This is a genomic window from Alteromonas sp. K632G, from assembly GCF_017653625.1.
Classification (GTDB): Bacteria; Pseudomonadota; Gammaproteobacteria; order Enterobacterales; family Alteromonadaceae; genus Alteromonas; species Alteromonas naphthalenivorans.
Map to the genome: position 1 here is coordinate 173014 of NZ_JAGGDM010000007.1, position 56957 is coordinate 229970.

General features: G+C 41.7%; 58 protein-coding genes (1 of these 58 running past the window's edge). 26 read left to right on the forward strand and 32 right to left on the reverse strand.

Annotated features, from left to right (window positions below):
* Positions 1–15 carry the 3' portion of a heavy metal sensor histidine kinase gene (locus J5X92_RS09030; RefSeq protein WP_208805513.1) on the forward strand. The gene continues 1386 nt to the left of window position 1, outside the view, so 15 of the gene's 1401 nt are visible here — the last part of the coding sequence; the start codon falls outside the window, past its left edge; its stop codon occupies positions 13–15.
* A gap of 152 nt (positions 16–167) precedes the next feature.
* Here the strand turns inward: J5X92_RS09030 and J5X92_RS09035 are convergent, their stop codons facing one another.
* From J5X92_RS09035 to J5X92_RS09115, 17 genes are all read right to left on the reverse strand, one after another.
* A complete protein-coding gene (locus J5X92_RS09035; RefSeq protein ID WP_208805514.1) occupies positions 168–575 on the reverse strand; it encodes a hypothetical protein in 408 nt (135 codons plus the stop codon).
* A 65-nt stretch (positions 576–640) separates the two neighbouring features.
* On the reverse strand, positions 641–3850 hold the full coding sequence (locus J5X92_RS09040) for a CusA/CzcA family heavy metal efflux RND transporter (RefSeq protein ID WP_208805515.1): 3210 nt from the start codon (positions 3848–3850) through the stop codon (positions 641–643).
* Positions 3851–3865: 15 nt separating this feature from the next.
* The gene (locus J5X92_RS09045) at positions 3866–5173 is read right to left on the reverse strand and encodes an efflux RND transporter periplasmic adaptor subunit (RefSeq protein WP_126873340.1); all 1308 of its coding nucleotides are present in this window, start codon (positions 5171–5173) and stop codon (positions 3866–3868) included.
* 13 nt (positions 5174–5186) lie between these two features.
* Entirely contained in the window at positions 5187–6533 is a 1347-nt protein-coding gene (locus tag J5X92_RS09050; protein ID WP_208805516.1) for a TolC family protein, read from the reverse strand.
* Between the two features lie 68 nt (positions 6534–6601).
* A complete protein-coding gene (locus J5X92_RS09055; protein WP_208805518.1) occupies positions 6602–6979 on the reverse strand; it encodes a hypothetical protein in 378 nt (125 codons plus the stop codon).
* A 13-nt stretch (positions 6980–6992) separates the two neighbouring features.
* Positions 6993–7904, reverse strand: coding sequence for a cation diffusion facilitator family transporter (locus J5X92_RS09060; protein WP_208805520.1), 912 nt, complete (start codon positions 7902–7904; stop codon positions 6993–6995).
* Between the two features lie 111 nt (positions 7905–8015).
* Positions 8016–8249, reverse strand: coding sequence for a DUF2892 domain-containing protein (locus J5X92_RS09065; RefSeq protein ID WP_208805522.1), 234 nt, complete (start codon positions 8247–8249; stop codon positions 8016–8018).
* A gap of 9 nt (positions 8250–8258) precedes the next feature.
* Complete coding sequence (locus tag J5X92_RS09070) at positions 8259–9656, reverse strand: sulfur transferase domain-containing protein (RefSeq protein WP_208805524.1); 1398 nt, start codon at positions 9654–9656, stop codon at positions 8259–8261.
* 9 nt (positions 9657–9665) lie between these two features.
* The gene (locus J5X92_RS09075; protein ID WP_208805526.1) at positions 9666–10427 is read right to left on the reverse strand and encodes a sulfite exporter TauE/SafE family protein; all 762 of its coding nucleotides are present in this window, start codon (positions 10425–10427) and stop codon (positions 9666–9668) included.
* Between the two features lie 2 nt (positions 10428–10429).
* On the reverse strand, positions 10430–11302 hold the full coding sequence (locus J5X92_RS09080) for an MBL fold metallo-hydrolase (protein ID WP_208805528.1): 873 nt from the start codon (positions 11300–11302) through the stop codon (positions 10430–10432).
* Positions 11303–11364: 62 nt separating this feature from the next.
* On the reverse strand, positions 11365–11706 hold the full coding sequence (locus J5X92_RS09085) for an SHOCT domain-containing protein (protein WP_208805530.1): 342 nt from the start codon (positions 11704–11706) through the stop codon (positions 11365–11367).
* 80 nt (positions 11707–11786) lie between these two features.
* Positions 11787–12098 (reverse strand): metalloregulator ArsR/SmtB family transcription factor, encoded by a 312-nt coding sequence (locus J5X92_RS09090; protein ID WP_208805532.1) that lies wholly within the window; start codon positions 12096–12098, stop codon positions 11787–11789.
* Between the two features lie 120 nt (positions 12099–12218).
* Positions 12219–15338 carry a CusA/CzcA family heavy metal efflux RND transporter gene (locus J5X92_RS09095; RefSeq protein WP_208805534.1) on the reverse strand — a complete coding sequence of 1040 codons (3120 nt, stop codon included), beginning with the start codon at positions 15336–15338 and terminating at the stop codon, positions 12219–12221.
* Between the two features lie 60 nt (positions 15339–15398).
* A complete protein-coding gene (locus tag J5X92_RS09100; RefSeq protein ID WP_208805536.1) occupies positions 15399–16334 on the reverse strand; it encodes an efflux RND transporter periplasmic adaptor subunit in 936 nt (311 codons plus the stop codon).
* Positions 16334–17668, reverse strand: coding sequence for a TolC family protein (locus J5X92_RS09105; RefSeq protein ID WP_208805537.1), 1335 nt, complete (start codon positions 17666–17668; stop codon positions 16334–16336). The genes J5X92_RS09100 and J5X92_RS09105 overlap by 1 nt, the downstream gene beginning before the upstream one ends.
* Positions 17669–17737: 69 nt before the next feature.
* A complete protein-coding gene (locus J5X92_RS09110; protein ID WP_208805539.1) occupies positions 17738–18130 on the reverse strand; it encodes a hypothetical protein in 393 nt (130 codons plus the stop codon).
* Positions 18123–18734, reverse strand: a complete 612-nt coding sequence (locus J5X92_RS09115) for a cation transporter (RefSeq protein WP_208805541.1) — start codon at positions 18732–18734, stop codon at positions 18123–18125. Before J5X92_RS09115 ends, J5X92_RS09110 begins: the two co-directional genes overlap by 8 nt.
* Positions 18735–18814: 80 nt before the next feature.
* Between J5X92_RS09115 and J5X92_RS09120 the strand changes: the two genes are divergently transcribed.
* From J5X92_RS09120 to J5X92_RS09140, 4 genes are all read left to right on the forward strand, one after another.
* Positions 18815–19204 (forward strand): Cd(II)/Pb(II)-responsive transcriptional regulator, encoded by a 390-nt coding sequence (locus J5X92_RS09120; protein WP_208805543.1) that lies wholly within the window; start codon positions 18815–18817, stop codon positions 19202–19204.
* Between the two features lie 416 nt (positions 19205–19620).
* The gene (locus J5X92_RS09125; RefSeq protein ID WP_208805545.1) at positions 19621–20001 is read left to right on the forward strand and encodes a hypothetical protein; all 381 of its coding nucleotides are present in this window, start codon (positions 19621–19623) and stop codon (positions 19999–20001) included.
* Positions 20002–20251: 250 nt separating this feature from the next.
* Complete coding sequence (locus tag J5X92_RS09135) at positions 20252–21103, forward strand: sterol desaturase family protein (RefSeq protein WP_208805549.1); 852 nt, start codon at positions 20252–20254, stop codon at positions 21101–21103.
* Between the two features lie 24 nt (positions 21104–21127).
* A complete protein-coding gene (locus tag J5X92_RS09140; RefSeq protein WP_280115967.1) occupies positions 21128–22015 on the forward strand; it encodes a heavy metal sensor histidine kinase in 888 nt (295 codons plus the stop codon).
* A 116-nt stretch (positions 22016–22131) separates the two neighbouring features.
* Here J5X92_RS09140 and J5X92_RS09145 read toward each other — a convergent pair whose 3' ends face one another.
* Complete coding sequence (locus tag J5X92_RS09145; protein WP_208805551.1) at positions 22132–22968, reverse strand: SprT-like domain-containing protein; 837 nt, start codon at positions 22966–22968, stop codon at positions 22132–22134.
* Between the two features lie 25 nt (positions 22969–22993).
* Here J5X92_RS09145 and J5X92_RS09150 point away from each other — a divergent pair, with 25 nt between their 5' ends.
* The gene (locus tag J5X92_RS09150) at positions 22994–26200 is read left to right on the forward strand and encodes a Tn3 family transposase (RefSeq protein WP_208805553.1); all 3207 of its coding nucleotides are present in this window, start codon (positions 22994–22996) and stop codon (positions 26198–26200) included.
* 170 nt (positions 26201–26370) lie between these two features.
* Here the strand turns inward: J5X92_RS09150 and cysB are convergent, their stop codons facing one another.
* The gene (gene cysB / locus J5X92_RS09155; RefSeq protein WP_013784052.1) at positions 26371–27345 is read right to left on the reverse strand and encodes an HTH-type transcriptional regulator CysB; all 975 of its coding nucleotides are present in this window, start codon (positions 27343–27345) and stop codon (positions 26371–26373) included.
* A gap of 245 nt (positions 27346–27590) precedes the next feature.
* Here cysB and J5X92_RS09160 point away from each other — a divergent pair, with 245 nt between their 5' ends.
* Together J5X92_RS09160 and J5X92_RS09165 are read left to right on the forward strand one after the other, a co-directional pair.
* Positions 27591–28292 (forward strand): HAMP domain-containing sensor histidine kinase, encoded by a 702-nt coding sequence (locus tag J5X92_RS09160; protein ID WP_208805555.1) that lies wholly within the window; start codon positions 27591–27593, stop codon positions 28290–28292.
* 72 nt (positions 28293–28364) lie between these two features.
* Complete coding sequence (locus J5X92_RS09165; RefSeq protein WP_208805556.1) at positions 28365–29120, forward strand: hypothetical protein; 756 nt, start codon at positions 28365–28367, stop codon at positions 29118–29120.
* A gap of 27 nt (positions 29121–29147) precedes the next feature.
* Here the strand turns inward: J5X92_RS09165 and J5X92_RS09170 are convergent, their stop codons facing one another.
* A complete protein-coding gene (locus J5X92_RS09170; protein ID WP_013784049.1) occupies positions 29148–30035 on the reverse strand; it encodes a LysR family transcriptional regulator in 888 nt (295 codons plus the stop codon).
* 218 nt (positions 30036–30253) lie between these two features.
* On the opposite strand from J5X92_RS09170, the gene J5X92_RS09175 reads away from it, so the two are divergent.
* The 12 genes from J5X92_RS09175 to J5X92_RS09230 all read left to right on the forward strand — a co-directional run bounded on the left by J5X92_RS09175 (position 30254) and on the right by J5X92_RS09230 (position 39283).
* Positions 30254–30985 (forward strand): CoA transferase subunit A, encoded by a 732-nt coding sequence (locus J5X92_RS09175; protein WP_126872286.1) that lies wholly within the window; start codon positions 30254–30256, stop codon positions 30983–30985.
* Positions 30985–31641, forward strand: coding sequence for a CoA transferase subunit B (locus J5X92_RS09180; RefSeq protein ID WP_126872287.1), 657 nt, complete (start codon positions 30985–30987; stop codon positions 31639–31641). The genes J5X92_RS09175 and J5X92_RS09180 overlap by 1 nt, the downstream gene beginning before the upstream one ends.
* A 92-nt stretch (positions 31642–31733) precedes the next feature.
* Positions 31734–33134, forward strand: coding sequence for a DEAD/DEAH box helicase (locus J5X92_RS09185; protein ID WP_126872288.1), 1401 nt, complete (start codon positions 31734–31736; stop codon positions 33132–33134).
* Positions 33135–33567: 433 nt separating this feature from the next.
* The gene (locus tag J5X92_RS09190) at positions 33568–33813 is read left to right on the forward strand and encodes a hypothetical protein (protein WP_185864150.1); all 246 of its coding nucleotides are present in this window, start codon (positions 33568–33570) and stop codon (positions 33811–33813) included.
* A gap of 1113 nt (positions 33814–34926) precedes the next feature.
* Complete coding sequence (locus J5X92_RS09195) at positions 34927–35280, forward strand: hypothetical protein (RefSeq protein WP_208805557.1); 354 nt, start codon at positions 34927–34929, stop codon at positions 35278–35280.
* Between the two features lie 157 nt (positions 35281–35437).
* Complete coding sequence (locus J5X92_RS09200) at positions 35438–36382, forward strand: acyl-CoA thioester hydrolase/BAAT C-terminal domain-containing protein (RefSeq protein WP_208805558.1); 945 nt, start codon at positions 35438–35440, stop codon at positions 36380–36382.
* An 84-nt stretch (positions 36383–36466) separates the two neighbouring features.
* Positions 36467–36886 carry a hypothetical protein gene (locus tag J5X92_RS09205; protein ID WP_126872292.1) on the forward strand — a complete coding sequence of 140 codons (420 nt, stop codon included), beginning with the start codon at positions 36467–36469 and terminating at the stop codon, positions 36884–36886.
* Between the two features lie 86 nt (positions 36887–36972).
* Complete coding sequence (locus J5X92_RS09210; RefSeq protein ID WP_129738506.1) at positions 36973–37353, forward strand: VOC family protein; 381 nt, start codon at positions 36973–36975, stop codon at positions 37351–37353.
* 96 nt (positions 37354–37449) lie between these two features.
* Entirely contained in the window at positions 37450–37776 is a 327-nt protein-coding gene (locus J5X92_RS09215; RefSeq protein ID WP_129738508.1) for an antibiotic biosynthesis monooxygenase, read from the forward strand.
* 87 nt (positions 37777–37863) lie between these two features.
* On the forward strand, positions 37864–38379 hold the full coding sequence (locus J5X92_RS09220; RefSeq protein ID WP_126872295.1) for a hypothetical protein: 516 nt from the start codon (positions 37864–37866) through the stop codon (positions 38377–38379).
* Between the two features lie 148 nt (positions 38380–38527).
* Positions 38528–38866 (forward strand): hypothetical protein, encoded by a 339-nt coding sequence (locus J5X92_RS09225; protein WP_208805559.1) that lies wholly within the window; start codon positions 38528–38530, stop codon positions 38864–38866.
* Between the two features lie 60 nt (positions 38867–38926).
* Positions 38927–39283 carry a hypothetical protein gene (locus tag J5X92_RS09230; RefSeq protein ID WP_208805560.1) on the forward strand — a complete coding sequence of 119 codons (357 nt, stop codon included), beginning with the start codon at positions 38927–38929 and terminating at the stop codon, positions 39281–39283.
* A gap of 183 nt (positions 39284–39466) precedes the next feature.
* Here J5X92_RS09230 and rluF read toward each other — a convergent pair whose 3' ends face one another.
* The 4 genes from rluF to J5X92_RS09250 all read right to left on the reverse strand — a co-directional run bounded on the left by rluF (position 39467) and on the right by J5X92_RS09250 (position 42213).
* Positions 39467–40207 carry a 23S rRNA pseudouridine(2604) synthase RluF gene (gene rluF / locus J5X92_RS09235; RefSeq protein ID WP_126872298.1) on the reverse strand — a complete coding sequence of 247 codons (741 nt, stop codon included), beginning with the start codon at positions 40205–40207 and terminating at the stop codon, positions 39467–39469.
* 133 nt (positions 40208–40340) lie between these two features.
* Positions 40341–40583 (reverse strand): EF-hand domain-containing protein, encoded by a 243-nt coding sequence (locus J5X92_RS09240; protein WP_013784036.1) that lies wholly within the window; start codon positions 40581–40583, stop codon positions 40341–40343.
* Positions 40584–40645: 62 nt separating this feature from the next.
* A complete protein-coding gene (locus tag J5X92_RS09245; protein WP_208805561.1) occupies positions 40646–41641 on the reverse strand; it encodes a rhodanese-related sulfurtransferase in 996 nt (331 codons plus the stop codon).
* Between the two features lie 86 nt (positions 41642–41727).
* The gene (locus J5X92_RS09250; RefSeq protein WP_208805562.1) at positions 41728–42213 is read right to left on the reverse strand and encodes a VC2046/SO_2500 family protein; all 486 of its coding nucleotides are present in this window, start codon (positions 42211–42213) and stop codon (positions 41728–41730) included.
* Between the two features lie 192 nt (positions 42214–42405).
* Between J5X92_RS09250 and J5X92_RS09255 the strand changes: the two genes are divergently transcribed.
* The 3 genes from J5X92_RS09255 (at position 42406) to J5X92_RS09265 (ending at position 45568) form a co-directional block, all read left to right on the forward strand.
* The gene (locus J5X92_RS09255) at positions 42406–44049 is read left to right on the forward strand and encodes a tetratricopeptide repeat-containing response regulator (protein ID WP_208805563.1); all 1644 of its coding nucleotides are present in this window, start codon (positions 42406–42408) and stop codon (positions 44047–44049) included.
* A complete protein-coding gene (locus J5X92_RS09260; RefSeq protein ID WP_208805564.1) occupies positions 44049–44378 on the forward strand; it encodes a hypothetical protein in 330 nt (109 codons plus the stop codon). Before J5X92_RS09255 ends, J5X92_RS09260 begins: the two co-directional genes overlap by 1 nt.
* A gap of 194 nt (positions 44379–44572) precedes the next feature.
* Positions 44573–45568 (forward strand): ATP-dependent 6-phosphofructokinase, encoded by a 996-nt coding sequence (locus J5X92_RS09265; RefSeq protein WP_208805565.1) that lies wholly within the window; start codon positions 44573–44575, stop codon positions 45566–45568.
* A 182-nt stretch (positions 45569–45750) separates the two neighbouring features.
* Here J5X92_RS09265 and J5X92_RS09270 read toward each other — a convergent pair whose 3' ends face one another.
* From J5X92_RS09270 to J5X92_RS09285, 4 genes are all read right to left on the reverse strand, one after another.
* Positions 45751–46578, reverse strand: a complete 828-nt coding sequence (locus J5X92_RS09270; protein ID WP_013784030.1) for a LytTR family DNA-binding domain-containing protein — start codon at positions 46576–46578, stop codon at positions 45751–45753.
* On the reverse strand, positions 46575–47654 hold the full coding sequence (locus J5X92_RS09275; protein WP_126872381.1) for a histidine kinase: 1080 nt from the start codon (positions 47652–47654) through the stop codon (positions 46575–46577). Before J5X92_RS09275 ends, J5X92_RS09270 begins: the two co-directional genes overlap by 4 nt.
* A gap of 119 nt (positions 47655–47773) precedes the next feature.
* Entirely contained in the window at positions 47774–48235 is a 462-nt protein-coding gene (locus tag J5X92_RS09280) for an Mpo1-like protein (protein WP_208805566.1), read from the reverse strand.
* A gap of 57 nt (positions 48236–48292) precedes the next feature.
* A complete protein-coding gene (locus tag J5X92_RS09285) occupies positions 48293–49057 on the reverse strand; it encodes a PilZ domain-containing protein (protein ID WP_244360504.1) in 765 nt (254 codons plus the stop codon).
* A gap of 49 nt (positions 49058–49106) precedes the next feature.
* On the opposite strand from J5X92_RS09285, the gene J5X92_RS09290 reads away from it, so the two are divergent.
* Positions 49107–50891 carry a PDZ domain-containing protein gene (locus J5X92_RS09290; protein ID WP_208805567.1) on the forward strand — a complete coding sequence of 595 codons (1785 nt, stop codon included), beginning with the start codon at positions 49107–49109 and terminating at the stop codon, positions 50889–50891.
* A 173-nt stretch (positions 50892–51064) separates the two neighbouring features.
* Here the strand turns inward: J5X92_RS09290 and J5X92_RS09295 are convergent, their stop codons facing one another.
* The 3 genes from J5X92_RS09295 to yejK all read right to left on the reverse strand — a co-directional run bounded on the left by J5X92_RS09295 (position 51065) and on the right by yejK (position 54089).
* Complete coding sequence (locus J5X92_RS09295; protein ID WP_208805568.1) at positions 51065–51961, reverse strand: M23 family metallopeptidase; 897 nt, start codon at positions 51959–51961, stop codon at positions 51065–51067.
* Positions 51962–52083: 122 nt separating this feature from the next.
* Positions 52084–52959 carry a 6-carboxytetrahydropterin synthase gene (locus J5X92_RS09300; protein ID WP_013784023.1) on the reverse strand — a complete coding sequence of 292 codons (876 nt, stop codon included), beginning with the start codon at positions 52957–52959 and terminating at the stop codon, positions 52084–52086.
* Positions 52960–53024: 65 nt separating this feature from the next.
* Entirely contained in the window at positions 53025–54089 is a 1065-nt protein-coding gene (gene yejK, locus J5X92_RS09305; protein ID WP_208805569.1) for a nucleoid-associated protein YejK, read from the reverse strand.
* A gap of 159 nt (positions 54090–54248) precedes the next feature.
* On the opposite strand from yejK, the gene J5X92_RS09310 reads away from it, so the two are divergent.
* A complete protein-coding gene (locus tag J5X92_RS09310; protein ID WP_013784021.1) occupies positions 54249–54464 on the forward strand; it encodes a DUF1414 domain-containing protein in 216 nt (71 codons plus the stop codon).
* 12 nt (positions 54465–54476) lie between these two features.
* The gene (locus J5X92_RS09315) at positions 54477–55994 is read left to right on the forward strand and encodes a DUF3413 domain-containing protein (protein WP_013784020.1); all 1518 of its coding nucleotides are present in this window, start codon (positions 54477–54479) and stop codon (positions 55992–55994) included.
* A 282-nt stretch (positions 55995–56276) separates the two neighbouring features.
* On the opposite strand, the gene J5X92_RS09320 is transcribed toward J5X92_RS09315, so the two are convergent.
* Positions 56277–56957 (reverse strand): Tn3 family transposase (locus J5X92_RS09320; RefSeq protein WP_208805570.1); only part of this gene is annotated, 681 nt, incomplete at its 5' end.

Sequence of the window (56957 nt, forward strand, 5' to 3'; positions counted from 1 at the left end):
AAATTATTTAACTAGATGTGGATGACGAGGAAAAGATTCGAATATCCGGTTCTCATTATTATATTCATCTGATTACTTCATCAGCCGTTCCTATCATTCAGGTCTATCGATTGTTTGATATTTTTGAATAAAAAGTCATTTAGAAATTTTTAACCATTTAAATTAAACTATTCCATCAAACCTGATACTGCAATTAGTTCAGCAGTGACAAAGGCATCTTTGGGAATAAAATCAAACTCAGAATAAAAGAATGCTCGTCCAAATCTGTTCCGAGACCAACGGCTTGTACCCATAAACTTTCTGTACCTCACTTGCTTAGTTTCAACTATCGTTCCTTCTACAGAAGTGATGCTGATTAAGACATACCCTTCAGGTAGTCCAAATGAACTGTAAGAACTCAACATGCCTTGCACGGACCAGCTTTCTCCTTTTGGATAAACCGAAACTGAGGAAAGTCTCCACTTTTGATTCTTTTGTTGTACGATTTCTGTTTTAAATGAGCTACACGATATCGTCATGAGCGAGACAAATATGAGAAACACGATTTTCAGATAACAAATAAAAAATTTATTCATGTCTATCCTCATTTGAATGAATGTCAGCCTGCTGATGCACATCGCACGCAGCAGGCCAACTGAGGTCAAGATGACACTCTTGCCATATCTTTTAACTTCCCTTTTGAAAACCAGGCAAAAAGCACAGGCAGTACAAAGAGCGTCAAAAATGTCGCGGTTACTAAGCCGCCTACAATAACACTTGCTAACGGTTTTTGGATTTCAGCACCCACGCCGTTAGACATTAACATTGGAATTAGCCCTAGCGCAGATGTAATCGCCGTCATCAACACTGGCCGAAGTCTTGATGTAGCACCATCGAATACAGCGTCAGATACTGATAATCCGTCTGCAATGCGCTGATTGATGCTTTCTACCATCACCACCCCATTTAGGACCGCCACTCCAAATAAGGTAATAAAACCTACGGAGCTCGGTACAGAAAGATATTGCCCTGATAACCAAAGTGAAAATACTCCGCCTATCACAGCTAGAGGCACATTCACGAGGATCAGCATTGCCTGACCAAACGAAGCAAAAGCAAAGTACAGTAGTAATGCAATTAAGCCCAACGAAAGCGGCACAACTAGTGATAATCGTTTCTGCGCCCGTTGTTGATTCTCAAATTGCCCGCCAATATCCACTGAATAGCCAGTAGGCAGTGCTAGCTGCTCATCAATAGATTGACGAATATCTGCCACCACGCTACCCATGTCTCGACCTTGAACATTTGCCTGGATAACAACTCGCCTCTGTACGTCATCACGTCTGACTTGCGGTGGACCAGAAGCAATCGTCACTTCTGCAACATCTCCTAAACGAACCCATGCACCTGACGGAGTTTGTAAGCGCAAGTCGGCTATCGTTTGACTGTTATTTCGAAATTGTTCAGCAAGCCTGACATAAATATCATAGCGCTCATTACCATTGATGATTTGGCCAGCGCTGGCTCCACCTAAACCTTCGCTTACGAGCTCCATTACATCACCCACGGCCAACCCATAGCGCGACAGAGCGCGGCGATTCGGTGTCACAATCAGTTGAGATTCACCGGCAATTTGCTCCATAGCAACATCTCTTGCACCTTCAACTTCTTTTACTAAAGCTTCAATGGCTTGGCCTTTTTCAGCCAAGATGTCAAGATCAGGTCCAAATAATTTAATGGCAAGTTGAGCTCTTACACCCGATAACAACTCGTCCACTCTTGTCGCGATAGGTTGAGAAAAATTGAAGAGCAAACCCGGATGTTGCTCCATTTTTTCTTCCATTAACGCTTGCAGTTCATAGCGGTTACTTGCACTTGTCCATTCAGGCACTGGCTTTAACCCGATATAAATTTCGATATTGTTTACAGGCTCAGGATCGCCTCCTATTTCGGCGCGACCGATACGCGACAATGTATAGGTGACTTCTGGAAACCCCATTAATATATTCTCAAGCTTAGGGGAGACCTCTAGGGCAGTATCTAAACTAGATGAAGGCGCTAAAGTAACACGCAAGTTAATGGTGCCCTCTTCCAGTTCTGGTACAAACTCTGTGCCAAGCCGAGGAAGCACTACACCAGCAGCGACTACCATAATTGCAGCAATTCCAATCACTACTTTTTTATGCAAAATTGCCCACGATAGCCCTTTGCGATACCCCGCGTCTAAAGGTTTCAACACAACGCTTTCTCGTGGTTTCACGCCTTTTTTAAATAGATACGTCGCCAATGCCGGTACAATAATCAGTGCAACTAATACCGCCGAAAGCATGGCCAACATAATACTAATAGCCATTGGTTGAAATAATTTTGCTTCAACGCCTTCAAAGCTAAACAAAGGCATGAATACCACAAGGATTATGGCTGTTGCGAAGAAGATAGGCCGGGCTACCTCCTTGCCCGCTTCTTGTAATCGCAAAGCGATACCGTGCGTATCATGGGACGAGTCTAATGGATCATCATCTTCAACATGTTCACCCAATTGTCTCTTGTGATCATGCTCAGCATCAGTGTGAGTCAAGTGTTTAAACATGTTTTCAACCATTACCACTGAGCCATCTACTAGCATGCCGATTGCCACTGCAATGCCCCCAAGCGACATAAGGTTGGCAGAAAGTCCAAACCACGACATGACCATTAAGGCAATACCAATAGAAATAGGGATCGAAATCAGGACTAAAAACGTGGCTCGTAGATTCATCAAAAATAAAGCTAGAATAACAATAATAAATACGAACGCTAACATTAGCGCATTTACAACCGTATCCACGGCTTGAGTAATTAAGTCAGCTTGATCGTAGAATACTTCAAAACTCACGCCATCAGGCAATGCTTGGTTAATTCGCTGAATACGAGCATTGACGCCATCAATTGTGGCTTTCGTGTTAGCTCCCATGCGCTTAAGTACAATGCCTGAGACGACTTCACCTAAGTTTTGAATGTTACCGTCGGCGTCTTTTCTGGTCATGGTGGCAGCACCCTGACGAATTTCGCTACCTAACTCAACGTTCGCCACATCGGATACAGTAATCGTTGTTCCGTCTACGGTTTTTAAAGGTACCTGACGTAATTGCTCTAACCCTTCCTCGCCATGATCTAACCAGCCAGTGCCTCTTATCACAAGTTGCTCCTGCCCTCGGTTCATATACCACCCCCCCACATTGGTATTATTCCGCTCAAGTGCTTCCATCACTATATCTTGAGTCAAGCCATATCCAAGTAATTGAGATGGATTGAGGTTAACTTGGTATTGGCGTACTTCCCCACCAAAAGAGAGCACATCCGTTACGCCATCGGCAGGAAGCAGCAGCAATTTCACCACCCAATCATTTAAACTACGCAACGCCATAGCGTCTAGGCCTGAATCGGGCTCAGCCAACAATAGATACTGATACACTTGCCCCAATCCTGATGTGTTGGGTCCCATTTCTGGCGTACCGACGCCCTCGGGAATTAACTCTTTAGCCGCTTGCAGACGCTCGAATACCAATTGACGTGCAAAATAGATATCTGTGTCCTCGCTAAACACAACGGTCACACCTGAAAGACCTGTTTTGGAAATAGAGCGCACTTCCATCACATCCGGTAAGGCATACATCACCGCTTCTATTGGATAAGTAATTAACTGCTCTACTTCTTCGGCAGCTAACCCCGGTGCTTCTGTATTGACAGATACTTGCACGTTGGTGACATCTGGAAATGCATCCAAATTCAGTTTTGGAATAACAAAAACCGCGCTGACTATTAACGTTGTCAGAGCAATCACCACTAACAAACGATTAGTAACAGCCCAATCAATTAATTTATTAAACATAAAGACTCCTCCTAATTAGTGGTTGTGTGGGTCAAAACCGCCTTTAGCGATTTGTGAAGCGACAAAAAAAGCACCTTCGCTTACTACGCGAGAACCCGGCTCTACACCGGTTATTTCCCGCAAGCCACCAAGCGCTCTTCCAAGTTCAACTTCGACGGGTAAAAACTCGCCGGGATGATCTTCTACAAATACCATCCAGTCTCCATCGGGCCCTCGCATTAGCGCACTTTCTGAAACAGCCATTACCGGCATTTTTGTCAGAAAACGGAAATACACCTCGGCAAATTGACCAGGATGCAAACGATGTTCAGGGTTGCTCACTAATAGCCGAACCGTTCTCGTTCGAGTAATTGGGTCAATGGTATGTGCCTCTTGTGTAACCGTTGCATCAACTGTGAAGTCTCCCACTTTGATTTGTGCCGGAGAACCTGCACCTAACCGCAGGTTAATATTCGATGGTAGATGCGCTTCTACCCAAAGTTCACTTTCATCTGCCAACGAGATCAACGGCTCTCCCGCATCAATACGCTGACCTTGTTCAAACGAGTCACTGAGTACCGCGCCATCAATTTCAGCACGTAAGCTATATTCTCCTAATGCTATTGATTGCTGTGAGGTGAGCGTTTTCAAATCTGCATCGGATAAACCATATGAGATTAATACTGCACTAGCCGCTTCAAAATTAGCTTTTGCATCAATGTAGCGCTGCTCTCCAACAGTTTTTCGACCAAGTCCTTTTACTCTTTCCCATTCTGGATATGTTGTTCGGTAATTGGCTTGTGCTTGCGCAACGGTTTCGCTAAAAAGCGTGACAAGCACTTGGCCTTTATTTACCCTGTCTCCCAATGCCACATGACGACGCGTGACAACGGATGCCACTCTGGGTGATACTCTATAGCTGCTATAGCCGTTTGAAAATATTTCACCCGGTGCATACAAAGTATAATTGACAATTTTGGGGCTTAGTGTGCTTACTTTAATGTTGGCTAATGCCATTTGATTGGAGTCTAACGATGCAGAAGCAGTTTCATCATGCTCTTCATCATCTTTATCCTCGTTTTCACCTTTATCATGAGCATGTTCGCTTTCGTGATCATCATGTTCATCGGCACCCTCGCCTCCATGCTCATCAAGCTTTTGACCATCTTGTAGTTCATGTTCTTCATGACCATCATCAGTATGTTCGTCATGTTTATCTTTTATGCTTTTATCGATGCTTGTTACCGTTTCATTGTGAGCATGCTGTTGATCAGACTTTTGTGCGAAACTTGGTGCAGCGCCGACAAATGTGGCGATGAAAACTGCTAATACTGTTTTATTCATTTTGTTAATCCTGTTACTCAATTGAGAAATCGTGTTGAACTGGGGGCAAGTCGATAAGACGACCTGATTGCAGCATGAGATTTTTTAATGCTATGCGCGTTTGCTTTTCGAGCTCTATGCCAGACAGTAAACTTTCTGCGCGTTGATTCAGTGCAATAAGGTAGTTAGTCGTTGATAAATCGCCACTGCGCCACTGCTTCTCTAACAAATCACCACTACTCTCGATGCGACCCTTTACCAATGATTGCCATTGCGTAAACTGTAGGTTGTAGCTTTGCCACGCGCCAAACGCTCCTTTTAAATCGAAACGAAGTTTCCGATACTGCGCTCTAAAACGTGCTTCAGTTTCTAACGCCATGCGTTCTGCGGCGCGAGTTTCTGCACTGTAATCGTTGCGAATGTTTAACGGTATGGAAAAGGTCAGCCCAACGGTGTTTTCTCGCGCTTCCTGCCCTGCATTAATACCAAAAGTAGGATTTGCTTTTGCACTACGTCTAGTGACTTCTGCTTCTTCTTTTTGCGTGAGCCATTGCGCATAAGCGCTTGCTACTTTTGGGTGTTTTAGTAATTCTTCATCAGACGGATATGTAGCATTAGAAGGCCAAAAGTCGTCGGGTATAATCCCTCGCTCTGGCTCCCAATCAGGAAGTAACTCCCGCACCATTGCTTCGGCCATTTGAAGTTGAGCCTCTGCTCCCGCCACTTGAGCAAATTGTTTCGATAACGACAAAAAGGTAAGCTCTGCATCGATACTCCCTAGATCACCAGCCGCTTGACGTATTTCGACCAATTCAAGTAACGAATTAAGTTGCTGTTGTTGTGATTTTGCAATTACAGCGGCACTTCTTGCTGCACGCCAATTGATTAATGCGCCAATAGCATCGGCTGATTTGTTTAAAACGACTTCTTGGTATTGAGCTTGTGCAGCAGTGCGCATAAAACCCGCTTTTTGTCGCCTTGCGCCTTGCCTGTCCCAAAGGTCGATTGTCTGTTCAATACCCACGCTGTAGTCATTGTTATCGCCATTACGCGTATAATCAGTTGACAATTCAGGGTTATAAAGGGCTCGTTCAGAAGCTTCAGCAAGCGCACCTGTGCTTAACAATTGTTCTTTGGCCGCGACAATATCGGGATGTTTGTTTATCTGTGAAGAGAACCAACTTTCCCAGTTTTGATTTTGCGCATGAGCAAAAATCGGCACAAACAATAAGCAAGTGCACAGCAGTTTGGTGCCATTAAATGTAAGTAAGCTAAGCCGTCTCAATGATGTGGCTTTTGTTGTTCGAATACGCTTAAAAGGCGCAGATAGTAGTGGCGACCTGACATGCAGGTCACGCCCAATAACATGAGTGAAATTCATAATAATCCTAAAATTAAATATTAACGGACATCGCGTTTAAGGTTATCGCGACGAGCTTTAAAGAGAATTTAGGATTTTTGCTTAGGTGGGCGAAGTAGGCGGTTGATAGGTGCGTCTATAAGAGCATCTAGATAGTTAAAATTGTGGTTGGACACCACGTCATGGTGTTTACTGATACTGTCATGACCGACCCACTGAACATGTGTACCATGGCAATGACCACAGTGATGGCAGTCGGCTGGATTATGCTGCCCCTTTACTTGGTCGGTACTTACATCTTGCGTACTCGTTGATGACAAACTCTTATCATGCTCAGCATGATTGTGTTCATGTTGCAAATGTTGAGTGTCTATTGCATGAAAATCCAACGAATTAGCAACAGCATAAAACGACTGAAATAAAATCAGCATGATCATGATGTAACTTGTTCGTTTAAATATCTCCATCCTTAATAGTTTATCAATTATTAATCGTTTCGTCACGACATTGTTCATCCGCAAACTCAAACTCGACGGTTGTATGCTCAAAATCATATTTTTTAAGTGAGTGCTGTACGTTATCTTTGAGGTCTTGGATATGTTCTAAGGACACTTCTCCATTTAACACTAGGTGCACAGTCATCACATTGCGCTCGCCATCAAGTGACCAAATATGAAAATGATGTAAGTCGCTGACATGTTTATTGCTTAACAATTCATCCCTAATGTCTTCAAGTTGCTCTTTATCGGGTGTGGCTTGCAAAAACAGCATTAAAGTTTGTTTTAAATTCCGGATCACGTTGAAAAGAATGAATAATGTAAAGCCTATAGACAAAATAGGATCCAATATCGCCCAAGGCTTAAACATTAATACGATCGATACAATAAACACGGCCACCCAACCTAGGACATCTTCGAGCAGGTGCCAATTCAGCACACGCTCGTTAAGTGAATTCCCCTCACTGAGCTTATAAGCTGCAAAACCATTTACCGCCATGCCAAAGATGGACAAAAGCAGCATGCCTTCGACTTGTGGCATAACAGGATCAGCCAATCGAGGAATGGCTTCAAATAGAATCCAAATGGAACCAACAGTCAGCACAACACCGTTGATTAACGCGCCCAATAATGAAAATCGCTTATAGCCGTAGGAAAATGTGCGATTGGCATCTTTATCACTGAGCTTGTTCAAGCCCCATGAAGTGCCAATAGACAGACTATCTCCTAGATCATGTACCGCATCCGCCATGATAGCGGTGCTGTTGGTTAACCAGCCACCGATAAATTCAATAATGGTGAACACCACATTTAAGAAAAATGCCCAACCAATGCGCTTTGAAGCATCGCTAGAACGTCCTCGTGAATGGCTGTAGCTATGATCGTGACTGTGCATGTTTGATTTCCAATGATGGATTTAGCTTATTATGTTTGTATGATTTCACTTAGCAAATACAATCCAATGCTTTATCTTTTCTTCGCTCTACTGAATAGTGCCTTTTTTGCATTACTCTCGATGTGTAGATACAGCTTCAAGCACAATCTCCCTTTCACTTTTAAAACCGAATAATTTCTTGAGTACAATGGTTGCTGGACAAAAGCCTGTAAAGCTTTGCTGAAATAAATTTGCGCCGACAAAAACGGTGAACCATACAAAATATGGGTGTACCCAAATAGTAAGAATAACAGACAACAAAACCATAAAACCTGCAAATGCAGTGAGTGCTCTCTCTGAAGACATGACAACTCCTTAATAAAAATACCGAAAACGAACAAACAAATTTGAGGCATCCTCGAACTGTCCCCAAAAAGTAAAAGGTTGTTTACCATAAAAGATGTTTAAACCACCTGATAATCGCCATAAATCAACAGGGCTATATTCTGCACTAACTTTTAAATAACCATCTTGATCAGTGGTTGAATAAAAGTTAAAGGCATTTAATACCAATGCTTGCTGCATACCTTTATAACGCAATCTTTGCGTAAACCATACTCGATGTTGTTTAGGCTCAAATTTAGGCGTCAGTGAATTTTGAATCAACGCTTGATGATCGAGGATGCTTTCGGTGTGTAGTTGGAGGCTTCCTTCGAGGTTTCCAACAATTTCCTGCTCATATCCGAGTAACCATCGAGCTTGCCCATTAGGTACTAATGGCTTATCGCCATTTTCATCATCTACTGAATCGTAATAAGCAAACTCCGCATTAAATATACCATTTCCCAACGTAGTGCGAAAGCTTGCTCCGTAGACGTTCAATGATGAAAATGTAGGTCCATAGTCTTGTGTAATACTATTGGGGCTTTTATGAAATCCACTGTAAAAATACCCCGCGTATTCTGATTTGCCTACCGATTTATATAGCCTCAACGCATACTCAGGCGATTGGGGTCTCAAGGGAGGAGTGACATCAAAACCTAATGCTACCTGAGAGGCTGCAGTGGGGAGAAAAAATGAAAAATAGTCGCCATTGATGTATACGTCAGGTTCAAATTCAGGTGTCAAAACTACATCTAGATTAAACACATCAAAATACGCCGATACCTTTGCAGACAATGATGGAGACTTTAAATATTCAACCTCTCGTCCCGCAAAAAATGATTGAAAGTCTTTGGGAAAAAGATCGTTTAAAAAAACATTATCTCCAGTTCCCCACGTCAAAACTTGTTGACCAACCTTCGCATCAAATCTGTTTCCCCATGCACCCAAAAAACCAAGGCGAGCCTGCCATGTAGCTTCTCTGATGTTTATTCTTGTCTGTTCCAAGACACCATCAAAATATGCGTCTGATACAAAAGAAAACTGCGAGGCCTGAAGGTCATAATCAAACTGCACTTGTAGACGTAAATCACTGAGGGTTTTGTCTGTTCCAATAATAGGATCATTCGACAAGCGGACGCCTGAAGCCATTTCTAGAAATCCGCTCAGCTGATAAATGTCTTCACCGCTCTTCACTGGGATATGAATGTAGGTCAGTCCGAAATCTTGACATATAGCGGCGTACTCTCGACTTGACATTTGGCCTTGCGCTTCACCATCAGGGCGCACATTTATTAAGCTTACAACGCCTAAATTCGCCAATTTTTCGATAGTATTTCTATTCAATTCACCCGATACGGAATAGTTATCAGTAATCGAAATAATCTCCATAACAATTCCTTAAATATTGTTGAACAGCACAAAACCAGATAGTGGCAGCAGCAGTAAACCAAACAACCTTTTTAAATGATGTTGTGACATCCGCTCACTTACTTTAAAGCCGACTAAAGTGCCAAAAATTGAAAAGACAGTGATTAACATGATAAGCATCCAATCTAATTGCTCTGCATGTTGTTTGAGTAAAAATGCGTGTTTAGCAAAGCCAGAAAAACTTTGCATGGCGATGATTAATAAACTCGTACCGATTGCCTGTTTCATTGTTAACTTTGAGAAGACCAACAAGGCTGGAATGATAAGAAACCCACCACCAATGCCCACAAAACCCGTTACCAATCCTATTAAAAGGCCTGCAATAGACATTTTGGCGTTAGCGTAATTTGTGATATCTGACGAAGCCCTGTTCAGATTAACTGGGAAAAGAATCACTAAGCTGGCCAAGAGCATTATTAGAGAAAGTGTGATCATCTGCACTTCCCCTTCTACGAACTGAGAGAGATAGGCCCCACCGGATGCAGATATCATACTTGGAATACCAACAAACAGCGCAGATTGTATGTGCAGATGGTTTTTACGACTGTGGGCTATGCATGCGACTAATGCAGTCATGCCGACGATGAATAATGCCCCAGCGATTGCTAGCTTTTCGGGTTGATCAGCAAGATACACTAGTATTGGAACCGTGAGAATACTGCCCCCCGCTCCCAATAGTCCGAGCAACACACCCATGAGTGATGCCGCCAGCCAAACACTTAAATTCAGCATGATTAGTCTTTATCCATGCTTAACGGTACCTTCAAATAAGCGATACCGTTATCTTCAGCGATGGGGAGTGTTCCAGCACGAATGTTTAATTGAATAGATGGGAGCAACAATTTAGGTACATCTAACTTGGCATCTCTATCAGAGCGCATTTGAACGAACTCACGTTCAGACTTTCCGTCTCTAACATGAACGTTACAACGTTTTTGTTCTGCTACCGTGGATTCCCATGCATATTTTTCTCGATTTGGTGTTTTATAGTCATGGCCGACGTAAATTTTAGTACCATCAGGTAACGATAGTATTCGCTGTATTGAGCGGTACAGCGTTTTCGCGTCACCACCAGGGAAGTCTGCTCTTGCGGTCCCAAAGTCCGGCATAAATAGCGTATCCCCAACAAAAACATTATCTTCTATCTTGTAGCTAACGCAGGCAGGTGTATGGCCAGGCGTATGGATCACGGCTATATTGAATTGCCCCAGTTCAATAACATCGCCATCTTTGAAAAGACAATCAAACAGCTCAATGTTGCAGGTGAGCTGTTCTTTACAGTTGAACGTTTCTCCAAACGCTTGGTGTACATCCTTGATATGCTCACCAATCCCTATTTTCCCACCGCACTTTTGTTGCAAATAGGTTGCTGATGTAATGTGGTCTGCATGCGCATGAGTCTCTAAAATCCAATTTAATTTAAGTTTATTTTCGTTAATAAACTGGATCAGAGTATCTGCACTGTCCGTGCTCAATTCACCTGATGCTATGTTAAAATCAAAAACAGGATCGATAATGGCTGCATCCTTAGTTAATCGGTCGAAAACCACATAGGTCACGGTTTTAGTTTCGTGTTCAAAGAATGCATTTATACGTAAGTTACTCATATCATTACACCGTTGTTAAAATTGCACATGCGGTGTAAGCTCAACTTATAGCTCATCACAGTTTATTGCTCCAACAATTTCTTGGTCCGCTCAAACTCTTCTTTGTCAATTTCACCCATAGCGAACCGTTTCTTTAAAATACTTATCGAATTGGTGTTTCCATCATATTCTGTTGGCACGGATTGTTTTGTTTGACCTCCAAACGCTTTCACAACGAGCATCACTACAGCGGTAGCCAAAGCAATAAATAAAAGCATCATCAAGCCGCCAAAAAGCCAGCCAAAAACGCCACCACCCCACATCATATTATGGTCATAATAACGACCAGTTTGCTGAGCCCATGCCATACCACTGATGCTCATAGGAATGATCAATATGCCGCTCTTCATTATTAATTTTTTCATATAGCCTCTCTAAAACTTGGTTTAAATAGTTTTCCTTCACCCTAAATGTCGTGGAATATCGCATTGCTTAGTCCAATAATTTACGAACCTTTGTTTGGCTGTTCACAATAGAGCTCATAAAGTACTGTGATCACTTTCTGAGCAGCTTCACCTTCAAGCGAGTAATAGACTGTCTGCGCATTTTTTCTATAACTGACAAGCCCTTGGTTTTTCATTCTAGATAACTGTTGTGATACTGTGGGTTGGCTTAAGTCTAATAATTCAACCAATTCACCCACGGATTTTTCGCCATCGACTAATTGACAAAGGATCATCAGTCGATTCTCATTCGCTAAAATTTTCATCAATTCCGATGCAGATCCAGCAGATCGTCGCATTTCTTTAACATTCATATATTCTAATATACCTATATTCAAATATTAATTCAACTTAGAATATATGATTATAATGTTTTATACAGAAAAAAGATGAAGCAATCGGTGACAGGTACTGATTGCTGCATCTACTCAGTTTTAGTTAAGAGCACCTTCCCGTTTTGCATATACTATGCGATAAAGAACCGGAAGAACGACAAGCGTCAGAAATGTTGAAGACACAATCCCCCCTATAACAACAGTGGCCAACGGTCTTTGTACCTCTGCGCCAATACCTAAATTTAATGCCATCGGCACAAACCCTAAGCTAGCCACAAGGGCCGTCATCAAGACAGGGCGTAAACGGATAAGGGCACCTTCAACAATGCTATTCATTAATTCGCCGGTTTCAAGCAAACGTTGCTTGATAAACGACAACATCACCAAACCATTGAGCACAGCAATTCCTGACAAGGCAATAAATCCTACTGAAGCAGATATCGACAATGGCATACCCCGTAACCAAAGCGCCATAACACCACCAGTCAGTGCCAACGGGACGCCAGTGAAAATAATTAATGCGTCACGTATTGAGCCAAACGCAATTACCAACATAGTCACAATCACAAATAAGGTGACAGGTACTACAATAGTCAAGCGTTGGCTTGCACTTTCAAGCTGCTCAAAGGTGCCACCATAATCAAGCCAGTATCCAGCTGGCAAATTGACTTCATTTTTTATCCTCGCCTTCGCTTCTTCTACAAAAGAACCAATATCCCTATCACGCACGTTTGCGGTGACAACAATGCTACGCTTGCCATTTTCACGGCTTATTTGGCTGGGGACCTTTTGAAAAGCGAATGTGGCTAATTCGCTTATGGGTACATGTTCACCTGAGGGCGTCATTATGGGAATGGTTTCAAGCTGAGTTAACTCATTTCGGATATTGTCGGCGTATCGCACGACAATTTCAAAGCGCCTGTCACCTTCAAAAATCATTCCTGCTGTCTCTCCGCCTGTGGCTGCATTGAGCCATAACTGCAAGTCAGCAATATCCAAACCATAACGTGCTAATTGAACAGGCTTTGGCGTAACTGTGAAAATTGGAATACCCTCGACCTGCTCAAGCCTGGCATCATCAGCGCCCTCAATGGTTGTAATAACCGATAAAATATCGGAGGCAGATGCAAAGAGCATATCTAAATCATCCCCAAATAGCTTTATCCCCAAATCTGCCCTCACACCACTAATTAGCTCATTAAAGCGCATTTGTATTGGTTGGGTAAATTCGTAATTATTACCTGGTAAAGTAAACAAATCTTCTTCAAGCGTTTCTACTAACTCCGCTTTCGTCATTGATGGATCTGGCCACTGTGCCCTTGGCTTCAAGATAACAAAAGTATCTGTAATATTTGGCGGCATAGGATCGGTAGCAACTTCACCTGTACCAGTGCGACCAAATACCGTCTTTACTTGCTCATATTGCATGAGTTTTGCTTCAAGTGTTTTTTGCATTTCAACGGCTTGATCTACTCCTGTACCAGGTATTCTTATTGCCTGCACCAGTATATCGCCTTCATTGAGCTGTGGAATGAATTCAGACCCTAATTTACTGCCCATCCATAGACTCCCGACAACTAAAGCACTCGCGCCCAATAATACTGCCCATCTAAATCGCAGTGCCCCTAACAATACAGGACGATATACTGCTTTGGCTCCTTTGATAATCGGGTTTTCTTTTTCGCTGATTTTCCCTCTCATGAAGATGGCGATTGCAGCCGGTACCACTGTAAAACAGAACACCATGGCTGCAAGCAGTGCCATGATCACGGTCGCAGCCATAGGATGAAACATCTTGCCTTCGATACCAGTGAGAGTGAAAAGCGGAATATAGACAATGGTGATAATTAAAACACCAAACAAACTTGGTCGTATGACTTCGTTAGTGGCTTCAAATACAACATCCAGTCTTTCTTTAAGCGATAATATTGCGCCGTTACGCTGCTGTGATTCAGATAATCGTCTAATGCAATTCTCAACAATGATAACTGCACCATCGACAATCAAGCCAAAATCCAGTGCACCTAAACTCATCAAATTAGCAGACACATCGGTTTTTACCATGCCCGATATAGTAGCAAGCATTGCCAATGGGATGACAGCAGCGGTGATAAGTGCAGCGCGCACATTACCAAGCAGAACAAATAAAACAACGATAACAAGTAAAGCGCCTTCTACGAGGTTTTTTTGTACTGTGTCTATGGTTTTATCAACCAGACTTGTTCTATCGTAAACAGCTTCAAGGATGACGCCTTCGGGTAAGCTTGTTTTAATTGTTTCAAGCTTTTCGTCCACAGCTTTTGCGACCGTACGTGAGTTCTCTCCCACCAACATCATTGTCGTTCCAATGACTGTCTCTTGGCCGTTTAGAGTTCCTGCCCCAGAACGAAGCTCTTTACCGAGGTTGATGTGCGCAATGTCTAGCACTTTTACAGGAATACCATCTATGATTTTGACAACCACTTGGCCAATATCGTCAATACCTTTTAATTGCGCTTTAGATCTGATCAGTACCTGCTGCCCATTTTGCTCTACGAATCCCGCTCCCTGATTGGCATTGTTGCGCTCAAGCGCACTGATAAGGTCAGTGGTGCTGATCCCGAAGTTTATCATTGCCACTGGGTTTGGATTTACATGATATTGTTTTTCAAATCCGCCTATCGCATAAACCTCGGTCACTCCCTCGACAAGCGATAATTGTGGTTTAACTACCCAATCATGGATCTCTCTTAATGCCATCGCATCATAAGGCATGCCGTTATCCTGTCGCGCTTGAGGCTCAGCACTCAGGGAGTACATGTAAATCTCTCCTAAACCTGTTGCAATAGGTCCCATCTCGGGTGTCAATCCAATGGGTAACTGTGCCGCGATGGCATTGAGGCGTTCGTTGACGAGATTACGTGCAAAATATAAATCGGTTTCTTCTTTAAAAACCACCGTTACTTGCGATAAACCATAACGTGAGATTGAACGGGTGTAAGACAAATTAGGCAATCCTGCCAACGATGTTTCTACAATAAACGTTACCCGTTGCTCAGTTTCTAAAGGCGAGTAACCTGGGGTTGCGGTATTTATCTGCACTTGCACATTTGTGATATCGGGCACGGCATCAATGGGCAATTGTTGGTAACTATACATACCAAAAAAAGCAACAAACAACGCAAACAACATCATTACACCACGGCGCTCAATCGATAGACGGAGAATTGAAGCAATCATGCTCTCACCTCCCTTTCTTTAAAGACTTTGTGCTGTTTCTGACATACAAGGCTTAAGTAGTTAGTCATCATCACCAGCCTCCATTTTTAATAGATCCGCTTTAAGTAGATAGCTATTTTCTACCACGACCTGCTGACCTATCTGAATCCCTTTTACAATCTCTACTAAACGACTGTCGGTGCGGCCAATTTCTACTTGGCGGGGGTAAAATCGTTCTCCTTCTTTTACAAAAACAATTGTCTGTCCATCTAATTCTTGTATAGAATTTTTTGGCAGAGCCATATTAACTGCTTCGAAACCAATCTGAATGTCACCCTGCACCATAGCGCCTAAAGGCCAATAACCATTGCTATTATCTACAGTTACAAAAGCGATAGAATACGGTTTGTTATCCGCAGAGGAAGAAATGTGATCAATAATTGATTGTTGCTGCAAATCCTCAAGCCTTAAACTGACTTCCAGATTTGGGGAAATACGAGTACGTTGTGTCGGGAAGATAGCCAAATGCGCTATTGCACGAGAATAATTGGCGATAGAAAGTAGCACTTGCCCGTTGGTAAGCTCCCCATCATTCGCGTGTCTAGCGATAACTTTTCCAGACATCGGTGAAGTGATTGAATATTGCTTTAAACTTTCGTTTGATTCAATGATTGCGAGTGTGTCACCTTTTTCTACCTTGTCCCCTATGTTTACGGTGATACGTTTTACTACGCCCTCGAAGCGGGCACGAATATGGCTTAGTGATGCAGGATCATGAACTATTCGGCCAAACGCTCTGGTTGTATTCGTTAGTGATCCCGCTTCGACTGATGCGACAGTGATTTTGTGTTGAAGCAACTGCTCTTGTGATAACACCACATACTCGGGTCTTTCTTCCTCTTCTTCGTCGTTATCGTCAGCCATGGCGGCAGTAGCAAATAGCAAAGTGAGTAGCATGGCTAACATACCGAGCAAGTCACGAGCACTTTTGTTTATTGTAGAATGTGATTTATTCATTATTTTTTCTCTATTAATTCTGAAGATTGAGCAGACGTCGATGTGGACTTACTAAAAATGGGGAGTCCTGTCAGTGCCTCTAGATCTGCGCTTCGCAGATGAACCAAGCCTGCGGCCTTTATCATTGTTCGTTGCATATCTATGAGTTGCTGCTGTGTTGTCACCCACTCTATGTAGCTGTAGCGACCGCTTTCATACCCCTCCCGCGCTAAGTTCAAAGCAGATTCCAAGGTTGGAATAACATTGTCTTGGAGGGTCATAACCGTCAGTAAGGCTTGGTCTTTTGCACTTATTACCTGATTTAATTGACGAGTGAGTTCACGAATTTTCGCTTGCTTTTGAGAGGCAATGCTGTCCAACAATGCTCGCTGTTGTTCGTATTCACCTAGATTGCGCTGCTTGGTATATAACGGTACGGAGACACTACCGACAAAAGCCGTATCATCAATTCCTTGAAGCCTTCGAATACCGGCCTCCCACGTAACGTCAAATTGCTGGCTAGCCTGTACCACTCTTAATCGTGACTCTTGCACGCGATAGTTTTCAGCATAAAGCAAAATATGCGGATTACTTTGTAGCTCTACAATTATGCTTTCAAGAGATGGCGAGTCTGGAAATGACAAGAGAGTTCCTTCTGCTTCTATGAACCCAACTGTGTTATCTCCCCACATCATGGCTAAATCGCGTTTATATTCATTTAGTTTCTGTTTACTTATCAAAAGTGATAAACGCGCTTGCGATAACGCCGCCTCTGCACGTTTTTGCTCGAGTGGCGCAGAAGCACCCGCTTTAACCCGTGTTGAGACTGTCTGAAACATCGTGCGCGCCAGTGTTTCTGACCGTTGTTCTGCCTTGAACAACTCTTGTTGAACGATCACATTGATATATCGCCGAGTCGTTTCACCTAATATGTCTAGCGAGCGAATACGCTGTTGAGCGCGCAGTTGTGCTTGTTTCGTACTCACCACATTCATTCGGCTGTTAACTTTATCGCCCAGCTCAATGACAGACGATAACGTCAATGTCAATTCGGTATCTCTGATACCAGACACGTCGCCTGTCCCCAGAACATTTTCAACTTCAATCCCAACAGCCATTTGAGGTCTTAATTTAGCTGTTTTTGCTTCACCTTCTAAAGAAGCCGACTTAAAATCAAATACAAGTAAGTCTGGGTTGTTTGATAATGTTCGCTTAAGTGCACTTTCAAGTGTAACGGAAGAAACTTGCGCATCGGCAGATTGAGCAGAAGAGCTCATTGTTACCGAACTAAAAAGCATGAATATAAGACACGTTGTGCCTATTCTTTTTATGCCCATTGGGCGTAAATACTGCATAAAATAACCTTTTTATTAAAATATCGACGTACACGGAATATCCGACGCACACTATGTTAAAAAGCCAGATTATTTTTGAGGGGGGCGTAAAAAGCGCTCTATTGGGGCGTCTGTCGTCTTGCGGAAATAAAAATACTGATCGATAGATAACGGTTTAACTAAGCTATTCATTAAGTGTTGGGCCAGAAACTTAATCTGACCACATTTACACAGTACGCAGTGGTAACACTTGGATTCTTCGCTCGACGTGTCAGCAGAGTTAACATTTTGCGCAGCTGTTTCATTAGCGTTAACTGATTTTGATAGTTCAGGGGTTGACGGTATCTCCGCCGGGTATTCATCGCATTGCGCAGCAAACGAAAAGCCCGATTGAAATAATAGCAAAGCTATTAATAGCCATGTCAACCGGCGAAGCTGTGCTGCGCGATTGAAAACATGTCTTATGCTATTGCCTTTAGTCATTCAGAGCTCGCTGTCGCTCATTTTTGGCATCTTTGAGGATCATTTTCGCACCGCGTAAAACTACACAAGAAACTATTACGCCGATGACCAGATCCGGCCATCGAGAATCGAGCCAGAAAACCATAACCCCAGCAAAGATGACCCCCAAGTTGGCAATCACATCATTAGCCGAAAATATCCAGCTGGCACGCATGTGCACTTCGTCATTTCTCTGTTTGCGTATGACCACCAGACAAATGACATTGGCAATCAGCGCAACCGCGCCCATCGACATCATTAACCCAGATACAGGCTCGCTTCCATAAATTGACCGCCTTACAATATCAATGATAATTAGTAAGCCCAGCGCCATTTGAAAATACCCGCTAATTCTTGCAGCATTCGCTTTGTGTAATAGGGATTTACCAATTGCATACAGAGCGACACCGTATACAACTGCGTCGGCGAGCATATCAAGAGAGTCGGCGATCAACGCTGTTGAATCAGCAAACAATCCGATCCCCATTTCGATAACAAACATGGTAGCGTTGATTCCCAACAGCCAATATAACACCTGCCGTTGAGACTGGTCCTTTATTTCAACTTCGCACCCACAACCACTCATTTGAAAAGCTCTCTTTATTAACTCATAGCATCAGTGTAAACTCTATACCTAGTATAGAGTCAAGCAGGGCGATGAATAAAATGAAAATTGGTGATGTTGCGAAGACAACAGGCTGTAGTGTACAAACTATTCGATTTTACGAAAGAAAAGGTCTCTTACCCCTAGTCGATCGCTCAATCGGCAATTACCGTGTTTACGATACCGCAACCATACAACAACTTCAGTTTGTGAAACAGTGTCGCTCATTGGGTATGTCAACGGCTGAAGTTAAAACGCTATTGGATATCAAGTCGAGACCAGAACAAAGTTGTGCGAATATCAACACACTAGTTGTAAAGCACTTACAAGACGTCGTCATTCGTATTCAGGAACTACAGGCTCTAAAATTATCTCTTGAAAATATGGCTTCTACTTGTGATGACGAAAAGACTGTTAGAGACTGTGGAATATTGAATTATTTACAAGCCTGAAGGGTTAATAGTGGCACAACAAGGCTGCCAACGCAGTTATGATGTATTTTTAAAAACGCTCATTTTATATGATTACGGCTGTGCGTTGATTTTATGCAACTGACCTGTTTGTTTCAGTGAACTTGTAACTATCGGCTAATGTTTGGTTTTGGAATGGATTTCCCCCACCTATTGTAATAGCATTAGCTTCTTTTACTGGGGCAGCTATGCAAATCCATTTGTGGCCTTATAAGGCAATTTATGTCGGGACAAGCCCGGACAATGATGTTCATGCACATCATGCCATCCAAATTTGCATTGGTTTAGACAAAGAACTATCTGTCCAAAATGGTAAAACGCAAAGCATTCTTACAGGACGCTGCATATTGATTTGCGAGGACATTCCTCACAAGGTTCTGGCGCCGGATACCCAAATAGTGGCCCTTTTTCTGGAGCCCGAAGATGAGCAAAATCAACATTTCTTGGATGCCTTACGTCAAGCTGTGGGGGACGGGATAAGTGCAATTCCTTTGTCGGACATCCAGTTGGGCTGCATTACCCAACACCTACTTGCTGATGTCAATATCGACAATGTGTGGAGAACAATTAATACAGCTATGGGGTTAGTCAACAGCCCTCCCCCTTCAATGCGTAAAGCGGATAAACGAGTAAGGGCTGTTATCGACATTATTGCTTCTCGTCGAGGCAGTGCCATCGACTTGAAATTTTTATCTTCCAAAGTATTCCTGTCCCCAAGTCGGTTAACGCACCTTTTCAAGCAAGAAGTGGGTATACCAATTAGCCGTTTTATTGTCTAGTGGCGGATACGAAAAGCCATAGAAGAATTGAGCAAGTCAGCGACACTGACAGAAGCAGCGCATGCTGCAGGTTTTTCTGACTTACCGCATATGAGCAAAACATTTAGACAGTTATTTGGTTTTGCACCTTCCTCGTTATTCAAACCGCACACCATTAAATGTCATGTTAATTAGCCGTTATGTACAAGCCTAATCACACCTAAATAAGCAATAATTTACGTATCAGTGAAACGATGAGTAGATAGATAATATGAAAACAATAGGTAAGTGGGTATTCAGCCCACTATTTTTTTTAAGCTTTATTTTTGCTGCAATCAACATTATCGATAGGACACTATCCCCTGCATGGCTTATACCGCTGCTTTTACTCGCGGTCGTCGTATCGTTTGCGACAGAGAAATGGCTACCTTATGAAAAAGTGTGGAACACACCTCGAGGTGATTTGGTGCGTGATATTGTCCATGCAGTCGTTAATGAGGGTACTTTAATTATTACGGTTGCAATGATCCCAATAATGACCACCATAGTGCCGCATTTTAGTGTTTGGCCCCACCAATGGCCAATACTATTACAACTTGGCTTTGCCGTCATCGTAGCGGATTTTGGGATCACAATGGCACACTATATTAGCCATAAAAATGATGTGCTTTGGCGCTTACATGCCGTGCATCATAGCGTTAAACGAATGTACGGTTTTAATGGATTATTAAAGCATCCCCTTCACCAAGCAATTGAACTAAGTGCAGGCACGTTCCCACTACTTCTGATCGGTATGCCTTTAGAAATCGGAGCTCTATTAGGATTTAGTGCTGCAATCCAGTTGCTACTTCAGCATTCCAACGTTGATATGAGGATTGGAGCCCTAAAATACGTTTGGGCTGTAGCACCTGGTCATCGCCATCATCACATAAAAGATGGTATCAAAGGAAACGTTAATTTTGGCTTATTTACACACTTCTGGGATCACCTGCTTGGTACATTTGTAATAGACTCGAGCAAGCACCCTTCCCCGTGTGATGGAGACTTGGGGATCGACAGTCAACCTAATTATCCAAAAGGATATATGGTACAGCTCATTGAACCTTTTAGATCGAAAATCTGAACTGAGTCAGTTATAAAAAAATGGTTGAGAACCCTATGCGCATCTATTGTGACGATATTGGCGGCAAGGTTCGCAATTTATCGAGGCCATTCGCCACTTAGCAGCTTTAGTAGAAAAATTGAAACAATATCTGCTGACCATTTAGATGCGAGGTTAAGCACAAATGGCGTCCCCACTGAATTAACGGTGTTAGTCGACTCATTTAATACTATGATCCAAAAGTTGGAAGATGGTTTTTCAAGACTGTCCTTTTTTTCCGCCGATATCGCACATGAATTAAGAACCCCAATCACTAACTTGACGACACAAACGCAAGTAATTTTAAACCGAGAAAGAAGTAACGAAGAGTATACGGATATACTGTATTCGCATCTTGAAGAATATGAAAGAATGAGCAAGATGGTCAGCGACATGTTGTTGCTAGCGCAAACCGAGCATGGATTGATTACACCCAGTAAAGACAAAATAGACGTTAACCAAGAGATCAGGGACTTAACTGAGTATTTTGAAGTGCTTTCTGATGAGAAAGATATAACGCTTACCCTGCGCGGCCCGTCAATTGAGTTAGTGTGTGATAAAACAATGTTTCGCCAGGCACTTAGTAATCTGATATCTAACGCAATTCGTTACTCACCTAACGACGATGAAATTATTATTGAAACAAAAGATTCGGCTGACGCCTTCTCCATTTCAATAATTAACCATGGAGATGTCATCCCTGAAGAACATTTGAGTCGTTTGTTTGACCGTTTCTACAGAACAGATTTTTCACGCAAACGAGATGGGCAAGGTGCGGGACTTGGCTTAACGATTGCTAAGTCAATAATAAAGATCAATGGGGGTGATATCTATGCAGAATCTTCAACCCAAAACACCTGCTTCACTATAAAATTCATGGAAAATAAAAAATAAAATGTGCTGGTAAAAAACGACTTTCGTTTGACGCCAAGTAGATCAGGGCAGGTGTCTATTATCGAATTCTTAACACTGGGGTGGCAACTATTGGCACAAAAATCTTGTTGAACTTGTCATGAATCCATCATAAAAGGTAATTCACAGTCACCGCAGATGATATTCAATGACGCCTTCCCATAAACTTTCGTATTGCAACCCGGGCAGATATGCCTTGTTCGCGTTTGGCGCTTGGCAACTTCACGGATGAAAAAAGAATCTGGCATAGACGTAAAGTCCTCGCGCTCAGAGGGAAATGAAACGTTCTGTAATTCATCGCTCAGCGATATGACATTAGCGTTTAGAATGTCGCTTGCGTGCGCGAAGTGTTCGACTTGCGAATTTGGTTTTAATATTGGATTATCAACAATTATCGGCTCATAAAGTTTCGGCAACGCCAAGCGGTCAACCCAGTTTAAGTTGAATGTATCGTCTTGCAGAAGTGCGTTTGCCGCTTGCATAAACGCGCCTTGCTTCATAATAAAGTCACTCATATTGCGTCCAACAATCGCCCCACCCGGCTCCCCCGTGTCTGACGGCATCAAGCCTACATCCATCATCTTTTGCGCCCACTCTTTGTTGTGGTAATGTCCCTCGCTGGGCAGACCAAAATGAAATTGCCATGCATGCACCATCTCATGAACCAAGGTCTGAAAAACTTCTATTATTCTCGAAGAAGCAAAATAAGAAGGATTGATACTCAACTCACTGCAGAGATCACCTTGCGCATTCCCCCACCGTTTTGCCGCAAAGAACCCCATCACGTTCTTCTTACGCTGGACTGTAAAAATGACAGGCGGCAATTCGTTATTAAATAATGCGCGATTAAAGTGGTCAAATGCCTTTATCAGAGGCGCATACAGTTCGTTTGTGGGCGACATTTTTGCTGATGAATATCCGTAAATTATTGACATATTAGTCACTGTACACTACACGAAAATGACTAATTTAGTAAGACGATACAGTTATATATATTGCGCTTTTAATTACCATTTCTTTAAATTACAACAGTGTACACTGCACGTTTTTAGAGATAACGTAATTAATAGGTTGATTTTAATAACTAAAAGGAATGATAAAATGGCGAAAATGAAAGTACTTTCCTCAGCGAGAAAGCGGGCATTTGATAGCGTACCAAAACTAACGAAAGAAGCAAGTATTGGCTATTTCACTTTAGATGTCGAAACTAAAAAGATTTTGAACAAAATGCAATCTGACGTTGCCAAGGTCGGTTACTTAGTGTCTAAGGCATACTTTCAAGCAAAGGGACGTTTTTTTGAAACAAGTCGCTTTATTGACGCCGATATAAAAACAGCAATAAAGGCACTATCACTTAAAAGCACTATTGATTTATCGACGTATTCGCCAGAAGTTGCCTCTCGGCAAAAGAAACAAATACTTGCGCAATACAACTGGCAAGCAATGACATCTAACACGACTGCACTATTAGCAGCACATGCAGACAGCTTAGTATCTATCCGCATGAACAAAGAAGATATGTTGTTTGCACTTGTCTCGTATTGTTGGATGCGCCGCGTCGAGATCCCCGCATATAATCAGTTTGTTGATATTATCTCGACTGCTTTTCATTCTTATGAAACACGGATGCTTGATTTGGTTGAAGAGTCATTATCACTCAAAAAGAAAAAGTCGCTGTTGCAGTTTTTTTCTGCGCAATCGCATCTATATAGCATCAGAGAGCTAAAAAGAATCGATCAAGGCCTTGGCCAGAGGATCCTCAATCAAAATGCGGCAATACTAAAGGTGTTTGGCGAGCACTTTTTTGAACTATCACCTGTTTACAAAAAAATGGGGCTCACAGACGAAGCGATTAAACATTTTTCAGATGCAATTTACTTAGGGAACAACGATGAAATCCGGCGATTGAAAAATGACAACAAACAGTCGCTTTACTATTTGTCTTTTATTTATGATCAGTTTTATAAGCGCCATGATTTTTCTGCAGATGCTATTTTAAAAGTAGTTAAACAATTTACAAACAAAGCAAAAGGTAATGAGCGGACCAAACGCGACGAGCAACGAGTCAGTACACTTGAGGCTAATAAAACAGTACTAAATAGCGCTAAAGATGCCAGGAGAGTGTTAGAGCTAGTATATTCCATCACCCAAGATGCGGATTTGTCTTTTGAAGAACGAAACGAGCGCGCACATCAGCTAATAAGTGCTTTTTTTAATGCCGAAAACCCTGATTTTGAAAAGCATATTGAACGTGTTGGGAACAGCATTACTAAACTGGCTACCCATGCTGATTATTATCGCTCGCTGTTTGAAAACAGCATCAAACTCCAGCGCACACTAGGTCCGCTCATTAAGTCTATGAGCTTTGACACGCAAAGCAAAGATCAAGGACTGTTGGAAGCCATAACCTTCTACTTATCCCAACCAAAAATTATCGATGAAGACTCACCTACTGCGTTCTTAAGTAAAATCGAATCGGCTCACCTGAATGAAGAGGACGATATCAATCCAATAAACAAATATCGGGCGTTCCTATTCATGAGTGTGGCGAGAGGACTAAAGAACAAGTCATTAACGTTAACTTATTCCTACCGTTATAGACAGACGCCAAGTTATATGATTGGTATCGAAGAGTGGGACCATCATCGAAAACGGCTGTTGGCAGCAGCATCGCTTGAAAAGTTTGCAGACGGAAAAGCGGTACTTGCCGACATTGGTAGGAGCGTAACGCGAAGATTTGAAGACGTCACTAGGCGAATTAACAACAATGAAAACTCACATTTTTCGACAAAAGAAGATGGTACCTGGCGGATTAAATATCCCGACCCCGAATTTTCGATCGCGAAATACATACCCACGCTATTAGGAGCTTCTCGCTCAGTTACGCTTCAAGATGTCATGTTCGAAATAAACCGGCAGACTGATTTTTCAAGTTGTTTTCGCAATCGTCTTCCACGTGCTGGTAAATCTGAAGTAGACGTGCGCTTACTATTCGCCACAATATTAAGTTTAGGAACAAACTTGGGTCATACAGAGCTCGCTAGAGCAAGTAGGCTATTTTCAGAAAAAGCGTTAAAAGATACAGAAAATTCGTGGATATCTACTCAAAACTTCCAACGAGCAAATGACCTTTTAGTCAAAACAATCCAATCTCTCTCCTTACCCACCATATATAATGAAAATGATGGCAGATTACATTCAAGTAGCGATGGTAAGAAAGTCGTGGTTAACGTGAACTCTTTGCTTGCAAATTATTCATACAAATATTACGGCAAAGAACAAGGGATAAGCGTTAATAGTTTTCTTGACGAAAAACAGTCCTTTTTTCATGTCAATGTCTTAACGTCATCAGATCGCGAGGCGCCTTATGTCCTTGAAGGGTTAGTATCATCAAAACATGCATTGATGCAAGACGATATAGAGGAGCACTTTCATAGCACCGACACGCATGGTTATACTGAAGCTGTGTTTGCTGGTTTGCATTTCATGGACGTGTCTTTTGCACCACGCATTAAAAATGTTCATCATCAAACTCTGTATGCTTATGAGTCTAAAACAACCAACAAATACTCTTACTCTGATTCGCCATTAGCGCCGAAGACGCAAATTAATAAGAAACTCATATTGGATAATTGGGATGATATATTAAGGCTTATGGCGTCTATGAAGTTGAAGCGCTGCAGTGCTTCACAAATGTTAAAAATGTTATCCAGTAGTGAGCGAGACAACACACTATATAAAGCCTTTAAAGAATTCGGACGCTTGCTAAAGACCCACTTCATTTTAAACTATGTAGACGATGAAGCGCTCAGGCAAAATATTCAGAAGCAGCTTAACAGAGTCGAGTTAGGTCAAAAACTTGCAGACAAAGTACTGTTTGGAAGAAACGGTAGGTTACAAGTCGGTCTGCAGGACGAAATTCAATTGGTCATGGCCAGTAATACCTTGTTACGCAATATGATTATTCTATGGAACTACTTATTTTTGTCTGACCATTGTCTATCTCTTTGTTCACATGATGAACGTGCGAATGTCATTGAATCAATATCGACTGGCTCGGTTATCGCTTGGGCGCATATTAACTTCATGGGTATTTATGAATTCAACCCAGTTGTGCGAAGCCAATTTGGATCTACATTAAAGCAGATGAGAGACGTATCAATTTAATTTTTTGTATTATTAAGCCATTTTAATCAATGGCTTATATTATAATATCGTAAATCAGTGACCTAAACGGTAGTTCAGCCATTCTGTTACGTATTTTCATACATAGACAGCTAATCCAAATGATCCGATTAACTTTTCAACGCTAAATTTACCTGTTTGGCTAATCTAGCTTACTTAACTGGTAAAGTTACACCTTTGAACATCTTTTCAACTTCATCATTGTTTTTTAGCATCATGGCTTTTTCAACTTTATCTTTCGTTAAATGCGGTGCAAAGCGCTCAATAAAGTCGTACATATAGCTTCGTAAGAAAGAGCCCTTTCTAAAGCCTATTTTGGTCGTGCTGTAATCGAACAAATGACTTGCATCAATTTTCACTAAGTCTGAATCGAGTTCATCGCTAACGGCCATGGACGCAATAACACCAATACCCACACCTAACCGCACATAAGTTTTAATGACATCGGCGTCGGTGGCGGTAAAGACAATTTTAGGAGTAAGGCCCGCACGCTCAAACGCTTGGTCGAGTTCTGAGCGACCAGTAAAACCAAATACATAGGTTACAAGGGGGTATTTGGCGATATCGCTAATATCAATAGAGCCTTTCTTCGACAAAGGATGGTCTTTGTTCACAATTACACTTCGATTCCAGTGATAACAAGGCAACATCACTAAATCATTGTATAAATGCAAAGCTTCAGTAGCGATAGCAAAGTCGGCTTCGCCCTTAGCGGCCAGATCACTGATTTGCGATGGCGTCCCTTGATGCATGTGTAAAGACACCTTCGGGTACTTGCTCATAAAACCTTGGATCACATCAGGTAGCGCATAACGTGCTTGCGTATGCGTAGTGGCGATATTTAGCTTACCTTGATCGGGTAGCGTATGCTCCCGTGCCACCGCTTTGATACTTTCTACTTTGGCTAAAATTTCGCGGGATATATTAATGACATCGTTTCCGGCATCAGTAACATGGGTTAGATGCTTACCACTACGCCCAAAAATCTGTACACCCAACTCATCCTCTAGCATTCTCACCTGCTTACTAATGCCCGGCTGAGAGGTATATAAACTTTCTGCCGTGGCAGAAACATTCAGATTATTGTTAAGTACTTCTACTATGTAACGTAGCTGTTGTAATTTCATGTAAAACATCGCTCCTTGTAACCAGTTGTGTACTATAACCTTATCGTTATAACCAAAACTACTAATAATTACGATAAGCTATTACAAAAGTGACAGATTAACCCACAAAATAGTAGGTAATTTTGCGCTAAATAAGTAATACTGAAAATGGGTTACCTACTGAATAATTGTTTTCCTTTATCCTTACAGATGTTTTAATTGGTACAACACCTTCAAATTTAAGGAAAATAACGGGTTTTATTCATATGAGTGAAAAAAAGCAACTTACCTCTCCTATCGACTTTTCGTCGGTGCTAGCTGCTGCTGTGCACGATATGAAAAATTCATTATTTCTTCTTATTCAGTCAATTGAAAATCTTTCTAATGATTTAGCCCCTGAAAATAGTAAAGCACGAGAGCAAGTAGCTAGTGTGCATTACGAAGCATCGCGGCTTAATACCAATTTAGTACAAATTTTATCACTTTATCGTGCAGAATTAGAAAGTCTGCCGATAACAGTAGATGAATGCTTTGTTAGTGACTTAATAGACGATGTAGTTGGGTCTAATAATATTTACATTGAACAAAAAGAAATTGTGGTTAAGGCGAATGTCGACCTCAATTTAAGTTGGTATTTAGATAGAGAGCTTATATACCTATTAATTAACGACGTATTGGTAAATGCCCTTCGGTATGGTACCTCTCAAATTTGTATTTCAGCACAGGTTGAAGATGACTGCCTACATATTTGCGTGGAAGATGATGGCATCGGCTATCCAACGTCTATGCTTGAGAAAAGTCACGAAGATTTAGCCGATTTTGAGCTTAGTCAAGGTAGAACAGGGTTAGGTCTTTTCTTTGCTAGACTTATTGCATCTGCTCACTCGCAAGGCAAACTGCAAGGAGAGATTTCTTTAAGCAATGGCGGTTCTCTTGGCGGAAGTGTATTTAGGGTAAAAATACCGTAACATTAACGCATAATAGTTTGGCAGTGAAAGCCAGCATATAATTCGAATTAAGTATTAAACGGAAATACGCGCATGTACATGATAATAATAATTCTGATTGTTGTATTACTGATAGCGGCAATCTTTATAAATGCTATGCAGCAACATCGCGCTAAGGCTGACTCGGAGCGTCGGGCAGATCTGGCTAAACAACGCGCGGTAATTGATGAAACAAAGAATGTTATTCTAGCGTGTTCAAACATGCCTATTTCAGGACGCATGTTACAAATCTTGGATAACCGAGTTTTAGGTGCGCTTAAAACCGTCAATGAGCTTGGCGGTACGCCAGAAGCAAAACAAAAACTTGCCAATGCAGAGCAAAAATCCGCTTCACAAAACCCTGACTCGGTTAGCGCTAACGAATTCGTTTTACCCGATAATGACAAACTTATTATTCAGTACATTCAGGCTGTTAAAAAGCTTCGCATTTTACTTCGTTCAGAACACAGTAAAGGCAAAGTTGAAAGCAAAGTATTTTATGACGAAGACAAACAATTAGAACGCTTACAAATTAAGGTTAATGTTGAAACGCTAATCAAACGCGGCAGAGCTGCACAGCAGTCGAACATGTTAGGTTCAGCCCGTCAGTATTACGAAAAAGCAAAAACTGCGCTAGAAAATCAAAATCAGCAAGATGAATACACACAGTCTCGTTTGGCCACACTGCATGAATGGTTGTCAGAAATTCAAAATAATCTTAAAAGCGTTAACGCACAAGACAGAGCGAAGAAACAAGAAGAAGAGCGTGATGAATTGGATGAGTTATTTGCGCCTAAGAAAAAATGGTAACGCACCTGTTTATCAGCATTTGACACTTTACCTATGGTAGTGATGTAACACCTCAGTCCATAATGCTTGACCAGCCACTGACATATCACGCTTGGCGTTTTTCACCATGCCCACCCTTTTTACCAAGGGGTCTTCTTCCATTTTAAGCACGGTTAGCGCTATGCTTTCCATCGACGCAATGCACAGCGATGGCATAATAGCGATGCCTAACCCCTGCTTAATTAGCTGACCAAGGGTACCCAACTGCCCTGTTTCGGCAACAATAACGGCTTCACCCACGGTACTTATCTTCTGTTGCGTCCACATTCTTACTGCCGACCCCCTATTCATCATTACCATAGGGTATTCGATACACGTTTCCCAATTAACCGTTTTTGCTTTTGCCAATTCATGCTGGGGGTTCACCACCACGACAAAACAATCGTCGAAAAGAGGTGTGAATATAAGCCCCTCATTCTGCTGCGGTTCGAAGGTGAAGCCCATCTCGGCTCTGCCCTCTGATACTTCATAAATCACGTTCTCCATCACCACATCTAAAATACGCAGGTTAATATTGGGCGCAAGTTGGTGATACCGTTTAAGTAAATGCGGTAAATGTGATTCGGCAAAGGAAGGCATAGCCGCAATAGTTAGGCGCCCTTTAGCCATGGCGAACAGGTTCTGAATATCACCAAAAGTGTCGTCCCAGTCCCTCATTATTCTGATAGCGTTAGGTAATAAGGCTTCACCTTCTTTGGTTAATGCCACATGCCTGGTGCTGCGACTAAACAATTTTCCGCCAAGCTGTTCTTCCATTTTCTTTATTGCAGATGAAAGGGCTGGCTGGGTAAGGTGAAGCTTAATAGCAGCCTCAGCAAAGGTACTTGATTGCGCTACGTGAATAAAAGCCTGCAAATTTCTGTATGAAATATTCATTCAACTAAGACCCACACCCTATGTTTGAAATGATAACCGACATGATAGCCAACACATTGACTTGCCCGTAATCCGAAAAATTAACAACCATCACTAACCACTCAATTAATAAATAAAACTTATTAATTGAGTGATTAATTCAATTTTACATAATTGATAACATTGTTGATACTTTTACTTAACACATTTTATCAAAGCTAAATTTAAGGGGAAGTACCATGTCGGGATTTGACAAAGTCGTCACTACCTATCAAGAAGCCATGGACGGGCTGACCGATGGTATGACAGTTATTGCTGGTGGTTTTGGGCTATGCGGCATTCCAGAAGGGCTCATTGCTCAAGTTAAAACCATGGGCACTAAAGGCCTTACTGTGGTTTCTAATAACTGTGGTGTAGATGGTTTTGGACTGGGCATCTTGCTGGAAGACAAACAAATTAAGAAAATGGTGTCTTCCTATGTAGGTGAAAACGCCCTGTTTGAAAAGCAATTATTAAATGGCGAGCTTGAAGTTGAACTTACACCGCAAGGCACGCTAGCCGAGAAGATGCGTGCTGGTGGTGCAGGTATTCCCGCTTTTTATACTGCTACTGGCTATGGCACGCCTGTAGGTGAAGGTAAGGAGGTGAAAACGTTTAATGACCGCCCTTATATCTTAGAAGAAGCCATTTCGGGCGACTTTGCCATAGTGAAAGCGTGGAAAGCCGACCGTTACGGAAACTGTGTTTATCGTCATACTGCACAAAACTTTAACCCTATGGCAGCCACCGCGGGCACAATTACAGTGGTAGAAGCAGAAGAGATTGTTGAACCAGGTGAGCTAAACCCTAGTGAAATTCATACGCCCGGCATTTATGTAAATAGAGTCATAAAAGGGGAATTTGAAAAACGCATAGAACGTAGGGTTGTTTCTAAAACTGTACAAAACACCACAGCAAAGGAGTCACAATAATGGCATTATCACGAGACCAAATAGCAATGCGTGTGGCTCAAGAATTCAAAGATGGCGATTATGTTAATTTGGGAATAGGTATTCCTACGTTAGCCGCTAGTTTTGTGCCTGAAGGCATTAGTGTAATGCTGCAATCTGAAAATGGTTTATTAGGTATGGGCCCCTACCCTCATGAAGATGAGCTAGACGCAGATATGATTAACGCGGGTAAAGAAACCGTTACCGCCATTACCGGAGCTTCAATTTTTAACTCTGCGGAAAGCTTCGCCATGATCCGTGGCGGCCACGTTGATTTTACCGTACTAGGCGCATTTGAAGTAGACGTAAACGGTAACATTGCGTCGTGGATGATCCCCGGGAAGCTTGTTAAAGGTATGGGCGGCGCTATGGACTTAGTGGCAGGCGCTAAAAATATAATTGTGACCATGACTCACACCGATAAACGTGGCAACCCAAAACTGCTTAGTGAGTGCACCCTGCCGCTAACCGGGGTAAATTGCATAACCCGAATTATTACCGATCTTGCTGTATTAGAAGTGGTGGATGGCGCCTTTTTACTTAAAGAACGTGCTCCGGGTGTAACAGTTGAAGATATACAAGCAAAAACCGGCGGCAAATTAGTTGTTTCGGAAAATGTGACCGAAATGCAGGTATAACTGCATTTTCGCCAAGGTAAACGCATAGCAAGCTTTCATAATATCGGCCTTTAAGGGATAATACGCAATGATATTATTCATGAGGCCGAATCTTGCTAGTTACTGACTTACCCGTTCATCACAAAATCATTACCAAACTCGAAAGTAGAAACTTTACCGAGCTTACTGAAATTCAGGAAAAAAGTATGCTTCCTGCTATTCAGGGTAAAGATATTATTGCCTCATCTAAAACGGGATCGGGTAAGACACTCGCATTTTTAATTCCGGCCATAAATAGAATGATGTCGCAAAAGGCGTTAAGTCGACAAGACCCTCGCGCGCTTATTCTTGCACCTACTCGCGAATTAGCGAAGCAAGTTTTCATAGAAGCCAAAACCATGTGTGCGGGATTGAACCTGTCTTGCACCTTGGTTGTGGGCGGTGAAAACTATAATGACCAAGTGAAAGCGTTACGCCGAAACCCACATATTATCGTGGGTACTGCTGGCCGAGTGGCCGATCATTTGAAAGACAAAAGTGTATTTTTAAATGGCCTAGAGCTGCTTATTTTTGATGAAGCTGATCGCATGCTTGATTTAGGCTTTTCAGAACAGCTAAACATGATTAATGAATTTGCGAACCACCGTAAACGCCAAACCATGCTGTTTTCAGCTACGTTAGATAGCATTGAGCTCAACTACATGACTGCCCGTTTAACTAAAGCTGCAGTGCGTGTATCGGTAGGTGATTCAACGGCGCACCATGGCGATATTCAACAACAGTGTTTCTTTGCCGATAATATCGAGCATAAAGACGCCCTACTTCATCACGAAATTTCAAACCGTACTTATAACCAAGCTATTGTCTTTACCGCAACCCGTGAAGATACCGACCGTTTAACCACCATGTTAAACAAAGACAAGCTTGAAGCCATCGCCTTACGAGGCGACTTACCACAAAATCAACGTGCTGCAATTATGAGTGAGTTCGCCCGAGGCCAGCATTCTGTTTTGGTGACTACCGATGTGGCATCACGAGGTTTAGATTTATCTAAAGTTGGTTTGGTTATTAATTTTGATTTACCCAAAAATGCGGACGAATACATTCACCGTATTGGTAGGACGGGACGTGCTGGTCAAAAAGGCGAAGCCGCTTCATTTGTTGGTCCTCGCGATTGGAAGAGCTTTATAGCACTGAAGGCACATTTACAATATGACCTAGAGTGCGAGGCACACGAAGCACTACCTGCTAAATTCAAAGGAATTAAAGCCCCTACGCCTAAACAAGATACGCAGAAAAATAAAGCCAGTAAGCAAGATGGCGCAGAAGCAACTGTTGCTAAGAAAGTACGCCGCGTAGACACCATGGCAGGTACAGAAATTGGTATGGCGCCAGTAAAACGTAAACCAAGAAAAGTAGAACTTGAACCTGAAGATGATACCGAATTTGAATCTGGCATTAACCTAGATAACAGTGCTGATGATGATTTAGATAATAGCGATAAAACTAGCTAGGTATAGTTGAAACCAGAAATATTTCTGGTTACAGATTTAAATTTTTGCAAGGGAGCCTAAGGGCTCCTTTTTCTTTTTTATTGCAAATTACCCATCAATTTACTTAATCGCTGCCACAGCATTTTAAAATAATACATCTTATTCCCCTAACACACGATTTTGGTATTTTTAATTTCATGAGCAAAAATCACCATTAAGATTTGTTTTATTTTCTGGTGTTAGCGGTTAATCTGACAATATGAATAAAATTAAACACTTTATTTTGGGGTGTTTAGACAGGCCGCATTGGGGTCTCGTAAATTGTTAGTTTCCAAGCGGTATCCAATTATTTAAAGTAATGAATTTGAATTTTGTTACAGTAGAACTGCCTAAGTCGCCTGCGACTGTTAGTTAAAAGTTATGTGCTTCTCGGATATTTAGAAATGGAATTTTAATGAATAAACAAAGCAAAGTATTTCACCCAGTTACAAGAGCATGCGCAATGCTCGGTGCTGTTATTTGTAGCTTTTTCGCAGTCACTCTGTTCGTTTCTAGTCTAATTGCCTTACCCGATATTATTACTGCATTAATGGGCTGCTCCAAGGCTATTCTAATAGCTGCTCTTGCGTGGGCCTTTTGGTATGCGGCTAAATATAGTAAAAACCCTTTCCTCATCACACCATTTACCAAGCCGGAATAACGAATACATAATTCAAGGATGTATATGACGCACCATACAACTCAATAAACTCGCCACTACGTTGGCTGGAGCGCATACACGCAGGGCTGCTTCGCTATTATGTCCTACGTGCATGTGCGCGGTATTGAGAAGTTAGGAGACAAGGATGGAACACTTAAAGTTAGCAATGCCGGGTTTAGCCTTAATTGCGATTCAACTCATCGGACTAGTAGTTCCGCAAATATTTTATCTAGTGAACCCTGTTTATTTATGGATTGCGATATGCACCGTAGGGCTTCCATGCTTATTCATTTCATTTATATTTTGGGCACTAAGACTAATCAAATTCTTTAAAAAAACATATGTATTTAGAATTTTTCTAGCTATTTCTCTAATAATTTCAACTATTCCATCAATGATTTTTTTTATTGAAGTCTGGCTTCACTTTAAACCGTCTGACGGTCCTGCTCTTGGTTATATGGGAATCTTTTATTTAGGCTACGCGTATTTGTGGTTGCCAATGTTGATTATATTAACTTTCTATGTAACAAAGGTTCCCAACAAGACACGTACAGTAAGACGATAAACCCATGGTTTTCGTTTATACCTCACTAATCTTAACCGCATATATTAGACCTCATTGTGAGGAGTAATATGCCAACGGCAAAACATTACTCGGCGGTGCGACTATTTGTAAGTTACATTTACGGGCAATTTAAAGCCCAATAAAACCGAAAGAGGGAAAAATGCCAATTAAAAAATGGATATTTCAATACAGCATCGCTTTGCCTCTAGTGTTCGCGTTACTTTCGGGCATTCAATACATTAAAGGACATACGGTTTATTACTCTTTGATCTTTGGTTTGACTTGGTCTTTTATTTCAGTAGCAATATTCGCTACGCGCAGAGCATATAACTTTAAGAAAAATATCGACTGCCAATTATGCAACGACTTGTCTCAAAGTGACTCCCAGCAGAAATAGGCTTAAGCATTGCTTATAGGATATTTACCATTTAAATCAAAATTTTGCGTGGAATGAGATTCAAACCTGAGTGCTGACTTGATTCGCTAAAGCCCGTATAAAAACGCTCCTTATTTAGAAGCTATGTGTCTATAAACTGGAAATGCGTACTATGAAAGAATGGCTTGAAAAAGTAGAAAACGCTTTATCTAAAGCTCTGGAATCTGTAGATAGCAGCGATGAAATTCCTAGAGAGAATATGTATATGCTCGCTCCTATTATTTATTCTCAGACTCATAACATGAATAATGGGCAGTTGTTAAAGGAAATGATAGAAGCAAATGATGAGCAATTTAAGGAAGATTGTTCTCATGATGAAAATTCAAAACTCCAGTACAAGTACCATTATGTGTCTTCTTTTTTGAATTGCTATGTTGTCGCTGGAAAAATTGATGAGATGAAATTCGATAAAATAATGGATTATATAAACGAAAAGTTGAATCTTTTTGAAGACGAATATGAATAGTACTAAAGCACATAACCTGCGGCGGTTTTCTCCTCTTAAGGCCTGTGACTAGCTTTTTGCTGCTTCGCCTCTGAGCCGCTTAGCATTAGCTAATCTTAATTAGTAATGTAACAAACTTTAAAAAGTAGATCTTTTAAAAAATGAAAGGAAGCAAACGGTGTTGAAAATAGTTAAATATTTTAGTTTTATAGTTCTCATCATATTAATTTTGTTAGTTGGGTTTGTATTCATTACTCCAATGACATTCGATTCTAGTACTCCCCCTTTGAACTATGGAAAAGTTGATGCTGAGCTGTTTTTGGGTGAAGGTAAGGAACAGCCTTTAGTTGTATACTTTGGCGGCAGTGAAGGCGGAAATAGTATGACAAAGCCTCATAACATTAAAGAAAGACAGCAATATATTGATCAAGGATATGCGATGTTAGCTGTTGGATATTTTGGTATGGAAGGTATACCTCAAGAGCTAGATCGAATTTCTTTAGATGCTATTTATAATGAAATAGTTCTAACATTAAATAACCCAAGATTAAATTCTAATTGTGTCGCTGTTATGGGTGGCTCTAAGGGAGCTGAATTAGCACTTACCTTGGCTTCTAAATACACACAAATAAATGGTGTTGTTTCATTAGCTGGAAGTCATGTTGTATTTGCTGGCCCTTCTTTTTTTGCTGATGGCAAAACCTCTTCATTTATGTTTAATGACCAAGAGCTCCCTCACGTACCACTAACGCTGAATATTTTACCATCAGTTTTAATGGGTGATTTACGACGTGCTCATGAAATAGCACTAAAGGATATTGATGCTGTCGAGGCCGCTAGAATAAAGGTTGAGGATATTAATGGCCCTATTCTGTTGGTTTCTGGTGAAAAAGATCACATATGGCCTTCACAAGAAATGTCAGTAGAAGTTATAGAGAGATTGAAAACAAAAGGCTTCCCACATCCTTTTAAACATATCGCTGTACCTAACGGAAATCATTTTCAACCTCAAAGTGATTTCCACCCGGAAGTGATTAAATTTTTGAATGAAAAATTCTTGCCTTACTGCGATGTTCATCATCAGAACATCGCCGTTGACTCCCAAAAGCATTTAGGCTCGTAAACTCTCTCGGACAATTAACAATACGCTATTGTCGCTGTGCTCAAGAATGCTTAAACTTATGTTCACGTTTTACAAGGATGATTTATGAAACCAGTACTTTTAATATTGTTATTAGGTCTGTATGCATGTTCTCCTTCCCCTGAAGATTTAGCGAATATAGCAAGTCAGCAGTTCAGGGAAAGTGGCGAAACAGAAGAGACCTGGCTACATGACGGTGAACTCCATTTTTCCACCGCATTAGAATGGCAAAAAGCTTCTTTTCAAAACAAACGGGCGACTTCTTCAGATTTTTTATTAGCACTCGACGAACAAGGGCGACTGGTAGTTAACATTTCTGATAATCAAAGTTTAAAAATACATAGCGAAGAACTTACCCGCAAATTAAACAAGCAATTTGAAATTATTGGTCCTGCTGTTGATAACAAAAACAAATACAAAGACCAATTAATTAGTGATGCCGTCGTTTTAATAGCATCTCAGAATGGTTGGCTAAAAAGTGTATAATAAATAAATCGACTAATAATAAGCGGGGGTTTACGCTTTCTAGCCGCTAACTTGCTACATAATTAGTTTTCAAAATAGGTAAATAAATGGAACTCAATCAGGTTACTTTACCAGTAAGCAATATGGATGATGCTGTTGGTTTTTACTTAAAGCTTGGCTTCACACAAATTGTCGACACACCTCACTATGCTAGATTTTCCTGCCCAGATGGAAACGCTACATTTTCTTTATCTCTTGAAAATGAAGTGTTTGAAAATAAATCGGTGATTTATTTTGAACACGAACACCTTGATGAGCTTCACAAAAATTTATCTCAAAAAGGTATTCAGTTTTTACAACCCCCTATTGAGCAAAGTTACCTTTGGAAAGAGGCTATTCTAAAAGACCCTTCTGGTAATAAGATCAAACTCTACTGGGCGGGAGAAAACCGCTTAAATCCGCCGTGGAAAGTAGAAATACGAGAGTAACACGCGCTTGAAAGTACTCGTTAGATTGCTTACTTTAAATATCAGTAATTTATTTCTCGCCGTCTATTACGGCGTTTACATCAAGGAAGAATTGTAATGTTCGCCGTAATGTTTGAGTTCGTAGTTAAGACTGGGTATGAAGAGCAATTTCTTTCCGCGTGGCCCAAAACTACGCAAGGTATTTTCCTATTCAAAGGAAGTCTAGGTTCTCGTTTACATAGGCATAAGAACGATACTTTTATCGCTTACGCTCAATGGCCAGATGAAGAAACCTATCGCCAAGCCGCTAACATCGAGATGAGCGCTGCATATGAACAGCAACGTCAATTAATGCGAGACAGCCTTAATTTAGAATCAACAAAAACCTTGTATGAAATGGAAGTTGAAATTGATTACTTACATCGTAGAGTCTTTGATGTATAACAATAAATTGAGCAACGACTGACACGGCCTAAGTCGTAAAAATTGTTGCCAACTGACTTCGTATAAGGTGTTTTAAGGGCTAAATTTATGGTGAAAGAAAAATGGTACAAAAACCCCGAGATGATAATTGCACTCACAGCGCTGTTCATTGGGCTGCTTACCGCTTTCATTTCAATTTACTCTGCTTACACTGACCGCGCTTATGCTAAAGCTTCGGTATGGCCCAAAATTGAAATTTTTAGAAGCCATAATGTTGATTCTTTTAGTTATGGCGTTGCTAATAAGGGAACGGGCCCAGCGCTCATCAAGTACGCAAAAGTGTATTCGGGTACGAAATTTCTAAAAAAATGGTCAGAACTTCCAGAATTCAAAAATATATCTCAATCCCATTTAAACAATACTACTTTGCCGTCGGGTCACTCTATAACACCTCTAAAATACAAAGGTGAATCGGTTTCGGATATATTGGCTATAGATAATAATATTGAAATAGAGCTTTGTTATTGCTCAATTTATGAGGATTGTTGGGTAGTTGATCGCACAAATATAACCCAACCAGTCAATTCATGTTCAGTCCGCACTGAACACGCATTCTGGCAATGAAGTAATTCGTTAGAATCGCGCTTAGTCAGTTCTATTGTTGTGATACCTGATGTAGCCAAATCAGATTTAGAATTATCCAAAGTTGCATTGATACTTTATTTAGCTTACATATTACCGCGCTCATTAAGTTCTTATTTTCAAGGAAGATATGCGTAGTATTCAAATTTTAGGCTTAATAAGCGCACTCGTTGCTCTAGTAGTTTCGTACTGGTCAATGTTTATCATAACTCCGGTATCAAGCGAGTCTGCCGCAAGTTCGGTAGGCTTAGTATTAATGTTTGTTATTGTTCCTTTATTTGGGTTTTCTGCCACCCTATTAATCCCATCGTCCTTAGCTTTAGTAAACGCTAAGTTTAGAAGAGCAACCTTCTTCTTCGGTAAGTTTTGGTACTGTGTATGGGGTATTAATAGCTTTTTTTCACTGGCCTATTTAGCCTTAGGATTATACTTTTCTTACCTTTATCTTACTGTTGGTTATGGGAAGTGATCTTACGAATAAAAATTTTAAAAGCCATCTACTCAAATAATGGCTAATAGGGAAAAGCCAATGAGACAGTTTCTTTTCAGTTTGTCTATATCAACCTTGTTAGGTGCTGCTATTTTATTTTTTTCACCCTATTTTATCGGTGAAATCGAGCCTTGGATCTCAGATTCCTATTACTACACTGGCGCGCTAGTATTGGCAGGTTTTATAGTGCTTGTTGATCGGCATGCTTCTTACGAAAGCATTTTTATAGGCATTGTGCTTGGGCAGGCTATTTACATGTTTACTTTTATACCTGTAGATTCATTGGTTGGTGTTGCTTTGGTTATTATGGCCTTCAAAAGCTTGTTGTCTTGTGTAGGTCTATTGTTAAAGTCAGCAATTAGTGACGTTTTGCATTTGATTAAAGGGAACACCTAACATTCTGTTAAATATGTTCTCTCCCCACTTAGCCACTGTTTTAGAGATAAACTGAATCGCCTGTCGAAGTTTTTTTTATCAAGGGTTACTTGCACTTCACACGGCGGACAATTTGCTATTACAAAACTATGAAGGTGCCAGTAACTATTGTGTTTCTATACTGGCTCCCTCTATTAGCATCGCCTACCCTGCTGTTTTAGACGATTGTTGTACGGCGTTATTTAGCTGATTAAGCTCTTTTTCAGTAAGGTTTCGCCATTGGCCTGGCTTTAAGTTACCTAGCTCTAGATGCATTATGCGCGTGCGTTTCAACTTGGTAACTTCATAACCGAGGAACTCACACATGCGACGGATTTGTCGGTTTAAGCCTTGGGTTAGAATAATTGAAAACTGAAACTTACCACGAGCTTTTACCTTACACGGTTTAGTTACCGTGCCTAAAATGGGAACGCCTCTTGCCATTTTTTGTACAAAACGCTCACTGATAGGTTGGTTAACCGTCACTTCGTATTCTTTATCATGGGCATTTTCAGCGCGCAGAATTTTATTCACAATGTCGCCGTCACTGGTCAGAATAATCAATCCTTCTGATGGCTTATCGAGTCTGCCTACTGGAAAGATTCTCTGTTTGTGCTTGATTGCATCAATGATATTGCCTTTCACATGACGCTCGGTAGTGCAGGTAATGCCAATGGGCTTGTTGTATACCAAGTAAATGCGGTCCGATTTATCTTCGGCTACCGCTTTAACAAGCTTTCCATCAACCTTCACTTTATCGCCTTGCGCGACTTTGGTGCCTAGCTCAGGCAGCTTATCGTTAATGGTAACTCGATTTTGCTCAATTAATTTATCAGCTTCACGTCGTGAGCACAGTCCTGTATCACTGATATATTTATTAAGACGTTTTGTTACCTCAGAGCTCATGCTAAAAGTCCCTACCTTTTTTCTAAACGACAACGTGAGTAAACCGTGCCGGTTGTTTTCTCAACTTTATTACCGTTAATTTTACTATAAAAAAAGCGAGCTAAAAGCTCGCTTTTTTAACATTCAGTTAGTATTAATATTCCCACCAACACTCTTGCCACCACTCGAGGAATTCCTCAAAGTCGATATAGCCGTCGTTATTGCTGTCTATTAATTTAAAACCTTCCTGTACATGGCTGGCTTTTGTTTTTGGCGAAATAACGGTTAATAACTCGATAAACTCCGTTAAATCAATCTGACCATTACCATCTTGGTCGAAGAAGGTAAAATCTTTCTTTATTTCTTCAATTTTTTCGTCTGAAAGTTGAGCGGTCACGCGCTTTCCCTTTTTTTAGCAACTACATAGAGGGTGAGTGTAACGCCCTTATTGAGTAGTGTCTATGCCTGATTTTCTCTTGCTTTTAACGCGCGTTCACGTTGCAAACGGGCTTTTTCTTCACGCTTTTGTTCCATGGTGATCCGCGCCTCTGTACCCACGTGTTCTTGCTGCCTCATCTTCGCAAGATTAACTTGTTTTTCACGTTCACGAAAACGAGAAAGTTGATCTTCTGTATGGGTACCAAAACAATGCGGGCAGCTTACGCCAGGCTCATACTTTTCACTTTGCATGTCTTCATCTGTAATCGGTAAGCGACAGGCATAACATTGATGATAGTCACTTTTTTCAAGATCGTGATTCACAGCCACACGATTATCAAATACAAAACAGTCACCTTCCCACAGTGATTCTTCTTTTGGTACATCTTCTAAATATTGAAGAATACCGCCTTCCAGATGGTATACCTCGTCAAACCCCTGCTCTTTTAAATAGGCCGTAGATTTTTCACAACGAATACCGCCGGTGCAAAACATGGCTACTTTTTTGTTTTTCTCTGGGCTTAATGTTTTAGCGACATATTCTGGAAACTCGCGAAAAGTCTCCGTTTTTGGGTCGATAGCGTGCTTGAAAGTGCCGATTTCGATTTCATAGCCATTACGGGTGTCTATCACGGTGACGTCGGGATCGCTAATTAGCGCGTTCCAGTCACTAGGTTTCACGTACGTACCTACGGTTTTACGCGGGTCGATACCTTCAACACCCATGGTGACGATTTCTTTTTTAAGTTTCACCTTGGTGCGGTAGAAAGGCTGTTCTTCGTGAAGTGACTCTTTACAAGAGATGGGGTTAATTCTCTCATCGGCGTTAAGATATTGGAGTAATCCGTCAATACCTTCTCGCGTGCCTGAAACGGTGCCATTAATGCCTTCGCTGGCAAGTAAAAGCGTACCTTTAATGCCATTAGATTCCATGGCAGTTAATAGTGGTTGGCGCATGGCCTCGAAGTTTTCAAGCGCGACGAACTTGTACATCGCGCAAACGATATATTTAGACATAGTAGTATTTACCTTTGCTAGTTGGAACGTAAAACCAGTGCAAAAATGCGGCGCGCACTATATCAAACCAGTTTTAAAATTTCCAGTTAGGCAGCAAGAAAGGATTCAGACTGCTCAATAATGTCACTAAGCATTGTGTTGTCTTCATCAATAGAGGTGGAATAAGTAGCGGCAATGCGCTTTTGAGTGGCTAACGAACAGTTCGTAATAACATCTTGGCTAATTTTCTTTGCGTCATTCGTTTGTGCAAGAGGTACTGGGTGCATTTCATTGTGAAGGCGTACTGCCTCAAACTGCAGTGATGTGGGCTCCTGCAGTGCTACTTGATGCGCTATTGTTTGAGACAATCGATTCATGTGCAACCAATCTGCCTCACTCGCACAAAGTGGTGCTCTACGGTAGAAATTAAGTGCTTCTAGCCGCTGTGTAATACCTCTAGTGGCTTCGTCTTCGTTTGGGCTTTCTATCGATATAGTGTCGGCAAGTGCACTTTGTTGCATTGCCAAATACAAAGCAAAAAGCGTGGCATTACCCGCTGCTTTTGACAGAGTACCGTTCCATTCCCAAGCCATACTGGGGTCTATGGATTTATTTACATTTATATCGTTATCAGACACAAAAATAGGAAGATTTAAAATTCATACCTATAGTGTCGGCAAGATAATGTTTTTCTTAAGCTTATTCTTGCCCTTATCGGTATTTTAAACAATCATATATAGAACCTCTCAAGTAGTTGAAGTGTCATGGTTGTCATTGGATGAAAAATGAACTTTTCGGATAAGCAGGTGCTTATTGTTGAAGATCAACGCCCTTTTCTCTTACTGCTTCGTGGATTATTACACTCCATGGGTGCAAGTGACGTTGTCACTAAATCTTCTGCGGAAAAGGCTCTGTCTCTTTGTAAAAAGCAAAAATTTGATATTGTTGTTTGCGATCTTCATTTAGGGGTAGACAAGAAAAACGGTTTCGAGCTTATTGAAGAGCTTAGAATAAAACGCTTAATTAAACCCACCACCGTGTTTATATTAATTAGCGCTGATAGCGCACGCCCTGTGGTACTTGGCTCTATTGAGCGACGCCCTGATGATTATCTTATTAAGCCTTTTTCGCAGGTACAACTTAAAACACGTATTACCCGTGCCTGGCAGAAACGGCAGTTTTTAGGGGCAGTATTGCAAGAGGTGGCCAATGAAAATATCAACAATGCTATCGATTTGTGCGAAGATCTTATTAGTACGCCATCCCCTTATAAAGGCACGTGTGAACAATTATTAGTTGAACTGTATTTGCGCCTAGAGCAATACGACAAAGCGTTGGACGTACTTTCGCCCTACTTAGAAGGAAAGCCAATAATTTGGGCCAAAGTTGCGTTGGCAAAAACCTATCTAGCCTCAGAAAAATACGATAAAGCCATAGGTATTGCCGAGGATATTATTAAACGCAACCGGTTTAATGCCGAGGCGCATGATGTATTGGCGAAAGCCAATGATGCAAAGAACCAAGGCGAAATTGCAATTTCTGCTATCAAGCAGGCTATAAAACTTTCGCCCTTTTCGTTGCCTAGGCATTTTAGTGCATGCTCTATCGCGCGAAACCATAACGATTACATTTTAGCCTCTACCTCTAGTTTGGCCATTTGGGATTTATCGAAAAGAACCGTGCATCAAAACAGCCTGCATTGGTGTGGGTTTATTCGAAGCTTGCTTGATGTCGCCGAATATACAGATGACAAACGTACACGAAACCGCTATCAACAAGAGGCTTTACTTGCCCTGCAACGAGGTAAGTTTGATGAAAACATACTACGAATAGACGAAGATTTTGACGTAAGTATTTTTGGCAGCATTATTAACGCTCGAGTTAATGCTATTGATGGAAAAATGCTGGATGCAAAAAAGAACTTGGCGCAATCACAAGCTGCCATAGATGAAAAGTACACCACGCCGCCAATCGCATTTATTCCAGATAGCCTTAAAGTAATGTACGACCTTGGTGAATATGAAGATGCACTACAACTTCAAGATATTATTAAGCAGCAGAATTTAGAATTCGATTCCAACAGCAACTTTTTATTGCATTCTGAGACGACCAAAGCCCAACAAAATCTTACAAATTATCAGCAGTTTAACCGTGAAGGCATTCAGCTTTATCAACAAGGACAGTATGAAAAAGCAAAAGACTCTTTTGCGCTTGCGCAAGGTTTTTCGCCGGTAAATACAGGTGTAGCGCTCAACTTACTGCAGTGCTTATTACAAATATTAAGCAAGAACCAAAAGCCAGATCCTGATTTATTTAAACAATGCCGTCGACTTTATAAACTTATCGACGACATGCCACTAAAGGCCCAACACGAAGAAAAATACTCCACGCTTCGCAACGACTTAGACACTTTTATGGGAACAACATAATGACAATAACCCAAACAAAAAAGATATGTGCACTTGCTAGCCTACTTACTGCTGTAGCACTTAATGGGTGCAGCCAAACACCACCTTGTGAAGACATTGTAGAAGTAAATCGCCAATTACATGTGTGCAAAAGTTTATCGAAAGTGATGAATGACAACCGCTATCCGCAGCAAGCTATGTCAGCGAAAAAACGTTATGAAAGTGAATGTGAAAACTTCAGATACTATCGAGATGATTACGACACTATTTGTAAAGGAGAGCAGCAAGCCATAGGTAAAAAGGCCCAAACGCAGGTTAAAAAGGAAAGTTTACCCGCCAAAGACTACTAAGTAGAAGATTCCTTTTTACCTAGCTTTATTAGGGAATGTCGTACATAAAACTTACATGAACAACTAGTTTTGATTGGCGGTGTGGTTTTGATTTAACCATGTTACGGTACGGTGTAGCGCCATGTGAGTAGTAACATCTTTTCAATGGGGCGTATAAGTACGCGAGAATAAGTAGGCGAGAAAAGGATACGAATATGTCTAAACGCGTTGCAGTGCTAACATCAGGTGGTGATGCACCTGGAATGAATGCTTGTATTCGAGCTATTGTTATAGCCTGTGAAAGGCTCGGATTTACGCTATTTGGTTATCAACATGGGTATAATGGCTTACTTGAGCAAGAGTACGAAATACTTGCGCTTCAAGCAACGCACAACCTCATTCAGCAAGGGGGCACCGTGCTGCACAGCGCCCGTTGTGAACCTTTCAAAACCGACGAAGGTGCGAAAACTGCTGCTACTAACCTCACTAAGCTAGAGATTGATACCTTAATTGTGATTGGCGGTGATGGGTCCTTTAAAGGCGCTGATCATTTAGCAGATTTCTGGCACGGTCAAATTATTGGTATTCCCGGCACAATAGATAATGATGTGGCTGGCACCGATGCTACCATAGGTTATTACACCGCTATCGATACCGTTGTTTCATCAATCGATAAAGTGAGAGACACAGCTGACGCTTTTGAACGTATTTTCATTGTAGAAGTGATGGGCAGACATGCCGGTTTTCTTGCGCTAAATTCCGCCCTCGCCTCGGCGGCCGATTACGTTATTTTGCCAGAAACCTTTCAACATTGTGACGCAGAATTGGATAAAATTACGGAGCAAATTGAGAAAAGAAGACAGCTTAAAGGCGCGGTTAGTTTTATTATAGTGGTGGCGGAAAATGTATGGCCTGGTGGACTTAACGATTTGGCTGACAAACTGGTATCCAAAACCCAGTCTGAAGTTCGCCCGGTTACGCTAGGCCATGTTCAGCGAGGGGGATCTCCGGTAAGTCAAGACCGGTTACTTGCCACTAAGTTAGGCACCTATGCAGTGAGTTTAGTGGGTAGTGACACCAACGGTATTATGGTAGGTGAACTCAATGGTACGCCGAGTGAGATTGCCTTAGCGGAAACATGGGAGAAGGATAAACCCCTAAACCCTTCCAGTATGGAAACCATGCTCACCATCATGAATGAGCGATATTAAAATAAAGCTAATTGAGTAATACAACACCAAAATGGTTACGCATAACCAAGCCTTATCTAGATATATCAACAAGTTACCTTAACTTATTGGTTAACACAAAAATGCCCGATTTCTCGGGCATTTTTAGGTAATCTTACTGTTCGCACAGCCAGTTTGTAGCTAACGTACTAAAGCTTTTAGCCTTACATTTTCATAGCGGCTTTTACTTTGTCTCTATGACTACGACTCACTTTTAGTTCGGTGTCATTTTGCAAAATAAGGTGATATTCACCGCTAATATGGCTTACCAATTTTTTCACGAAACGAATATTGGCAATGGCGGAACGATGCACTCTAACAAACCATTGAGGGTTAAGCTCTTGCTCAAGCTCTTTCATAGTTTTACGCATAATGTGCATGCCATCTAATGCGTGAACACACATATAATCACCCGCGGCATCTATCCACTGTATGTCTTGTACGTTCACCCTAGTGACTTCAGAACCATCTTTAATGGCTAAAACATCTGGATAAGGGTTAGTTTCTACCGGCTCGCCATTGGCAAGCTTACGCAAGATTTCTTCGCAATCGTCGCCAGTAAGTTCGGCAACCAAATTCACTAAACGTTTAGACTGTTCATCTTGATGCTGTGTAGCGAAGTATTCTCGCACTTTCACTAGGGCATCTTTAAGACGCTCGTCGTCAGCAGGCTTTAATAAGTAGTCTAGAGCATGCACATCGAATGCTTTAATCGCATAACTGTCATACGCAGTAACAAACACGACCATAGGGATAGGTTGATTAAGCTCTCGTAGCTTATGAATTACCTGAAAACCATTTAGCCCAGGCATTTGAATATCAAGAAAGACTAAGTCAGGGCGAAGTTGTGAAATGCTACTTACCGCTTCTAGCCCATTTTGACACTCAGCAAGTACCTGAATGTCGTCATGACGTTCTAACCTAGCGCGAAGTCCACGGCGGGCGAGTGGTTCATCGTCTACCACTAAGGTTTTAATTACTTGCTTTGTCATGCGCATACATCCTTTACTTCATAGGGAATACGAATTCGAACCCGTACGCCCGACGGCTGATTATCTTCAATAGAAAATGCGAAATTGCGTTGATACAATGAATGCAATCTCTCTTTAATATTTGCCAGTCCAACACCATTTTCACGGCTTAACTGACCATCTATAATGTCGGCACCGGGCCCATTATCAGCCACATCCATTAGTAAATCGTTTCCAAACGCGCGGGCTGTTATAGCAATTTGACCGCCGTTCTCCATTTTAGAGATGGCGTGCTTAACAGCATTTTCAATAATAGGCTGCAATATCATGCTAGGAACAAGTGCATTCTCACACTCTTCATCGATATTCCAAACTACTTCTAATCTGTCATCAAATCGTACTTTTTCAATCTCAAGATATAACCGCAAGGCCTTTATTTCCTGGCCTAAAGGTACTCGTTTAATAGGGTCATTATCTAAAGAATAGCGTAAAAAGTCGCTCAAGCGAGAGACCATGGCCTCTGCAGTATCGTTTTCTTTTAATAACACTAAGGTAGAAATTGCATTTAACGTGTTGAACAAAAAGTGAGGATTAAGCTGATAACGCAGCATCTTAATATGCGCTTGATGAGCCATGGTGCTGGCTTTAAGGGCATTTTGCTTTTCTTTTTGTAACATCTGGAAGTTCTTAATGCCGAAGTAAACGCCACTCCAACAGCCCACCATAATGAGCGAGTTAATCGTATTGGTAAAATACATGTACCAAGCATCAGGCCGGTAACCATGCTTGTAAATTTCCCAATAGTTTATATTTTTAACCACAGCCCACAATAACGCTATCAAATAACAAGACGCTATCACTGTCATCAACATATTTAGCGGCGACTGTTTTCTTGCCCAGCGATAGACGTATCGCAGTGGTATAGTCAACAACCAGCCAGCGTAGGCATTGAGTAATATAATAAATACCCAAATTGGCCTTACATCGTGAAGGAACGAGCCAATATAATAAATGATGGCAAAACCTGCCCAGCCTGCGCTGTGCAAAGTCCAAAATAACCTTTCGTTACTTTCAATAACGCGCTGAAAGCGGCTCACATGTTTACCAGTGGTTGAATTGATTGATAGATTATACGCAAGGTAAGCCCCTTGCGGAGCATCTTGGTCGTACTTCATATGCGACTTGTCGCACGCTTTGCTAAGATTAGTGACTGCAACTAATAACTAATATTCAATCTCTTAAGCCAATGCATCCACCACCATGCAGGCCCCACGAGTAAAAATTGAAGGTCTTCCAAAAATGAAGGCTTTTTACCTTCAATTTTATGACCTATGAATTGCAGTACCCACATGACGATAAACAGCGATAGACAGAACAGCCAAACACTTACGCCATAGTAGGCAATCAAATTAATACCACCGAAACAAGCAATGGTAAGCAGCGTCATGGCCGCACCAATTGGCCCAGACAATTTGAAATAATAAAATAGAATTGGAATAGCTATAATATGCGCCCAAGTCACATTAAAATCGGCAATGAGATCAGGCATCGGTATAGCCCAAATAAGCCCCAAGGTGACAAAATAGATGCTGGGCACCGCAATGGCATGAATAAGCACATTGGTTTTATTTTGGTGGCTTTCGTTATATTGCAGTAATAGCTTTTCAATCGTTCTCATAGCAAATTCCACTTATTGTTATAATTATTGCTTAAATTTTATGTTGTGAACATCGTATTAACTAATTAGCGTATGGCCTGCTAACAGCGCATTGACAGCATCGTCATCGCTATCGAATTTCAAGCCATAATAAACAAAGTCTGATTCTAGCTGGTGATTTTTGACAGTGGCATTCAGTGTGGCTTCTTTTCCATCAGTTGAATAGACTAATGCAATTTTAGTTTCATCAATCATGATTGGCCACTCGGGCTTAAGGGGCAACGCTATGCGGCAGCCATCGTTCGATATATCCACGATAATACCGGTCACATGTTCAGACTCAGGAAAAGACTCACAGGACACCTTAACCGCAATACCAGGTTGCGCTCGCTTATTGGCACGAAGGCCTATTGATTCGATACGACGAGGAAAGCTCGTAATCAACAACCCTGAGGGTTTAGCCAATAACTTGAGTACCTTTACTCTAAACGCTATAACCTGCCCGGCATCACCTTCCAGTACAAAGCGTACTACAACATCGTTGCCCACCGTCAATAAGTCTCTTACCACTATCCATTTTGCAGAAGTCGGGATTTGGAATATCATGCAGGTGGCCATTTCCATACCTACATAAGCAGTTTTCACCCGCTTAGGTGCCGTTGGTGTTGTAATTTGCAAATCTACCACTGCACCAGGTGGCAAGGCACACAAATTATCGACGTCTTCTCGGTTAAGTTGACTACTTACTGCATTTTCTGACATGTATTTAAGAACATTCTTATTATACTTACTCTCAATGTAACCAATTTTGTGTCGGCTGACAAAACCTTCTCTATCAGGCATGATGTCGCCATATTTTTTATGATACGAATAATTTTTTATAAAGGTCACCATGAATAGCGCTTCACTTCACTACCAATTGTCGATTTACTCGTGGCAACAACATTTGTTTGATGTAATGTTAACCGTGCCGTCTCACGAATCACAAACCTTATCGCTCACGTTACCGTCTTGGATCCCAGGCAGCTACATGGTGAGAGACTTTGCCAAAAATATAGTGTCGTTAGCAGCTAAGAATACTGAATCTGATGAACCTATTGCTTGCGCTAAGTTAGATAAGCAAACGTGGGAAGTCGAAACTCAGGGTGAGGCAGTCACTATTACCTATCGGGTGCATGCCAACGACTTATCAGTGCGTTCTGCGTTTATTAACGACGAATATGCCTTTATAAACGGCACCAGTGCATTTCTTAGTGTTGAAGGCTTTGAACAACAACCATGTAAATTGCAAATCATTAAACCAGCGGTGGCGAATTGGCGTGCCTATACCAGTATGCCAATGACTGACGATATGCCAGATAGCTGGGAATATGAAGTGGCAGACTATGCTGAGTTTATCGACCACCCTCTTTATATTGGCGTATGTAACTTTCACAGCTTTGAAGTGGAAGGCGTTACCTTCGAGTTGTTATTCTCGGGTAGAAATAACCTAGACATAGAACGCATTGCCAATGACTTAACCCCAATTTGTAAGCATCACATGCAGTTATTTGGCGATCCGCAGCCTATTAAACGTTACTTGTTTATGACCTTGTTGGCAGATACTGGCTTTGGTGGTTTAGAACACCGTGATTCGACCGCTCTACTCTTTCCTCGTTTCGACCTACCTATGGTGGGCGAAAGCGATACCAAAACCGATGGTTACATTACGTTTTTAAGTTTGTGCAGCCACGAACTTTTCCATACATGGCATGTTAAGCGAATTAAACCAGAGGTAATGGTTAAGCCTAATTTGCAAAAAGAAACATATACAAACCAACTGTGGATTTATGAAGGCTTTACCAGCTTTTATGATGACGTTACCTTAGCGCGTGTAGGCGCTATCAGCCCACAAAAATACTTAGACATTGTGTCGCAAAATATAACGCGCCTGCTGCAAAATGCGGGCAGGTTCAAGCAATCGGTAGCAGAAAGCAGCTTTGATGCATGGACAAAGTTTTATAAGCAAGATGCCAGTGCTACTAACGCGATTGTTAGTTACTACACCAAGGGCGGCATTATTGCTTTCGGACTAGATTTGTTACTACGTGAAAAATCCAATAATGAAATCAACTTAGATTTGCTAATGCGTCATCTATGGGATCAGTACGGCCGAGACGAAAAAGGCACGCCCGACGATGTAATTGCCACTGTGTGTAAGCAAGATTTTGATATTGATATTTCTGACTATCTAGCTGATGTGGTTTACGGTACAAAAGATGTGCCGTTAGAGAATTGGTTGTCAAATATTGGCGTTGAATTACTCACCCGCACTAAAGTATCAGCTGACGATAAAGGTGGCAAAACAAGCGCCGAGGGTATGAAAAGACAATTGGGTGCTAACTGCAAACCTGCCCCTATAGGGTTAACGGTTACTCAAGTCTTTGAAGGCCTAGCTGCCGCCGACGCGGGTATTATGGTTAACGATATCATTATTGCGGTAAATGGTTTTGTGGTAAACCAAGCGAAATTACAACGTATATTAGATGCGACAAATACCGGGCAAGTTAGCCTTTCACTGATTCGAGATGGCCGATTCTTAACAGGCGATCTTGATATTAGAAATGCACGAGAAGATGTGTGCAACTTTTCGATAGTGGATGAGCGCAAATTTTCGGCATGGTTGGGGCTTAACTAACCATTCTTAATTAGTCTTTGCTTATGTAGATTCGCACCTTTGAAGAATCGCATATCCGTTTGGATACTAGTAGATACAAAAAAGGGCTACCGTATTGAGTAGCCCTTTTAATTTTGAGGCGATGGCCGGAGCCGTTAGCCTTTTTGGCGTTCCCGCTTTCTGGTGTTCCCGATTTATTCAGGGGTTCCCGACACTACCGTCTGTGGGTCGAGACGCATCTTGCCTAAGTTAATTCGCCAATCTAGGTGTGGCCCCGTTGCTCTACCCGTAGCGCCAATGGTACCAATCTGCTCGCCTTGCGCTACCGTATCGCCAACTTTCACAGTGATAGAGTCTAAGTGAAGGAAAGTAGAAAAGACGCCCATTCCATGGTCAAGAATTAACGTATTACCTGAATAATATAAATCTTCTGCCAAGGTTACTGTGCCTTCAACGGGCGCGGTAACTGGCGCGCCTGTTGGCCCACCTACATCAACGCCAAAGTGTGGCCATTTTGGCACACCATTCAATACACGCTGGCTTCCGTATACGCCGGTTATCGGCCCTTTTGCTGGCCACTCAAATCGGGTAAACAATGCGTCGGCATCGGTTACTTTACTTCGTGCAATCGACACATTAACGTTGTCTTGCCTAATTCTTTCAAGCACGGCTTTTGGCGGTGTCACCATCTTAGAATCAAGCCCATCTATACGTTGAATGTTGTATTCACGTTTAGTGAGGGTAATATCCCGTACTAATGTGGTGCCATCGGGAAGTTCAACATTAAGCGTGTGAGAAAGGCTTGCATCACGAGGAAAACCAAACACGAATTTGCCTTCGCTATTAAGCGCTAATGTTTCTCCATCAAGGGTAACAATTGCATCAGGGGCAACTTGCCCTCTTATCAAACTCCCTTGTGTTAGGGTACCATTTAGCGTTATCCCATCTTGCTGCGCGTGAACAGCAGTCAAACTACCACTAATCAATAGTAAGGCTGAAAAGCCAGCAGAACGTGCTGCGACTTTAAGTGAGTTAATCACAATAGATTGGATAGACTTAGCACCCTTAACACCCTTAACCCTAGAACTCATTACTACTCCTTTACGCAGCTTCATCACACTTAATTCGCACTAATACCGCACTAGTATAGTGTGTTAGCCAATAGCCGTTATCCGGTTTTGCCTAACACCTTCAAACAAAAAAAACGCCGTAACTAGTCAGACACCATGGCGCCTTTACCCACACCTTCATAAGCCACTACTTGGCAATGATTGTTGGGCGTGCGTTTCTTTTGTTCAACTAACAGATATTGAGCTAAACATTCCACCGTTGAATCTGTGGTGATCACTTCACAATCGGCTTTTGGGATAAGTAACTCAAAATAGCCTTGTGATGATTCGTAAGCAAACGAAAAGTAATCGCTAGGGGTAGCGACTGAACCGGTTATTTTGCGATCTTCGTAGGCTATTTCGTCTTCCGTGGTAGCAATGTAGATATCGTCCCAGCGATTTGCCCAGTAAGCTTGTTCTTGTTCGCTAATTTTACCATCAAGGTAAATATCGATGCGTGAACGATGGCCGTGGGCTATACGCTGACAGTTTCCGTCGTGCTTTTTTAACCCATGGGTATAATGATAAAACGGCGACTCTATAACTTCGGTACGCAGCTTTAAAGTTATGTTATCAACGTTTTCTGGCAAGTGGGTGGCAAGCACCTCTTTTAAGTAAACGCTCACCGATTCCATGGTAACCACATCTGAATACAAAAAGGCATAGGCTTCTGCTGGACAGCGAAGCATGATTTCTCGGCTGTCTTCACAAGTAAAGCGCACTTCAACCTGTTCATTCACGTCATCGTGAATAACTGTTGCGCCCGCATATTCTGCTGGCACAAGCAATTTATGATCGACATATTCATCAATCAGTCGTTTAAGATCTTTTTTAACAATACCAAAATCCTGAACCATACTTTCTTCGTTAAGTTCACCGGTTAGGATTACATCGACAATCCAGCTTTCACCTACCATACCGCGCTTAGGGCAAAGGTAAGAAAAGTCCATTACTGTCAAATCGTTTACAAATAGTTGCATGACACCCTTGTATCGTGTTCGTTTTCTGTTGTTAGTATACGTTTTTTACGTGTTAAACGCAGTGATTAGTCCATAGAAGATTGGCGATTAAGCTGATCTTTTAAATTAGGTGGTATACCACGAATCGTTAAGGTATCGGTGGCAGGGTCGTAAAATACCCGATCGCCCATCAATTTGCGCTCGAAGCTTACCGATACACCGCCGCCCTGCCCCGTAAATTTCGCGAGTTGTTTTAGCGCAGCGGGATCTGGCTGAATTTCTTTTTCAAGCGGTACTTCCATAGACTGAGTAAATGAAGAAAAGTTGCTGCTAGTTTCTTCGTTTGAAGGCAGCCTATTCGCCAACTCATCTACCGATAAGCTTTCGCCTGCGTCTATTTTTTCTTTGAAATACGTTTTCACTTCTTCACGGTGCTGGTGTTGCTCTTGCGGGTCTAACGACTCACTGGCCAAATAGGCATCTACCGATGAAATTAGCTGCTTATTTTGCTGCTTTACATCAACCAGCTCTTCGCAGCCAACGAATTGCATAAAGAAGTCAGAAACCTTACGACCCATACGACCTTTTATAAAGCTGACGTAACGTTGCTGTTCTGGTTGTATATCCCATTGGGTTAAGTCGATGCGAACCGCGAGTTGCATGCGCGCCAAATCTAGATGCTCTCGTGCAGACAGATCCAGTGAATTGGTTACTTCAACGTGAGAGCGCGTATTTAGCAATGCAATCATTAAATATTGGGTAGCCAAGAACTCGTATTGGCAAAAAATAAGAAACCCTGTTTCTACTGTGCCCGTATCTATTAACGTTTTCACTAATCGCTTAGTGGCTGATAACGAAAAGCTATGAAATTCTTCTTCTAAATTGTCGCCGCCCGCTTTTTTCTGCGCTAGGTAGTTTTTTAGACCTTCTGAAAATTCTGCTACGTTATCAGTGTTTTCTTCATTGCTTTGCGAAACAAAGTGACCAACCCCTTTGCCTGGCTTGGCATTAAAGCTGTGGTTAATCTGATGTGCGAGAAGCTCAATTTCTGGCGTTACTGCCAAACAATTGTCACGAGGGATAGCTTCTATTTTATCCTCGTTATTAACGACTAAACGGTGTACAACAAAGTGATGAATCAGTGCACTCATAGCGATTAGGGTGTCCTGTTGCTTAAAAAATGTCAGAAAAACTAACGGAATTGCGGGATTTTAGAATGAATGATTGTTATCACTCAAACAACGATTATAATCATTTTACGAGTAAAACCATTCTTTTTATCAAAGAAATCATGAAAAAGAGGCGTAACAGTGCCCCAGAACAGTCGTTATACCAATGCTGAATTTGAAACCTTAATGAATAAAGTCATTCTAACCCTCGAAGAAAACGATGCGGGGAGAGATTTATCGCTAATGGTATTAGGTAATGTGATTACCCATATTTTACAGACTCAGGTTAGTCCTGACAAACGCGAAGCCATGGCAGATCAGTTTGCTAATGTGCTCAAGAAGAGTGTTCAAGGTTAAGTAGGCTTTTTTATGATTTTAGCCGAATCTCCTCGCCGCCAGCGAGTGACGAAACTAGTTAATTGGGGCCATTGGTTCGCGCTAGCGAATATAATAATAGCCATTGTTATTGCATCAATTTTTGTTTTTTCTTCACCCATGCCAGGCACGGGCGTGGGCACGCTTTATTTACTGACCAATTGGTTGGGCCATATTGGCTTCATGACCTTTTTTGGCTTTGTCATTTTTATTTTGCCTTTATGCTATTTAGCCACCAATCCAAGGGCAATTAAAGCCAGTGCGTCTATTATTGCAGCGGTTGGGCTTGCTTTGTTAGCATTCGATGCGTTGTTATTTAATCGCACCGGTTTTCATATCAGCTTTCACGCTGCCGACTTGCTTAAAACCGAAGCACAAACACAAATAAGTGAGTTCTACTGGCAACAGTGGGCCTATTTATTCATGCTGTTTTTAGTGTGGCTAGGCTTTCAGCTTGTGCTTGCCAATGCTATATGGAAAAGAGTTGAGCGCTTTTCACAGCATAAAATTGGCGTACCGGTAGCCAGCTTTTTCGTGGTGTGCTTTGTCACCAGCCATGCGGTGCATGTATGGGCCGATGCCGAACTGTATCAGCCTATCATCAAGCAAGATAATATGTTCCCGCTGTCGTATCCGGCTACCGCTAAAACGACTATGTCCCGTTATGGGTTGCTTGATTTGGCCGCTTATGAAGAGCGTAAACAGCTGCAGTTTAATACTGATATTCATAATATTAACTATCCTGCGGAACCGGTTTATTGCTCTATAGATTCCGGTATGAATATGACAGTGATAGTGCAGATTGATGATGCCCCTATTTCTGGTATCGACACACTTGGGCTTAATGCGTTAGAAAACTATCATTCTACCGCCAGTAGTTTACGAGGGTTGATTACTACCACCTTGTTTGGTGTGCCAGAAATTTATCAAGACTCATTAAGCCAAAAACGCCCTGTGCTGCTTGCCTTGCCAGTTGGCCTAGGAATGCCTGTCTCTACTCATTTTGATGAAAGTTTGCCTGACGATTTGTTTAAAAGTTATCGCCAGCCCCTTTCAAACAATCACAATGGCTTACACATAGCATTTTTACCTGCATCTGTGATTGAGGGCTATGTAACGCAAGATATGCTGCAGTCCAATAAGGTGATGATTGCAACCGGTTACGGCAATGAGAGTTCACAAGGCATGCTGTACAGTAACATGTCGCTAAGTGCTGATATTGCCAGCACTGAAGATCTGGCGCCAACGATTATGAATGCCCTTGGATGCGCAGCTCCTACTACCTTCTACTCTACCGGTCAAAACTTGTTGAACCCTAGTCGTAAATGGCTAGTAAGTACCTCTGGTGAGCGTATTGTGGTGTTCCATAATGGAAAACGTACTGATGTGTTAAGCAACGGCAGTTACGAAATTACTGAGGTTGCTACAGGCAAGCGCAGCAATGCCCCGCTTAATGTTGATTTATTAAGCCAAGCCATCAAACACTTATCTCGGTTTTCTAATCAAAACTAAGATGTTAAAGGCGCCCAATTAGGCGCCTTTTTTGTATCTTTTCAAATTCTTTTTTATTCAACACCCAATGTAAATGCTGATTGAGTACTGCACGGTGTTCTCTTCAATCTAGGTTCCCTCATCATGAACAGTAGTGTTCGCCAGAATGAAGCCAAATGCGACCTATACGCTACTGGGAACAGGTATATGGGGTTCTAGGGATTTTCCCCTCTAAAAAGACATAATCCTCTGTAGACCACACCAATAAATGGCTGCGGAGGTGGTTTACTTTCAGCTTGGAGCCTAATCATCCACTATCGGCCTTGTTATTTCGCCAATATTGGGCAATTTCCCAGTATTAGTGAAGTTATACGTTCCGCTTAAGTTGATATTTTGCCACGCAACGGGCGAAACAGCACGAGTGATACCCGCTTTCTCTTCATCTCCTCTCGCTTCAAAGTGTCCCAGCAGATGACTCAGTATCGCGGAGTTGAAGTAGATGATCGCGTTGGCAAGCAATCTTGCACATTCATTCCAGATAGCGATTTCACTCTCGTTTTTGCCTCGGAACTGATCGCCATTCACCGACGCAATAGCCCGTCTCAGGAAGTGCCACGCTTCTCCCCGGTTAAGGGCACGCTGAACGTACTGCCGCAAACTGGCATTGTCTATGTAATCCAGTAAATATTGCGCTTTGACCAGTCGATTATACTCCGTCAGCGCCTGTAATGTCGGGTGCCCCGAAGGATAACCAGACAACTTTCTTACCAGCATTGCCTGTGTCGTTCGCTTTGTCTGAAGTGACAGAACAATGCGCCTAATATCCTGCCATCCCGTTTCGATGACATTCGTCCTGATGGGCTTTTTCAGGGCAAGGTTGGTGCCGCCGTGTTCATTTTCAGTTACGTCAAACAGATCATTGATGACACTACTGAACTGCGCGTATCGCGGTGCAAAACTGTAACCGCATAGATCCAGTAAGGC

Excerpts from the sequence above, each read along its gene's own strand:
- J5X92_RS09035 (WP_208805514.1), bottom strand. The coding sequence starts at position 575 with ATGAATAAATTTTTTATTTGTTATCTGAAAATCGTGTTTCTCATATTT.
- J5X92_RS09040 (WP_208805515.1), bottom strand. The coding sequence starts at position 3,850 with ATGTTTAATAAATTAATTGATTGGGCTGTTACTAATCGTTTGTTAGTG.
- J5X92_RS09045 (WP_126873340.1), bottom strand. The coding sequence starts at position 5,173 with ATGAATAAAACAGTATTAGCAGTTTTCATCGCCACATTTGTCGGCGCT.
- J5X92_RS09050 (WP_208805516.1), bottom strand. The coding sequence starts at position 6,533 with ATGAATTTCACTCATGTTATTGGGCGTGACCTGCATGTCAGGTCGCCA.
- J5X92_RS09055 (WP_208805518.1), bottom strand. The coding sequence starts at position 6,979 with ATGGAGATATTTAAACGAACAAGTTACATCATGATCATGCTGATTTTA.
- J5X92_RS09060 (WP_208805520.1), bottom strand. The coding sequence starts at position 7,904 with ATGCACAGTCACGATCATAGCTACAGCCATTCACGAGGACGTTCTAGC.
- J5X92_RS09065 (WP_208805522.1), bottom strand. The coding sequence starts at position 8,249 with ATGTCTTCAGAGAGAGCACTCACTGCATTTGCAGGTTTTATGGTTTTG.
- J5X92_RS09070 (WP_208805524.1), bottom strand. The coding sequence starts at position 9,656 with ATGGAGATTATTTCGATTACTGATAACTATTCCGTATCGGGTGAATTG.
- J5X92_RS09075 (WP_208805526.1), bottom strand. The coding sequence starts at position 10,427 with ATGCTGAATTTAAGTGTTTGGCTGGCGGCATCACTCATGGGTGTGTTG.
- J5X92_RS09080 (WP_208805528.1), bottom strand. The coding sequence starts at position 11,302 with ATGAGTAACTTACGTATAAATGCATTCTTTGAACACGAAACTAAAACC.
- J5X92_RS09085 (WP_208805530.1), bottom strand. The coding sequence starts at position 11,706 with ATGAAAAAATTAATAATGAAGAGCGGCATATTGATCATTCCTATGAGC.
- J5X92_RS09090 (WP_208805532.1), bottom strand. The coding sequence starts at position 12,098 with ATGAATGTTAAAGAAATGCGACGATCTGCTGGATCTGCATCGGAATTG.
- J5X92_RS09095 (WP_208805534.1), bottom strand. The coding sequence starts at position 15,338 with ATGATTGCTTCAATTCTCCGTCTATCGATTGAGCGCCGTGGTGTAATG.
- J5X92_RS09100 (WP_208805536.1), bottom strand. The coding sequence starts at position 16,334 with ATGAATAAATCACATTCTACAATAAACAAAAGTGCTCGTGACTTGCTC.
- J5X92_RS09105 (WP_208805537.1), bottom strand. The coding sequence starts at position 17,668 with ATGCAGTATTTACGCCCAATGGGCATAAAAAGAATAGGCACAACGTGT.
- J5X92_RS09110 (WP_208805539.1), bottom strand. The coding sequence starts at position 18,130 with ATGACTAAAGGCAATAGCATAAGACATGTTTTCAATCGCGCAGCACAG.
- J5X92_RS09115 (WP_208805541.1), bottom strand. The coding sequence starts at position 18,734 with ATGAGTGGTTGTGGGTGCGAAGTTGAAATAAAGGACCAGTCTCAACGG.
- J5X92_RS09120 (WP_208805543.1), top strand. The coding sequence starts at position 18,815 with ATGAAAATTGGTGATGTTGCGAAGACAACAGGCTGTAGTGTACAAACT.
- J5X92_RS09135 (WP_208805549.1), top strand. The coding sequence starts at position 20,252 with ATGAAAACAATAGGTAAGTGGGTATTCAGCCCACTATTTTTTTTAAGC.
- J5X92_RS09145 (WP_208805551.1), bottom strand. The coding sequence starts at position 22,968 with ATGTCAATAATTTACGGATATTCATCAGCAAAAATGTCGCCCACAAAC.
- J5X92_RS09150 (WP_208805553.1), top strand. The coding sequence starts at position 22,994 with ATGACTAATTTAGTAAGACGATACAGTTATATATATTGCGCTTTTAAT.
- cysB (WP_013784052.1), bottom strand. The coding sequence starts at position 27,345 with ATGAAATTACAACAGCTACGTTACATAGTAGAAGTACTTAACAATAAT.
- J5X92_RS09160 (WP_208805555.1), top strand. The coding sequence starts at position 27,591 with ATGAGTGAAAAAAAGCAACTTACCTCTCCTATCGACTTTTCGTCGGTG.
- J5X92_RS09165 (WP_208805556.1), top strand. The coding sequence starts at position 28,365 with ATGTACATGATAATAATAATTCTGATTGTTGTATTACTGATAGCGGCA.
- J5X92_RS09170 (WP_013784049.1), bottom strand. The coding sequence starts at position 30,035 with ATGAATATTTCATACAGAAATTTGCAGGCTTTTATTCACGTAGCGCAA.
- J5X92_RS09175 (WP_126872286.1), top strand. The coding sequence starts at position 30,254 with ATGTCGGGATTTGACAAAGTCGTCACTACCTATCAAGAAGCCATGGAC.
- J5X92_RS09180 (WP_126872287.1), top strand. The coding sequence starts at position 30,985 with ATGGCATTATCACGAGACCAAATAGCAATGCGTGTGGCTCAAGAATTC.
- J5X92_RS09190 (WP_185864150.1), top strand. The coding sequence starts at position 33,568 with ATGAATAAACAAAGCAAAGTATTTCACCCAGTTACAAGAGCATGCGCA.
- J5X92_RS09195 (WP_208805557.1), top strand. The coding sequence starts at position 34,927 with ATGAAAGAATGGCTTGAAAAAGTAGAAAACGCTTTATCTAAAGCTCTG.
- J5X92_RS09205 (WP_126872292.1), top strand. The coding sequence starts at position 36,467 with ATGAAACCAGTACTTTTAATATTGTTATTAGGTCTGTATGCATGTTCT.
- J5X92_RS09210 (WP_129738506.1), top strand. The coding sequence starts at position 36,973 with ATGGAACTCAATCAGGTTACTTTACCAGTAAGCAATATGGATGATGCT.
- J5X92_RS09215 (WP_129738508.1), top strand. The coding sequence starts at position 37,450 with ATGTTCGCCGTAATGTTTGAGTTCGTAGTTAAGACTGGGTATGAAGAG.
- J5X92_RS09220 (WP_126872295.1), top strand. The coding sequence starts at position 37,864 with ATGGTGAAAGAAAAATGGTACAAAAACCCCGAGATGATAATTGCACTC.
- J5X92_RS09225 (WP_208805559.1), top strand. The coding sequence starts at position 38,528 with ATGCGTAGTATTCAAATTTTAGGCTTAATAAGCGCACTCGTTGCTCTA.
- J5X92_RS09230 (WP_208805560.1), top strand. The coding sequence starts at position 38,927 with ATGAGACAGTTTCTTTTCAGTTTGTCTATATCAACCTTGTTAGGTGCT.
- rluF (WP_126872298.1), bottom strand. The coding sequence starts at position 40,207 with ATGAGCTCTGAGGTAACAAAACGTCTTAATAAATATATCAGTGATACA.
- J5X92_RS09245 (WP_208805561.1), bottom strand. The coding sequence starts at position 41,641 with ATGTCTAAATATATCGTTTGCGCGATGTACAAGTTCGTCGCGCTTGAA.
- J5X92_RS09250 (WP_208805562.1), bottom strand. The coding sequence starts at position 42,213 with ATGGCTTGGGAATGGAACGGTACTCTGTCAAAAGCAGCGGGTAATGCC.
- J5X92_RS09255 (WP_208805563.1), top strand. The coding sequence starts at position 42,406 with ATGAACTTTTCGGATAAGCAGGTGCTTATTGTTGAAGATCAACGCCCT.
- J5X92_RS09260 (WP_208805564.1), top strand. The coding sequence starts at position 44,049 with ATGACAATAACCCAAACAAAAAAGATATGTGCACTTGCTAGCCTACTT.
- J5X92_RS09265 (WP_208805565.1), top strand. The coding sequence starts at position 44,573 with ATGTCTAAACGCGTTGCAGTGCTAACATCAGGTGGTGATGCACCTGGA.
- J5X92_RS09270 (WP_013784030.1), bottom strand. The coding sequence starts at position 46,578 with ATGACAAAGCAAGTAATTAAAACCTTAGTGGTAGACGATGAACCACTC.
- J5X92_RS09280 (WP_208805566.1), bottom strand. The coding sequence starts at position 48,235 with ATGAGAACGATTGAAAAGCTATTACTGCAATATAACGAAAGCCACCAA.
- J5X92_RS09285 (WP_244360504.1), bottom strand. The coding sequence starts at position 49,057 with ATGCCTGATAGAGAAGGTTTTGTCAGCCGACACAAAATTGGTTACATT.
- J5X92_RS09290 (WP_208805567.1), top strand. The coding sequence starts at position 49,107 with ATGAATAGCGCTTCACTTCACTACCAATTGTCGATTTACTCGTGGCAA.
- J5X92_RS09295 (WP_208805568.1), bottom strand. The coding sequence starts at position 51,961 with ATGAGTTCTAGGGTTAAGGGTGTTAAGGGTGCTAAGTCTATCCAATCT.
- J5X92_RS09300 (WP_013784023.1), bottom strand. The coding sequence starts at position 52,959 with ATGCAACTATTTGTAAACGATTTGACAGTAATGGACTTTTCTTACCTT.
- yejK (WP_208805569.1), bottom strand. The coding sequence starts at position 54,089 with ATGAGTGCACTGATTCATCACTTTGTTGTACACCGTTTAGTCGTTAAT.
- J5X92_RS09315 (WP_013784020.1), top strand. The coding sequence starts at position 54,477 with ATGATTTTAGCCGAATCTCCTCGCCGCCAGCGAGTGACGAAACTAGTT.